Annotated in this window: 68 protein-coding genes and 2 riboswitches (2 of these 70 running past the window's edge); of the genes, 21 read left to right on the top strand and 47 right to left on the bottom strand. The window is 35.5% G+C overall.

Annotated elements, in window-relative coordinates:
- Positions 1-709 carry the 5' portion of a DUF1129 domain-containing protein gene (locus ACQVV1_RS04960; RefSeq protein ID WP_431168670.1) on the bottom strand. It extends 59 nt beyond the left edge of the window, so 709 of the gene's 768 nt are visible here — the first part of the coding sequence; the start codon lies at positions 707-709; its stop codon lies off the left edge, out of view.
- Positions 709-1041 (bottom strand): PadR family transcriptional regulator, encoded by a 333-nt coding sequence (locus ACQVV1_RS04955; protein ID WP_000107977.1) that lies wholly within the window; start codon positions 1039-1041, stop codon positions 709-711. The genes ACQVV1_RS04960 and ACQVV1_RS04955 overlap by 1 nt, the downstream gene beginning before the upstream one ends.
- Before the next feature lie 195 nt (positions 1042-1236).
- Here ACQVV1_RS04955 and ACQVV1_RS04950 point away from each other — a divergent pair, with 195 nt between their 5' ends.
- Positions 1237-2013, top strand: coding sequence for a 3-hydroxybutyrate dehydrogenase (locus ACQVV1_RS04950; RefSeq protein WP_431168669.1), 777 nt, complete (start codon positions 1237-1239; stop codon positions 2011-2013).
- A 29-nt stretch (positions 2014-2042) separates the two neighbouring features.
- Here ACQVV1_RS04950 and ACQVV1_RS04945 read toward each other — a convergent pair whose 3' ends face one another.
- The 4 genes from ACQVV1_RS04945 to ACQVV1_RS04930 form a co-directional block, all read right to left on the bottom strand.
- Complete coding sequence (locus ACQVV1_RS04945) at positions 2043-2204, bottom strand: YvrJ family protein (RefSeq protein ID WP_000393331.1); 162 nt, start codon at positions 2202-2204, stop codon at positions 2043-2045.
- A 74-nt stretch (positions 2205-2278) separates the two neighbouring features.
- Positions 2279-3334, bottom strand: coding sequence for an S-methyl-5-thioribose-1-phosphate isomerase (gene mtnA / locus ACQVV1_RS04940; RefSeq protein ID WP_309259278.1), 1056 nt, complete (start codon positions 3332-3334; stop codon positions 2279-2281).
- Entirely contained in the window at positions 3331-4512 is a 1182-nt protein-coding gene (mtnK, locus tag ACQVV1_RS04935; RefSeq protein ID WP_431168668.1) for an S-methyl-5-thioribose kinase, read from the bottom strand. The genes mtnA and mtnK overlap by 4 nt, the downstream gene beginning before the upstream one ends.
- 91 nt (positions 4513-4603) lie before the next feature.
- Positions 4604-4742, bottom strand: a riboswitch (SAM riboswitch).
- 71 nt (positions 4743-4813) lie between these two features.
- A complete protein-coding gene (locus ACQVV1_RS04930) occupies positions 4814-5677 on the bottom strand; it encodes a carbon-nitrogen family hydrolase (protein ID WP_242252091.1) in 864 nt (287 codons plus the stop codon).
- A 14-nt stretch (positions 5678-5691) separates the two neighbouring features.
- Between ACQVV1_RS04930 and ACQVV1_RS04925 the strand changes: the two genes are divergently transcribed.
- The 6 genes from ACQVV1_RS04925 (at position 5692) to ACQVV1_RS04900 (ending at position 10715) form a co-directional block, all read left to right on the top strand.
- Positions 5692-6870, top strand: a complete 1179-nt coding sequence (locus ACQVV1_RS04925; protein WP_431168667.1) for a pyridoxal phosphate-dependent aminotransferase — start codon at positions 5692-5694, stop codon at positions 6868-6870.
- Between the two features lie 64 nt (positions 6871-6934).
- Positions 6935-7042, top strand: a riboswitch (SAM riboswitch).
- A gap of 64 nt (positions 7043-7106) precedes the next feature.
- Positions 7107-8351: a 2,3-diketo-5-methylthiopentyl-1-phosphate enolase gene (mtnW, locus tag ACQVV1_RS04920; protein ID WP_431168666.1), complete on the top strand. Its 1245-nt coding sequence runs from the start codon at positions 7107-7109 to the stop codon at positions 8349-8351.
- Complete coding sequence (gene mtnX, locus ACQVV1_RS04915) at positions 8348-9007, top strand: 2-hydroxy-3-keto-5-methylthiopentenyl-1-phosphate phosphatase (RefSeq protein WP_063223102.1); 660 nt, start codon at positions 8348-8350, stop codon at positions 9005-9007. Before mtnW ends, mtnX begins: the two co-directional genes overlap by 4 nt.
- On the top strand, positions 9004-9642 hold the full coding sequence (locus ACQVV1_RS04910) for a methylthioribulose 1-phosphate dehydratase (RefSeq protein WP_063223101.1): 639 nt from the start codon (positions 9004-9006) through the stop codon (positions 9640-9642). The genes mtnX and ACQVV1_RS04910 overlap by 4 nt, the downstream gene beginning before the upstream one ends.
- Positions 9620-10132, top strand: coding sequence for a 1,2-dihydroxy-3-keto-5-methylthiopentene dioxygenase (locus tag ACQVV1_RS04905; protein ID WP_242252094.1), 513 nt, complete (start codon positions 9620-9622; stop codon positions 10130-10132). The genes ACQVV1_RS04910 and ACQVV1_RS04905 overlap by 23 nt, the downstream gene beginning before the upstream one ends.
- A 307-nt stretch (positions 10133-10439) precedes the next feature.
- On the top strand, positions 10440-10715 hold the full coding sequence (locus tag ACQVV1_RS04900) for a hypothetical protein (protein WP_063223099.1): 276 nt from the start codon (positions 10440-10442) through the stop codon (positions 10713-10715).
- Between the two features lie 46 nt (positions 10716-10761).
- Here ACQVV1_RS04900 and ACQVV1_RS04895 read toward each other — a convergent pair whose 3' ends face one another.
- The 4 genes from ACQVV1_RS04895 to ACQVV1_RS04880 form a co-directional block, all read right to left on the bottom strand.
- A complete protein-coding gene (locus ACQVV1_RS04895; protein ID WP_242252095.1) occupies positions 10762-11094 on the bottom strand; it encodes a DUF3909 family protein in 333 nt (110 codons plus the stop codon).
- A gap of 1 nt (position 11095) precedes the next feature.
- Entirely contained in the window at positions 11096-11977 is an 882-nt protein-coding gene (locus ACQVV1_RS04890; RefSeq protein ID WP_431168665.1) for an NAD(P)-dependent oxidoreductase, read from the bottom strand.
- Positions 11978-11981: 4 nt separating this feature from the next.
- Complete coding sequence (locus ACQVV1_RS04885) at positions 11982-13118, bottom strand: serine hydrolase domain-containing protein (RefSeq protein ID WP_431168664.1); 1137 nt, start codon at positions 13116-13118, stop codon at positions 11982-11984.
- 90 nt (positions 13119-13208) lie between these two features.
- Positions 13209-14501, bottom strand: coding sequence for a GGDEF domain-containing protein (locus tag ACQVV1_RS04880; protein WP_242252098.1), 1293 nt, complete (start codon positions 14499-14501; stop codon positions 13209-13211).
- A 329-nt stretch (positions 14502-14830) separates the two neighbouring features.
- On the opposite strand from ACQVV1_RS04880, the gene ACQVV1_RS04875 reads away from it, so the two are divergent.
- The 3 genes from ACQVV1_RS04875 (at position 14831) to ACQVV1_RS04865 (ending at position 16467) form a co-directional block, all read left to right on the top strand.
- Positions 14831-15448, top strand: a complete 618-nt coding sequence (locus tag ACQVV1_RS04875; RefSeq protein ID WP_431168663.1) for a nitroreductase family protein — start codon at positions 14831-14833, stop codon at positions 15446-15448.
- 235 nt (positions 15449-15683) lie between these two features.
- Entirely contained in the window at positions 15684-15902 is a 219-nt protein-coding gene (locus tag ACQVV1_RS04870; protein WP_000100487.1) for a hypothetical protein, read from the top strand.
- Between the two features lie 196 nt (positions 15903-16098).
- Positions 16099-16467 carry a DUF3915 family protein gene (locus ACQVV1_RS04865; RefSeq protein ID WP_431168662.1) on the top strand — a complete coding sequence of 123 codons (369 nt, stop codon included), beginning with the start codon at positions 16099-16101 and terminating at the stop codon, positions 16465-16467.
- Between the two features lie 97 nt (positions 16468-16564).
- On the opposite strand, the gene ptsP is transcribed toward ACQVV1_RS04865, so the two are convergent.
- From ptsP to glcT, 4 genes are all read right to left on the bottom strand, one after another.
- Positions 16565-18277: a phosphoenolpyruvate--protein phosphotransferase gene (ptsP, locus tag ACQVV1_RS04860; protein ID WP_242252102.1), complete on the bottom strand. Its 1713-nt coding sequence runs from the start codon at positions 18275-18277 to the stop codon at positions 16565-16567.
- Positions 18277-18540 (bottom strand): phosphocarrier protein HPr, encoded by a 264-nt coding sequence (gene ptsH / locus ACQVV1_RS04855; protein ID WP_000411080.1) that lies wholly within the window; start codon positions 18538-18540, stop codon positions 18277-18279. Before ptsH ends, ptsP begins: the two co-directional genes overlap by 1 nt.
- A 136-nt stretch (positions 18541-18676) precedes the next feature.
- On the bottom strand, positions 18677-20740 hold the full coding sequence (gene ptsG / locus ACQVV1_RS04850) for a PTS glucose transporter subunit IIABC (protein ID WP_242252103.1): 2064 nt from the start codon (positions 20738-20740) through the stop codon (positions 18677-18679).
- A gap of 339 nt (positions 20741-21079) precedes the next feature.
- Entirely contained in the window at positions 21080-21928 is an 849-nt protein-coding gene (gene glcT, locus ACQVV1_RS04845; RefSeq protein ID WP_060632136.1) for a glucose PTS transporter transcription antiterminator GlcT, read from the bottom strand.
- A 165-nt stretch (positions 21929-22093) separates the two neighbouring features.
- Between glcT and ACQVV1_RS04840 the strand changes: the two genes are divergently transcribed.
- Positions 22094-22900 carry an HAD family hydrolase gene (locus ACQVV1_RS04840; protein ID WP_242252104.1) on the top strand — a complete coding sequence of 269 codons (807 nt, stop codon included), beginning with the start codon at positions 22094-22096 and terminating at the stop codon, positions 22898-22900.
- A 70-nt stretch (positions 22901-22970) separates the two neighbouring features.
- Here the strand turns inward: ACQVV1_RS04840 and phnF are convergent, their stop codons facing one another.
- From phnF to ACQVV1_RS04810, 6 genes are all read right to left on the bottom strand, one after another.
- Positions 22971-23702, bottom strand: a complete 732-nt coding sequence (phnF, locus tag ACQVV1_RS04835; RefSeq protein WP_002194085.1) for a phosphonate metabolism transcriptional regulator PhnF — start codon at positions 23700-23702, stop codon at positions 22971-22973.
- A complete protein-coding gene (gene nagB, locus ACQVV1_RS04830; protein ID WP_063223090.1) occupies positions 23632-24420 on the bottom strand; it encodes a glucosamine-6-phosphate deaminase in 789 nt (262 codons plus the stop codon). The genes phnF and nagB overlap by 71 nt, the downstream gene beginning before the upstream one ends.
- 4 nt (positions 24421-24424) lie before the next feature.
- The gene (gene nagA / locus ACQVV1_RS04825) at positions 24425-25567 is read right to left on the bottom strand and encodes an N-acetylglucosamine-6-phosphate deacetylase (RefSeq protein ID WP_242252300.1); all 1143 of its coding nucleotides are present in this window, start codon (positions 25565-25567) and stop codon (positions 24425-24427) included.
- Between the two features lie 208 nt (positions 25568-25775).
- A complete protein-coding gene (locus ACQVV1_RS04820; RefSeq protein WP_242252105.1) occupies positions 25776-26678 on the bottom strand; it encodes a ComEC/Rec2 family competence protein in 903 nt (300 codons plus the stop codon).
- A 78-nt stretch (positions 26679-26756) separates the two neighbouring features.
- Positions 26757-27329, bottom strand: coding sequence for a segregation/condensation protein ScpB (scpB, locus tag ACQVV1_RS04815; protein WP_000376224.1), 573 nt, complete (start codon positions 27327-27329; stop codon positions 26757-26759).
- 158 nt (positions 27330-27487) lie between these two features.
- Positions 27488-28231 (bottom strand): segregation/condensation protein A, encoded by a 744-nt coding sequence (locus ACQVV1_RS04810; RefSeq protein ID WP_060632140.1) that lies wholly within the window; start codon positions 28229-28231, stop codon positions 27488-27490.
- A gap of 169 nt (positions 28232-28400) precedes the next feature.
- On the opposite strand from ACQVV1_RS04810, the gene ACQVV1_RS04805 reads away from it, so the two are divergent.
- Positions 28401-28496, top strand: coding sequence for a YjcZ family sporulation protein (locus ACQVV1_RS04805; RefSeq protein WP_000510194.1), 96 nt, complete (start codon positions 28401-28403; stop codon positions 28494-28496).
- A gap of 97 nt (positions 28497-28593) precedes the next feature.
- A complete protein-coding gene (locus ACQVV1_RS04800; protein WP_242252106.1) occupies positions 28594-29112 on the top strand; it encodes a DUF309 domain-containing protein in 519 nt (172 codons plus the stop codon).
- Positions 29113-29132: 20 nt separating this feature from the next.
- Here the strand turns inward: ACQVV1_RS04800 and ribT are convergent, their stop codons facing one another.
- Complete coding sequence (gene ribT, locus ACQVV1_RS04795) at positions 29133-29501, bottom strand: GNAT family N-acetyltransferase RibT (protein ID WP_060632142.1); 369 nt, start codon at positions 29499-29501, stop codon at positions 29133-29135.
- 470 nt (positions 29502-29971) lie between these two features.
- On the bottom strand, positions 29972-30409 hold the full coding sequence (locus ACQVV1_RS04790; RefSeq protein WP_060632143.1) for a peptidylprolyl isomerase: 438 nt from the start codon (positions 30407-30409) through the stop codon (positions 29972-29974).
- Positions 30410-30596: 187 nt separating this feature from the next.
- Between ACQVV1_RS04790 and ACQVV1_RS04785 the strand changes: the two genes are divergently transcribed.
- Positions 30597-31463 (top strand): DUF1002 domain-containing protein, encoded by an 867-nt coding sequence (locus tag ACQVV1_RS04785; protein ID WP_060632144.1) that lies wholly within the window; start codon positions 30597-30599, stop codon positions 31461-31463.
- A 32-nt stretch (positions 31464-31495) separates the two neighbouring features.
- On the opposite strand, the gene ACQVV1_RS04780 is transcribed toward ACQVV1_RS04785, so the two are convergent.
- The 14 genes from ACQVV1_RS04780 to dacF all read right to left on the bottom strand — a co-directional run bounded on the left by ACQVV1_RS04780 (position 31496) and on the right by dacF (position 42117).
- Positions 31496-32299, bottom strand: a complete 804-nt coding sequence (locus tag ACQVV1_RS04780; RefSeq protein ID WP_242252107.1) for a Cof-type HAD-IIB family hydrolase — start codon at positions 32297-32299, stop codon at positions 31496-31498.
- Between the two features lie 94 nt (positions 32300-32393).
- Complete coding sequence (gene spoVAF / locus ACQVV1_RS04775; RefSeq protein ID WP_063223085.1) at positions 32394-33866, bottom strand: spore germination protein SpoVAF; 1473 nt, start codon at positions 33864-33866, stop codon at positions 32394-32396.
- Positions 33853-34422, bottom strand: coding sequence for a stage V sporulation protein SpoVABEA (gene spoVAEA / locus ACQVV1_RS04770; protein ID WP_063223084.1), 570 nt, complete (start codon positions 34420-34422; stop codon positions 33853-33855). The genes spoVAF and spoVAEA overlap by 14 nt, the downstream gene beginning before the upstream one ends.
- Before the next feature lie 5 nt (positions 34423-34427).
- Positions 34428-34778: a stage V sporulation protein AE gene (gene spoVAE, locus ACQVV1_RS04765; RefSeq protein ID WP_242252109.1), complete on the bottom strand. Its 351-nt coding sequence runs from the start codon at positions 34776-34778 to the stop codon at positions 34428-34430.
- Positions 34779-34781: 3 nt separating this feature from the next.
- The gene (gene spoVAD, locus ACQVV1_RS04760) at positions 34782-35798 is read right to left on the bottom strand and encodes a stage V sporulation protein AD (protein ID WP_063223082.1); all 1017 of its coding nucleotides are present in this window, start codon (positions 35796-35798) and stop codon (positions 34782-34784) included.
- Positions 35799-35811: 13 nt separating this feature from the next.
- Positions 35812-36270 carry a stage V sporulation protein AC gene (gene spoVAC, locus ACQVV1_RS04755; protein ID WP_242252111.1) on the bottom strand — a complete coding sequence of 153 codons (459 nt, stop codon included), beginning with the start codon at positions 36268-36270 and terminating at the stop codon, positions 35812-35814.
- Positions 36271-36284: 14 nt separating this feature from the next.
- Positions 36285-36701 (bottom strand): stage V sporulation protein SpoVAB, encoded by a 417-nt coding sequence (spoVAB, locus tag ACQVV1_RS04750; RefSeq protein ID WP_431168661.1) that lies wholly within the window; start codon positions 36699-36701, stop codon positions 36285-36287.
- Entirely contained in the window at positions 36694-37314 is a 621-nt protein-coding gene (gene spoVAA, locus ACQVV1_RS04745) for a stage V sporulation protein SpoVAA (protein ID WP_063223079.1), read from the bottom strand. Before spoVAA ends, spoVAB begins: the two co-directional genes overlap by 8 nt.
- A gap of 117 nt (positions 37315-37431) precedes the next feature.
- Entirely contained in the window at positions 37432-37530 is a 99-nt protein-coding gene (locus ACQVV1_RS04740; protein WP_000016826.1) for a methionine/alanine import family NSS transporter small subunit, read from the bottom strand.
- Positions 37530-39056: a sodium-dependent transporter gene (locus ACQVV1_RS04735; RefSeq protein WP_431168660.1), complete on the bottom strand. Its 1527-nt coding sequence runs from the start codon at positions 39054-39056 to the stop codon at positions 37530-37532. The genes ACQVV1_RS04740 and ACQVV1_RS04735 overlap by 1 nt, the downstream gene beginning before the upstream one ends.
- Before the next feature lie 137 nt (positions 39057-39193).
- Entirely contained in the window at positions 39194-39952 is a 759-nt protein-coding gene (gene sigF / locus ACQVV1_RS04730; protein ID WP_063223077.1) for an RNA polymerase sporulation sigma factor SigF, read from the bottom strand.
- A 12-nt stretch (positions 39953-39964) separates the two neighbouring features.
- Positions 39965-40405, bottom strand: coding sequence for an anti-sigma F factor (gene spoIIAB, locus ACQVV1_RS04725; protein WP_001243399.1), 441 nt, complete (start codon positions 40403-40405; stop codon positions 39965-39967).
- Positions 40406-40756, bottom strand: coding sequence for an anti-sigma F factor antagonist (gene spoIIAA, locus ACQVV1_RS04720; protein WP_000059133.1), 351 nt, complete (start codon positions 40754-40756; stop codon positions 40406-40408).
- A gap of 170 nt (positions 40757-40926) precedes the next feature.
- Complete coding sequence (gene dacF / locus ACQVV1_RS04715) at positions 40927-42117, bottom strand: serine-type D-Ala-D-Ala carboxypeptidase DacF (RefSeq protein ID WP_242252115.1); 1191 nt, start codon at positions 42115-42117, stop codon at positions 40927-40929.
- 166 nt (positions 42118-42283) lie between these two features.
- Between dacF and ACQVV1_RS04710 the strand changes: the two genes are divergently transcribed.
- Genes ACQVV1_RS04710 through ACQVV1_RS04695 form a run of 4 tightly spaced genes read left to right on the top strand, consistent with a single transcriptional unit; the run spans position 42284 to position 45675 of the window.
- A complete protein-coding gene (locus ACQVV1_RS04710) occupies positions 42284-42703 on the top strand; it encodes a GntR family transcriptional regulator (protein ID WP_000548038.1) in 420 nt (139 codons plus the stop codon).
- Positions 42669-43550 (top strand): ABC transporter ATP-binding protein, encoded by an 882-nt coding sequence (locus ACQVV1_RS04705; protein WP_242252119.1) that lies wholly within the window; start codon positions 42669-42671, stop codon positions 43548-43550. Before ACQVV1_RS04710 ends, ACQVV1_RS04705 begins: the two co-directional genes overlap by 35 nt.
- Positions 43540-44598, top strand: a complete 1059-nt coding sequence (locus ACQVV1_RS04700) for an ABC transporter permease (protein WP_242252120.1) — start codon at positions 43540-43542, stop codon at positions 44596-44598. The genes ACQVV1_RS04705 and ACQVV1_RS04700 overlap by 11 nt, the downstream gene beginning before the upstream one ends.
- 12 nt (positions 44599-44610) lie before the next feature.
- Positions 44611-45675 carry an ABC transporter permease gene (locus ACQVV1_RS04695; RefSeq protein WP_431168659.1) on the top strand — a complete coding sequence of 355 codons (1065 nt, stop codon included), beginning with the start codon at positions 44611-44613 and terminating at the stop codon, positions 45673-45675.
- Positions 45676-45699: 24 nt separating this feature from the next.
- Here the strand turns inward: ACQVV1_RS04695 and ACQVV1_RS04690 are convergent, their stop codons facing one another.
- Positions 45700-46245 carry a hypothetical protein gene (locus ACQVV1_RS04690; protein ID WP_242252124.1) on the bottom strand — a complete coding sequence of 182 codons (546 nt, stop codon included), beginning with the start codon at positions 46243-46245 and terminating at the stop codon, positions 45700-45702.
- 102 nt (positions 46246-46347) lie between these two features.
- Positions 46348-46767 carry a MarR family winged helix-turn-helix transcriptional regulator gene (locus ACQVV1_RS04685; protein ID WP_061679124.1) on the bottom strand — a complete coding sequence of 140 codons (420 nt, stop codon included), beginning with the start codon at positions 46765-46767 and terminating at the stop codon, positions 46348-46350.
- Between the two features lie 159 nt (positions 46768-46926).
- On the opposite strand from ACQVV1_RS04685, the gene ACQVV1_RS04680 reads away from it, so the two are divergent.
- Together ACQVV1_RS04680 and ACQVV1_RS04675 are read left to right on the top strand one after the other, a co-directional pair.
- Complete coding sequence (locus ACQVV1_RS04680) at positions 46927-47598, top strand: SIMPL domain-containing protein (RefSeq protein WP_242252125.1); 672 nt, start codon at positions 46927-46929, stop codon at positions 47596-47598.
- A gap of 134 nt (positions 47599-47732) precedes the next feature.
- On the top strand, positions 47733-49022 hold the full coding sequence (locus ACQVV1_RS04675; RefSeq protein WP_309259288.1) for an NCS2 family permease: 1290 nt from the start codon (positions 47733-47735) through the stop codon (positions 49020-49022).
- A gap of 34 nt (positions 49023-49056) precedes the next feature.
- Here ACQVV1_RS04675 and corA read toward each other — a convergent pair whose 3' ends face one another.
- From corA to spoIIM, 9 genes are all read right to left on the bottom strand, one after another.
- Positions 49057-50019: a magnesium/cobalt transporter CorA gene (gene corA / locus ACQVV1_RS04670; protein ID WP_063223168.1), complete on the bottom strand. Its 963-nt coding sequence runs from the start codon at positions 50017-50019 to the stop codon at positions 49057-49059.
- A 62-nt stretch (positions 50020-50081) separates the two neighbouring features.
- Complete coding sequence (locus tag ACQVV1_RS04665) at positions 50082-51386, bottom strand: pyrimidine-nucleoside phosphorylase (RefSeq protein ID WP_001243077.1); 1305 nt, start codon at positions 51384-51386, stop codon at positions 50082-50084.
- Positions 51387-51393: 7 nt separating this feature from the next.
- Positions 51394-52215, bottom strand: coding sequence for a purine-nucleoside phosphorylase (locus ACQVV1_RS04660; protein WP_001078444.1), 822 nt, complete (start codon positions 52213-52215; stop codon positions 51394-51396).
- A 12-nt stretch (positions 52216-52227) separates the two neighbouring features.
- Positions 52228-53412 (bottom strand): phosphopentomutase, encoded by a 1185-nt coding sequence (gene deoB, locus ACQVV1_RS04655; protein ID WP_063223069.1) that lies wholly within the window; start codon positions 53410-53412, stop codon positions 52228-52230.
- Positions 53413-53812: 400 nt separating this feature from the next.
- Complete coding sequence (locus ACQVV1_RS04650) at positions 53813-54556, bottom strand: FixH family protein (protein WP_431168658.1); 744 nt, start codon at positions 54554-54556, stop codon at positions 53813-53815.
- 143 nt (positions 54557-54699) lie between these two features.
- The gene (xerD, locus tag ACQVV1_RS04645) at positions 54700-55590 is read right to left on the bottom strand and encodes a site-specific tyrosine recombinase XerD (protein ID WP_016135298.1); all 891 of its coding nucleotides are present in this window, start codon (positions 55588-55590) and stop codon (positions 54700-54702) included.
- Between the two features lie 6 nt (positions 55591-55596).
- On the bottom strand, positions 55597-55827 hold the full coding sequence (locus tag ACQVV1_RS04640) for a YqzK family protein (protein ID WP_060632164.1): 231 nt from the start codon (positions 55825-55827) through the stop codon (positions 55597-55599).
- A 103-nt stretch (positions 55828-55930) separates the two neighbouring features.
- A complete protein-coding gene (gene fur / locus ACQVV1_RS04635) occupies positions 55931-56386 on the bottom strand; it encodes a ferric iron uptake transcriptional regulator (RefSeq protein ID WP_000392657.1) in 456 nt (151 codons plus the stop codon).
- Between the two features lie 106 nt (positions 56387-56492).
- Positions 56493-57110: a stage II sporulation protein M gene (gene spoIIM / locus ACQVV1_RS04630; protein WP_431168657.1), complete on the bottom strand. Its 618-nt coding sequence runs from the start codon at positions 57108-57110 to the stop codon at positions 56493-56495.
- Positions 57111-57265: 155 nt separating this feature from the next.
- Between spoIIM and ACQVV1_RS04625 the strand changes: the two genes are divergently transcribed.
- On the top strand, positions 57266-57671 hold the 5' portion of the coding sequence (locus ACQVV1_RS04625) for a GNAT family N-acetyltransferase (protein WP_431168656.1). 146 nt of this gene lie beyond the right edge of the window; 406 of the gene's 552 nt are visible here — the first part of the coding sequence; the start codon lies at positions 57266-57268; the stop codon falls past the right edge of the window.

The raw sequence follows: 57671 nt of genomic DNA, 5'->3' as shown, positions 1-57671 counted from the left end.
ACAAACTTCCGTATAAACATATAATTTGAAATAATATTGGAACGAGGTCTTCTGATGTAAATGTTTTAAACACTAACATAATCGAAAGCGGAATGATTAAATATAAGTTTTTAAACCATCCTTCAAAATACATATTTATCGCCACTGTGATAATAAAAATCCCACCAGCTAATATATAACTTTGCATTTCGGTGAATGTAAACATTTTGGTAGGATATATTACATCTAATATCGTAACAACTCCTATTAAAAACATTGGCGCAATCATGACTAAAAACCACATAGAAAACCATGTTTTTGTAAAGCTTGTTACGAAGGTCATTTTACGAAGTAGAAAATTAGGCCCCATTACAGCTACGATCAATGTAAAGCTATAGCCAATGCACTGAATAAGTGAAATCTGTAGAATTCCGTTATTCACTATTAAGATAGAAGCAATAATCCAAAAAGATACGATATTCATTACTGTAAAACCAATTTGCTTCCACGTTTCCTGTCTATCTTTTTCCATCACTTTTACAAGTTCATTTGCATATTCTTTCGGTGAGCTTCCGAAAATATCTTCTACTCTTTTCCCATCACTTTCACCTTCTATTAAATGAAGTTCTGCGTCTTCGGTAAAGCTCTCAATGTCGCTTTCTTTCACACCCTTTGCGGTCAAAAATAATCTCATATCTAATAAAAACTTCCGTGCTTCATTTGATAACATTATTTTCTTCTCCCCTTCCCTTCAAGTAGACGTTCCACACTACTTTGCATCGCTTCCCAGCGATCCATAAATTCATCAAGTGCTTCCTCACCTTTTTCTGTTAATGTATAATATTTTCGCTTTGGGCCAGATGGAGATTCCTTCATTACACTTGTTATTAATCCTTCCTTTTGCATCCGTATTAATAACGGATAAATACTTCCTTCACTTGCCATGGTAAAGCCATACTTCGCTAGCTTTTCACTCATTTCATAACCGTATATTTCACCTTCAGAAATAATAGCAAGTAAACATCCTTCTAAAATCCCTTTCAGCATTTGACTTGTCGACATAATTCAAATCCTCCCACTATCTTGTTTTACAAGATAGATAAGCGTAAGTATCTTGCTTTACAAAATAGTATAGCAGAGACTATTTTGCAAAACAAGATAGCTAACAATATTTTTCCAAATGTTTGCAGGAATTTTATTATACCCTCTCTAAATAGAGCAATATGAAAACTTTATTATGAAGGGATGTTTTTCATCATGGTTACAAATCAAGTTATTTTTTTAACAGGCGCTGCAAGTGGTATTGGTTATGAAATGGGAAACGCTTTTGCAAAAGAAGGTGCAAAAGTTGTTATTACCGATCGTCTTGAAGAACGTGCAAAAGAAGCTGCTGAACAATTACAAAAAGAAGGCTATCAAGCTATCGGTTTAAAATGTGATGTTACATCTGAAGAAGAAGTTACAGCTGCCATTTCTCAAACAGTTACTCATTTTGGTTCATTACATATATTAATTAATAACGCAGGAATGCAACACGTTTCACCGATTGAAGATTTTCCAACTGAAAAGTTCGAACTACTTATTAAAATTATGCAAATCGCTCCTTTTATCGCAATTAAGCATGTCTTCCCAATCATGAAAAAACAAAAGTATGGCCGAATTATTAATGTCGCTTCCATTAATGGCCTCGTTGGATTTGCAGGAAAATCCGCCTACAATAGTGCCAAACATGGCGTAATTGGATTAACAAAAGTTGCTGCTTTAGAAGGCGCTACGCATGGTATTACTGTAAATGCCCTTTGTCCTGGTTATGTCGATACCCCTCTCGTCCGTAACCAACTACAAGACTTAGCCACGACTCGAAATGTACCACTTGAAAATGTTTTAGAAGAAGTCATTTATCCACTTGTGCCACAAAAACGCTTATTACAAGTACAAGAAATTGCTGATTATGCGATGTTTTTAGCGAGTGAAAAAGCGAAAGGTATAACCGGGCAAGCCGTTGTTATCGATGGTGGTTATACTGCTCAATAAAAATAAAGTTTGCTCACGAAGAGCAAACTTTATTTTTTATCCCGTGGATCGTCATACTGTAGTAATTGCCGCGGCAACTTTTCTATTGCAACAATTACCCCATCTAATTTACTTTCAATCCGATGGAGTAAATATAATGTTACAACAATTGGAAACCCTACATTACCTATCATCTTAATCCACTCTTCCATCTTTTTCGCCTCCTTTCATTATATAAATAAGAGAAACGAACACATTTAGGCATAAAAAAACAAGCTATTATGTATTAGCTTGTTTTTTCAAACAATGATGCAATTTCTTGCTTATAATTTCCACGTATAATACCTTTCTCAGTAACGATACCTGTAATTAATTCATTCGGTGTTACGTCAAATGCAGGATTATAAACATCAGTTCCAATTGGTGCCACTTGTTTGCCAAAAATTTTCGTAACTTCTGTCTCGTCTCTTTCTTCAATAACAATTTCAGATCCTGTTTGTTTCGTAATATCAAATGTAGATAACGGAGCTGCAACGTAAAATGGGATATCAAAATACTTTGCTAATATAGCTAAATTCATTGTTCCGATTTTATTTGCTGTATCTCCATTTGCAACAATTCGGTCCGCACCCACAATAATCGCATTTATTTCTTTCATTTGAATAGCATGAGCTGCCGTATTATCTGTAATAAGTGTTACATCAATATCTGCCTGTTTTAATTCCCAAGTTGTTAAACGTCCGCCTTGTAAAACTGGTCTTGTTTCACACGCATACGCATGTAAACGTATACCTTTTTCTTTCCCAATATAAAACGGTGCTAATGCAGTACCATATTTAGCAGTTGCGATACTGCCAGCGTTACAAATTGTTAAAATGTTATCACCGTCTTTAAAACATGTTAAGGCATGTTCTCCAATACTCCGGCATACCGCTTCATCTTCTTGCTGAATGAGAAGCGCTTCTTCTTCTAATATTTTTTGTGCTTCTTTTATTGTAGTAATGTCTCGAATAGATTCTCTCATACGATCAATTGCCCAAAATAAATTGACTGCTGTCGGGCGTGACGTTCCTAAATAATTACAATCTCTATTAAACTTCTTTTGAAATTCTTCAATATGTAAAGTAGTATATTTTTTTGATGCAAGCGCCAAGCCAAATGCAGCTACAATTCCAATTGCAGGTGCTCCTCGTACTTCTAGCATGACAATGCTTTTCCATACCTCTTCAATCGTCGTTAATGTTTTATATTCTGTGCTATGCGGCAACTTTGTTTGATTTAATACTGCAATAGCATCCCCTTTCCAACTGACAGACCTCGGAATAGTAACAATTGTACTCATGCTTTTATCCCTCCAGAAACCGTCTGTTGAAATAGTGTTCGGAACAGTTGAATATCAGCACTCTTAGATTCATACTTTATTAGTTCTTTACCTAAGGATAGCGCTTGTTTCTTAGCTTGAATTCTCGCTTCTTTATTTGCTATTTCATCTAAATCTGCTACATGAGCTAAGCCAATTGTTCTACGAATTATTTCACATCCCGCAAATCCGACAGCATCCGTAAAAATATTTTGCAAAATAATTGGTAGCCATTGCTTTTCTTTCGTATATACCTCTACACCTTCTCCAATCCATAACCTCGTAAAAGTTTCTACAAAATAACTCCACGTCTTCTCTATATGGAAAAATAGTACCCTTCTCTGTTCTTCTTCTCTAGATAAAGCATTCAATAATAGATTTGCAATAAATTGACCGATGTCAAACCCAAATGGACCGTACGTTGCAAATTCTGGATCAATTACTTTCGTTTCAGAAGGTGATGAAAAAATACTTCCAGTATGTAAATCTCCATGAATGAGTGCCTCTTTTCTCGTTAAAAATTTATATTTATACTGAGCCACTTTTAGTTTGATCGTTTTATCACTCCATAGTTCATCTACAGCTAGCTGCAAATCTGGCTCATAATCATTTGTATCATAATGGCCAAACGGATCTGTAAACACTAAATCTTCTGTAATTTTGCAAAGGTCTGAGTTTACAAATGTACCTTCTAGTACCCTTTTCTCTTCTGACTCTAACCCGAAATCTGAAGTATAAAATAAAACATGCGCTAGAAAACGACCGATATGTTGGGATAAAAGTGGATACTCTTCTCCATCTATTAATCCTTTTCTTGTAATTGTTAGTCTTGATAAGTCTTCTATTACTGTTACTGCTAACTCTTCATCATGACTGTGCACTACTGGAACATAATCCGGTACATACTTCGCAAAAATTTGTAATGCCTTGCTTTCAATCGTCGCTCTTTTTATAGATAACGGCCAGCTCTCACCAACTACTTTTGCATATGGCAGTGCCTGTTTTATTATAATAGACTTCTCTCCATCATCTAATTTGAACACGTAATTTAAATTTCCATCTCCAATTTCATGACAAACAACATTTGCTTTCTTTTCAAAATAACCGTGTTCTTTCGCATATTGTATAGCTGTTGTTTCAGTTAATGAATAATATCCCATCGTCTTCTCCCCCTTTTTTAAATTCAGAGGTTTTTCTGACGTAGAAAAACCTCTTTCCACTAAGAAAGAGGTTTGAAGTTTATCTTCTCCCCTCTTATCTGCCAGAAAGTTTTACTTTCTGCTGGAATTAGCACCGTGCCTTTTGGCGTAAACGCCCCATTTCACAATGGTATTACGGTCGGTTGCTGGGCTTCATCGGGCCAAATCCCTCCACCTGCTCTTGATAAGAGTTGTATAATTTTTTGAATTTTTAACTTTATGTTGAAGACTATACCAAGAATAAAAATCACTTGTCAACATTTTATTTGTATAATTCTGGACGACGATCTGCAAAAACTGGAATTCCTTTGCGTACTTCTTTAATTTTCTCGAATGTAAGTTCTCCAAATAAAATTGATTCTTCTTCATTCGCTTCTACAACAACTTCGCCCCAAGGATCGACAATTAAAGAATGACCAGCAAACTCATTATTCGGATCTTTTCCTGCCCTATTACATGCAACAACATAACACTGATTTTCAACTGCTCTTGCTTGCAATAACAAACGCCAATGTGCTAAACGAACTAATGGCCATTCTGCTACAACAAATAAAACTTTTGCACCTTTAGCAGTATGAACGCGCATCCACTCTGGAAAACGAATGTCATAACAAATTGTGCCGGCACACTCTACATCATCTAACTTAAATTCACCTGTACTATTTCCAGCGATTAAATATTTATGTTCATCCATAAGCTGAAATAAATGTACTTTACTATATTCATTGACTAGTTCTCCTTTATTAGTTACAACATACATTGTATTTGTAACACCTTGTTCTGTTTGCTTTGCTATAGAACCACCAACAATATGTACACCATATTGTTTCGACCATTCTATCAACTTTTCTTTCGTTTCCAATCCATCCCTATCTGCAATTTCAGAAAGTCTCATTAAATCATAACCTGTTGTCCATAGTTCTGGTAAGACGATAACATCTGGTCTTTCCTTCATTGCTTCGCTTATTTTATTTTTAGCATTCTCAATATTTTTTTCTACATCTCCAAAGACAATATCCATTTGAATACATGCGACTTTCATTTTTTCAGCCCCATTCTCATTTTTTTCTTTACAAAATACTGGAAAGATTATATCATTTGTCACTAGAATTGTAACAACTTTCAAAAGAGGTGGAAAGTATGAAATTATTTCAACCTTCTGAGATAGTAACATCATTGCCAACACAATTTTTTGCTTCACTTGTTGCAAAAGTTAATAAAGTCGTTGCAGCTGGTCACGATGTTATTAATCTAGGTCAAGGTAATCCAGATCAACCAACGCCGCAGCATATCGTAAAAGCTTTACAAGATGCTGCAGAAAAGACCATTCATCATAAATATCCGCCATTTCGCGGACATGAAAGTTTAAAAGAAGCCGTGGCAACATTCTATCAACGTGAATATGATGTAGTAGTAAATCCAAAAACTGAAGTTGCTATTTTGTTTGGTGGAAAGGCTGGATTAGTAGAATTACCAGTTTGTTTTACAAACCCTGGTGATTCTATTCTCGTTCCCGATCCAGGCTATCCAGATTATTTATCAGGAGTTGCTTTAGCAAAAGCACAATTTAAAACAATGCCGCTTATTGCAGAAAATAATTTTTTACCAGATTATACGAAAATTGATGACTCTATTGCCGAGCGTGCAAAATTAATGTTTTTAAACTATCCAAATAATCCTACAGGTGCTACTGCATCAAAAGATTTTTTTGATGAAACTATTCATTTTGCTAATAAACACAATATATTAGTTGTTCATGATTTTGCTTACGGTGCTATTGGGTTCGATGGTCAAAAGCCTGTTAGTTTCTTACAAGCAGACGGTGCTAAAGATACAGGAATCGAAATTTACACATTATCGAAAACTTTCAATATGGCTGGCTGGCGCATCGCTTTTGCTGTAGGGAATGAAAGTGTGATCGAAACAATTAACTTATTACAAGATCATATGTATGTTAGTATTTTTGGTGCAGTTCAAGATGCTGCCCGCGAAGCACTATTAAGTTCACAGTCTTGCGTAATAGACCTTGTAAATAGTTATGAATCTCGAAGAAACGCTCTTATTTCAGCTTGTCACTCAATTGGTTGGAATGTAAACATTCCAACAGGATCATTCTTTGCATGGCTTCCTGTACCAAAAGGTTATACATCTGAGCAATTTTCTGATATTTTACTAGACAAAGCACACGTTGCGGTTGCTCCTGGTGTTGGATTTGGTGAACATGGCGAAGGGTACGTCCGTGTTGGTCTCTTGCATACAGAAGATAGATTACGAGAAGCCATTAATCGAATTGATAAATTAAATTTTTTCAAAAAATAATTGACAACGCGAATAATATCTGACAAAATTCAGTTATCTTAAAAATTTAAACATTTCTAAATACTTCTTATCAAGAGCAGGTGGAGGGACGAGCCCGACGAAACCCGGCAACCGATCTACATAATTGTAGACACGGTGCTAATTCTCGCAGCATTACGCTGACAGATAAGGAGCTGGTTGTAAAAAAACCTCTCCTTAGCTGAGAGGTTTTTTTATTTAACTAGGAGGTTTTAACAATGAGCGGAATAATAGCGACGTATTTAATCCATGATGATTCACATAACTTAGAAAAAAAGGCCGAGCAAATTGCACTCGGATTAACAATTGGCTCTTGGACCCATTTACCAAATTTATTACAAGAACAATTAAAACAGCATAAAGGCAATGTCATTCATGTTGAGGAATTAGCTGAACAAGAACATACCAATTCGTATTTACGAAAAAAAGTAAAACGCGGGATTATTAAAATCGAATATCCGTTATTAAACTTCAGTCCAGATTTACCAGCGATTTTAACGACTACCTTTGGAAAGCTATCACTTGATGGCGAAGTAAAATTAATTGATTTAACTTTTTCAGATGAGTTAAAAGAGCATTTTCCTGGTCCAAAATTCGGGATAGATGGTATTCGAAACCTTTTACAAGTACATGAGCGTCCCCTTTTAATGAGTATTTTTAAAGGAATGATTGGACGAAATATTGGGTATTTAAAAACGCAATTACGCGATCAAGCAATTGGTGGTGTAGATATAGTAAAAGATGATGAAATATTATTTGAAAATGCATTAACACCTCTTACGAAACGCATTGTATCGGGAAAAGAAGTTTTACAATCCGTATATGAAACATACGGACATAAAACGTTATATGCCGTAAATTTAACAGGACGAACTTTTGATTTAAAAGAAAATGCGAAACGTGCAGTGCAAGCTGGAGCTGATATTCTATTATTTAACGTATTTGCTTACGGACTAGATGTACTACAATCACTTGCAGAAGATGATGAAATCCCAGTTCCTATTATGGCACATCCTGCTGTAAGTGGTGCTTATTCAGCATCCAAGTTATATGGAGTTTCATCTCCATTATTACTCGGAAAGCTACTACGTTATGCTGGGGCTGACTTTTCATTATTCCCATCTCCATACGGAAGTGTTGCGCTAGAAAAAGAGGAGGCTCTTGCTATCTCAAAATATTTAACTAAAGACGATGCATTTTTCAAGAAGAGCTTTTCTGTTCCGTCTGCTGGTATTCATCCTGGTTTCGTTCCCTTTATTCTACGAGATTTCGGTAAAGATGTTGTTATTAATGCTGGTGGCGGAATACACGGACATCCAAATGGGGCGCAAGGCGGCGGTAAAGCTTTCCGTGCTGCAATTGATGCTACTTTGCAAAATAAACCACTCCATGAAGTAGATGACATAAACTTGCATAGTGCACTACAAATATGGGGAAATCCCTCTCATGAGGTGAAATTATGAGTATTCAAGTATTTTGTGATTTTGATGGCACGATTACAAATAATGATAACATTATGTCCATTATGGAAAAATTCGCACCACCAGAAGCCGAAGAAGTAAAGAATAGAATTTTATCACAAGAGCTATCTATTCAAGAAGGTGTTTCTCAATTATTTCAATTAATACCTACTAATCTGCACGATGAGATTATTCAATTTTTAATAGAGACTGCTGAAATTCGTAATGGTTTTCATGAATTTATACAATTTGTAAATGAAAATGACATTTCTTTTTACGTTATATCAGGTGGAATGGATTTCTTCGTCTATCCACTCTTACAAGGACTCATTCCTAAAGAGCAAATTTACTGTAATGAAACTGACTTTTCAAGTGAATACATTACCGTTAAATGGCCTCATCCTTGTGATCATCATTGTCAAAATCATTGCGGATTATGCAAATCATCTTTAATCCGTAAATTAAGTGATACGAATGACTTCCATATTGTGATTGGAGATTCAATTACTGATTTACAAGCTGCAAAACAAGCAGATAAAGTATTTGCCCGTGACTTCCTTATTACAAAATGTGAAGAGAATCATATTGCTTATACACCTTTTGAAACATTTCATGATGTTCAATTTGCATTAAAACATTTGTTGGAGGTGAAATTATGAAACAACTGTTTCGTCAATGGTTTGACTTAAGCGAGATAAAAAAAGAATTAACAACACGAAATTGGTTTCCAGCAACGAGTGGTAATATTTCTATAAAGGTTAGTCATGAGCCACTTACTTTTCTTATTACAGCAAGTGGTAAAGATAAAACAAAAACGACTCCAGATGATTTTCTCCTAGTAGATCATCTAGGGGTTCCCGTATTAGAGACTGAATTACGCCCTTCAGCAGAAACAATCTTGCATACGCATATTTATAACAATACGAATGCTGGATGCGTACTTCATGTTCATACAACTGATAATAATGTCATCACAAACTTATATAGTGATACCGTCACCCTTCAAAATCAAGAAATTATTAAAGCTCTCGATATTTGGGAAGAAGGTGCAACAATCCACATTCCTATTATTGAAAACCATGCCCACATCCCAACGCTTGGAGAAACCTTCCGAAAGCATATACAAGGAGATTCGGGAGCAGTATTAATCCGTAACCATGGTATTACCGTATGGGGCCGAGATAGCTTTGATGCAAAGAAAAGATTAGAGGCTTATGAGTTTTTATTCCAATTTCATATAAAACTATTATCAATTCAAGGAGGCGTTTCTAATGGCGCAAATTCGTATTCATGAAGTAAATACTCGCATTGAAAATGAAGTGGAAGTATCTAAATTTTTACAAGAGGAAGGTGTTTTATATGAGAAATGGAATATTTCTAAACTTCCTCCTCATTTAAATGAAAATTATTCGTTAACAGATGAAAACAAAGCTGAAATATTAGCTGTGTTTTCAAAAGAAATCGCTGATGTTTCAGCACGTCGAGGTTATAAAGCACATGATGTAATTTCACTTTCAAATAGCACACCTAACCTTGACGAATTATTAATTAATTTTCAAAAAGAACACCATCATACTGATGATGAAGTTCGCTTTATTGTTAGCGGGCATGGCATCTTTGCTATTGAAGGCAAAGATGGGAAATTCTTTGACGTTGAACTTGAGCCAGGTGATCTCATATCTGTTCCTGAAAATGCAAGACATTATTTCACCTTGCAAGATGATCGTCAAGTTGTAGCTATTCGTATTTTTGTTACAGCTGAAGGCTGGGTTCCAATCTATTAAGGTAGTTAGTTGAATAAAAGGACTTGGATCCCCTTTTCCAACCTTTTATTCACTCTACATATATACATCCTCCTATGGAACAGGCTTATTTCAAAAAATGAAATAAGCCTGATTTTTTATTTTCTCAAACGTATGAGTCCTTCTGTTCAAAAACAATCTTCTCCTTCTATTTTTTAAGGGTATTTCTTAACACTTTTTGAACATTTATTGAACTTTTTTTGAATTTTTTCTGAAAATTCTGTTTTGTATATGATATACTACAAATAACTAAGAAGGAAAAGAATATCGCAAACAGAGGGGGATAATCATGAGTTTACTTATCGCACTTATACTAGGGGTTACGTGTGGAGCACTTCCTGTTATTCTAGGAGCTATTATGGAAGAGTTAGAAGTTGGTGTTTTAGGTTTTGTCGCATCTTGTGTAAGCGCTTTACTTTTTGGTTTGTTCGGCGCTATTCCTGTTTCAATTCTGTCTGCATTTTATATAATACGCCATGCTCGTGCAAAACAATTTGGTCCTAATCACATCGCGCAAGTTATTCCATTCCCAATTGAACGATGCCGCCGTGCTTCTAGCTTATAATTATAAAATTAAATATAAATAAATAAAAGTCCTCAAATGAGGACTTTTATTTATTTTCTTCTAGAAATTGAAACAATTCTTGTAAATGTAGGACATCTTCACTATAGCTAACAGATACGTGGCATATACCATCAATCTCTGCTTGCATATAAAGATCAACTCCATCTTGATCATATTTCAATGCCAAATAAAACTCCATTTCTTCTAGCATCTTTTTTGAAGTTCGAATAACGTAATGCCCTTTCTCATCTCTTCCATATTCGAATTTCGGTTCAAAATCATATTTTTGTTTAAAAGCTTCTTTTTGTTTTTCATTAATTTGTACACAAGTTGCTCGTTGTACAGCATCAATCATCTCATCAAATTTTTGAAGATCCATCTCACTTACCCCCTATGTATTTTTTGTATAACACTTGTGTTCCGCTATCCTCTTCCCCGTCTTTCATTAACTCTTCATACAATTCCTTCGCCAAACTTAAACCCGGTACTGGTAATTTTAATTTTTCAGCCTCATCTAAAGCAATCTTCATATCTTTCATAAAATGCTTTACATAAAATCCTGGTTCAAAATCTCCCTTTAACATTCGAGGAGCTAAATTACTCAATGACCAACTACCCGCTGCCCCAGTAGAAATACTCTCTAATACTTTATCTGGATCTAATCCAGCTTTTTTCGCATAAGCAACAGCTTCACATACCCCAATCATATTAGAAGCAATCGCAATTTGATTGCACATTTTTGTATGTTGTCCACTTCCAGCTGGTCCTTGCAACTGAATATTTGTTCCTAGTTTTTCAAATAACGGTAAACATTTTTCATATATTTCTTTCGCGCCACCGACCATAATTGCGAGTCTTGCTTCTTTCGCACCGACGTCTCCTCCAGATACAGGCGCATCTAACGTATATACATTCTTTCTTTTACCAGCTTCATTAATACGCTTTGCCAATGTTGGTGTAGATGTCGTGAAATCAATTGCGATTGTTCCTTCATTTGCATTCTCCAAAACCCCATCTATCCCAAAATACACTTCTTCTACATCATGTGGATATCCAACCATAGTCATTACAACATCAACTTGCTCTACTAACTCTTTCGGTGTATCACACCAATTTGCACCATCTTGCACTAAAGAGTCTGTCTTCGCTTTCGTTCTATTATATACATATACTTTATGACCATCTTGCATTAAATGATGAACCATACTTTTTCCCATTACTCCAATACCGATGAAACCTATTGATAAATTTTTATTTTCCATTTTCTCATCCCCTTTGTTCTAATAAATCACTTACCATCTTTCGGAACTCTTTATTAAAATCATCATCCATACTATTTTTCACATTTGAAAATAAAATAACAAAAGTCCCTTTTTCTTTATTAAAATTATTGAAAGTGTTCCAACCAGATAGTACACCATGATTATGAAAATAATCCGGATATATGTAAAAACTAAATGCATATTTCCGTTCTGTTGAAGGTGAAAACATCACTTGTATACTTTGTTCAGAAAGAAGTTTCCCATTTATAATCGCTTCGTCTAACTTCTTCATATCGCCAACTGTTGTATACATCTCACCGCATCCATATAACCAATCCATTAACAATTTTTTTGCAGGTTCAAGTACATTCTCTTTCTTTACATATCCTTTAGTAAAATGCTGATCTTCCTGAGCCATATTTCCCATACCGGATTCATGCATTTCTGCTTTAGTAAATATATTTTCTTTTATGTAATCTCCTAAAGGTTTTTTTGATATGCTTTCTATAATGTAGGCAAGCACCATATAATTATAATCTGTATATTTCCAACCTGTGCCTGGTGGAAATTCTAATTTTTGGCTTCCAATCCAATTTACTAAGTTTATACGAGAAGCGGCATTCACTTTCCCTTTTCCGCTTTCTGGTAAACCTGATGTGTGTGTTAACAAATGATATAAAGTAATATTTTTATCTACTGGAAAAGAGGGAATATATTTATTTACATTATCTTGAATATTTAGCTTCCCTTGTTCCTGTAGCTGCAAAATAGATGTGGCCACAACTGTTTTCGTAATAGAACCGACACGATATTTCGTTTGAGGTGTATTCTCTATCTTATTTTGAACATCAGCATACCCATATCCTTTATTCAATATAACATGCTCTTTATCTGTTACTAAAACTGTTCCATTAAATTGCTTTCCTATTAAATATTGATCTAACTTTTGAGATATACTAGCATAATCAATTTGCTGTTCTTCTTTTTCTTCTATATTCTCTTGTACTTCTGATTCAATAGTAGGATTCACCTTAGTGGTTAATACAGTGCTTTCCTTTATATTGGGGTTATAGAGAAAATAGTATACTCCACCACAAACTACAACTGACAGCGAAGCCATCTTCATTATTTTTTTTATCATGTTGTTCCTCCATAATTCCTTCGTTCAAAATCCCCCCTACATTCTATTATCGAACAATAAAAAAAAATCGCAACAATTTGTTGCGAAAAATCACTTTTTTTCTTTTCTATATATACACACTTGATTTTTTCCATTTTTTTTCGCTTCATATAATGCAATATCCGCTCGTTGCATTAATTCTTCTCTTGTAATTCCTTGTTCATATAATGCAACTCCAAAACTCGCTGTTAATTTTGAAATTCCTGAGAATTGCTTTGTTTCAATGAAAAATCGTAATGATTCCGCAACCTGAAATGCTTCTTTTTCTACTGTATTAGTTACTAAAATAATAAATTCTTCTCCTCCCCACCTTGCAAACACATGTTGCTGCTCCACTTTAGATTTCATAAGCTCTGCAAGCTGAATTAATGCTAAGTCACCAAAATCATGGCCATACGTGTCATTTACTGTTTTAAAATTATCTATATCAAATAAAATAAGTGCTATGTTTTCATTATTACGCATCGCATTATCCCATTCTGCCTCTAGTATTTGTTGGAATTTCAAACGATTATAAATCTCTGTTAACGAATCTATCATAGCAAGCCTTTCTTGTTCTTGATAGATTTCATCTAATTCTGTAATCTCTGTACACTTCACAATAAATCTTGATAAATCTTCTGGCAATGGTGTCGCACGCAATAAAAAAGTTGACACTTCCCCTTCATAATTGGTCATCTTAATTCTTCTATCATATGATAATGTATCATCTAACCATGTTATATCATGAGTTGTTGAATAGTATCCATTTTCTCTAATGAAATGTTCAGCAAATACTAAATGTTGCTCACGATAGGCAAACAAATTTTCATATCCAAAAAACTCTAAAAAATTTGTATTACAATCAACAATCTCATCATCTTCTACTATAAATAATAGATCATTTTGAAAATCAAACATCGTTTGAAGTAGTTCTTGTTGCAAACTTACTTGCCGTACTAAAGAAAGCTGATACAAACTCTTATTCACTTCCTCTAACACCATTTGTGGAGTCACAGGGGCTATTACAATATTACGTATTCCTAACGTCAGCACTTCTGCAAACTCGCTTGTTATATGTTGATCCCAAATGACAATAAATGTACCCTGTGGATTATACATATTCTTTATATATTTTATTTGAGAAAAATCTGTTACATACATAATTACAATATGTGGTTTAGTCCTCTGAAACAATAATTCTCCTTCTTCGAAACTATTTGCTATAAACATACATTTTGGATGGATATTTTCTATCGTTTGTTGATGTGTGCATCCATTTTCTATATAAAGGACATTTAACTGAAGATCTTGTAATACATTTTGGAAAACCGTATTCTCTAATAAAAAATGTAGTATGTTCATCACTAGTCTTCACTCACTTCATATATCTTGTTCTACTGAATTCCTCACAAACATTTTAAAAGATTGTTCTCTAAAAACTCTAATCAGTGAGGAATTCATATTAACAAGCTAATTGAGAATGTTCTCTTCGTTTTTTCACTCTATAAATTCCTTTTTTAGTGTATGATTATAAGAATTGTATCGTTTGTATGAATGCCCTAGCTTCCCCTTTAAAACTTGACAATTAAAATAAATATATTATATTCTTAAATTCGACAACTTACAAAATGTAAGTAGAATATATTACATGTATTTTTTCATAATTTGATTTGTAATTTGGAGGATATATAATGACAAACGACAACTTTTTTAATGTTCTATACGAACGCACATCTACACGTGCATTCAACCCAGAAAAAGAAATTTCATCTACAGAGTTACACGAGATTCTAAAGGGCGCTGCTCAAGCACCTTCTGCTTGGAACTTACAGCACTGGAAATTCCTCGTATTCCAAGGTGAAGATGTACAGAAACGATTGCATCCAATTGCTTATAACCAGCAACAAATCCTTGATGCTTCAGCTGTAGTCGCTATTTTAGGTGATTTAGAAGCTTATAAAAACGTTGAACCAGTTTATGCTCCAATTGTAGAACAAGGATTTATGAAAGACGAAGCAAAAGAGCGCTTAGCTAAAAATATTGAGTCTGCATATGCTCGTGAACAATTCCCAAGAGATGCAGCCTTTTCAAATGCATCTTTAGCAGCAATGCAACTTATGCTTACGGCTAAAGCAACTGGCTGGGATACTTGTGCTATTGGTGGTTTCAACCCACAAGCACTTACAGAAGAATTCAATGTTTCATCTCGTTACGTACCAATTATGCTTATTACAATTGGTGAATCAACTTTAAAAGGTCATCCTGCACCTCGAATGAGCGTAGAGCAAGTAAGTGAATGGGCAAAATAATAAAAAACGAAGGTAATTTCATTACCTTCGTTTTTTTATGTTCTGTCACACATCCGTAATATTACAATGTATTATTCGACATCTACATATAAAAAAATAGTAAATTTCATGCTATTCCCATACAAATAAATGGCGTTTTGTGTCGAATTTTGTTAAAGCAACGAAATATAACCGTGTATTTTTGTTACAATTGTGATACAATGATAACAAATAGATAACAAGAGAGGGATTTTCATTGAGTTCATACGGAAGCTTTATCGCACTTTTATGTTACATAGTAACTGTACTGCTTCTATATTTTATTGGCGATGCTGCAAACATTTCAGTTTTACAATTTCCAAAAGAAGAAGCGTTCCAATTAGAATCAGAAAAACATACTGCAAGATCCATTGTACCACTACTCCTAGCTCTTCCTGTATATATCATCGTTTTATATAAAAGCAAAAAAGTGTAAAGGCTCCCTATTTCATTCATTTCGGTGGTCTTTACATTTTTTTGTGATATCTATCCTATTTTAAACATCATCCCGTAATAAACACCCAGCTAGTCTTTTAAAATGAGAAAATCCCCTAGAAAAAATTCCACTCTCTGTCCAGTCACTCATTACCGAACTTACATAGATTATAAGTGTGAAGGGGGTGATGAGGATTATGTTTGGATCATTTGGATGCTGTGATAACTTTAGAGACTGTCATCATCATGAAAGAGAGTGCAGACATCATGAGAAAGAGAAAGAGAAAGAAGTAGTTAGACCACAACAACCAGCTGTATGTAACGTACTTGCTAGCATTTCAGTTGGAACAGAGCTTTCTCTTTTAAGCATTAAAGGTATCGGATCTTTCAACAATGTAATTTTTGAAGGTTTCGCTAACGGTGTTGCTCTTTTCTCTGCTTTAGCTCGTAATAATAATGACAAAGATAATAAAGACGACGACAAAGATGATAAGAACCGTCAACGTAATACTTTTAATGGTATTTTACGTGTATGCCCAACTGATATCGTTGCTATCGCTATCTAATTCTGTTCCTTATCCTCTATAGTAAGAAAATAAGATTTACTTTTCTCATAGAAAAAACCTGAGACCGATTTCAAATCGACTCAGGTTTTTTTATTGATTATATGCTTTTAACTAGTTCAACAACTTCTTCAGCAGTTGACATCATTAATGCTTTTTCTGCTAATGTTTCCATTTCTGCTTTTGACAACTTGCTTAGTTGTGTTCTTGCAGGAAGAATAGATGTTGCACTCATACTGAACTCATCTAAACCTAATCCTAATAATAATGGGATAGCAAGTGAATCTCCCGCCATCTCACCACACATACCAGCCCATTTGCCTTCTTTATGAGCAGCATCGATAACCATTTTTACAAGACGTAAAATAGATGGGTTATACGGTTGGTATAAGTATGATACTTGTTCGTTCATACGGTCTGCAGCCATTGTGTATTGAATTAAGTCATTCGTTCCGATAGAGAAGAAATCAACTTCTTTCGCAAATTGATCTGCTAATACTGCTGAAGCTGGGATTTCAACCATCATACCAACTTCAATAGAATCAGAAACAGTTGTACCCGCTTCTACAAGTTTCGCTTTCTCTTCTAATAAGATCGCTTTCGCTTGACGGAACTCATCAAGAGTTGCAATCATTGGGAACATAATTTTTAAGTTACCGTATACGCTAGCACGAAGTAATGCACGAAGTTGTGTACGGAACACATCTTGCTCATCAAGACATAAGCGAATTGCACGGTATCCTAAGAATGGGTTCATTTCTTTTGGTAAATGTAAGTATGGAAGCTCTTTATCTCCACCGATGTCAAGTGTACGAACAACAACAGGTTGACCTTCTTTTACACCTTCAAGAACTGCTTTATACGCTTCGAACTGCTCTTCTTCTGTTGGAAGATTGTCACGGCCCATGTATAAGAATTCTGTACGGTATAAACCAACGCCTTCTCCGCCATTATCGATAATACCTTGTACATCATTTGGTGTTCCGATATTTGCAACAAGCTCAACGTGATGTCCGTCACTTGTTACAGTAGCTTGGTCTTTTAATTTTGCCCATTCAGTTTTTTGCTCTTCAAATTTCGCTTTCTTTTCTTCAAACGAGCGAAGAGTTTCTTCTGATGGATTTACAATTACTTCTCCATCTAAACCGTCGATGATTACGATATCGCCGTTTTGGATTTTCTCCATAACAACTTTCGTACCAACAACAGCTGGAATCTCCATAGAACGAGCCATAATTGCAGAGTGAGATGTACGTCCACCGATATCAGTAGTGAAACCTTTTGCATACTTACGGTTTAACTGAGCTGTATCAGATGGTGTTAAATCTTCAGCAATGATGATTACTTCTTCAGAAATTGTACCAGGATTTGAGAAGTTAATGCCTAGTAAATGTGCAAGAACACGCTTTGTTACGTCACGAATGTCCGCAGCACGTTCTTTCATATATTCGTTATCCATGTTTTCAAACATAGAAATAAACATTGATGCAACTTCATCCATTGCAAATTCAGCATTTACTTTTTCGCCATTTACTTTATCTTTTACTGGGTTTACTAATTCTGGATCATTTAACACTAATAAATGTGCTTCAAAGATCGCAGCTTTATCAGCACCTAGCTCAGCAAAAGCGTGATCCTTAATAGCTTCTAATTCAGTTTTTGCTTTCTCAAGCGCAGCTTCTAAGCGTGCAATTTCTGCAGCTTCGTTTGTAATTGATTTCTTTTCAATGTTAAATTCAGGATTTTCAAGTCTGAAAGCCTTTGCAATAGCAATCCCACTTGATGCAGCGATCCCTTGAATGTTAAGAGTCATTATTCTCCTAATCCTTCGTTTTTCATAGTTTCTTCGATAGCTGCTAGTGCTTGAGCTGCATCATCACCATTTGCAGTGATTTTAATTTCTGCGTTTTGTTGAATGCCTAAAGACATAACGCCCATGATTGATTTTAAGTTAACGTTTTTTCCGTTATACTCTAAGTTAATGTCAGAACCAAATTTGCTTGCAGTGTTTACAAGTAGAGTTGCTGGACGAGCATGAATTCCTGAGTCGCTAGTTACTTTAAAGATTTTTTCCATGATAATTTATCTCCTTTAAATTACAGTATTTTTTTAGTTGTATAGACGTGAGTACTACATCATCTATTGTATATAATAGGCGATGTTCGGTCAACCACATCGCCTATTATAATTATAAACATTTTGCGTCAAATTCCTACTGAATGTCAATAATTGCGTTTTCGCCCTTCTTAACATTTCCATCTTTTTTCAATTCGACTTGTTGCCCTTGTTGTAAATTTGTAAAGACAATTGGTGTAATGATAGATGGTGCATTTTCTTTTACAAATGCAAGATCTACTTTTAATAATGGTTGTCCTTGTTTCACTTTGTCGCCTTGTGCTACAAGTGCTTCAAAACCTTCACCATTTAATTTTACAGTATCAATACCAAAGTGGATTAAAATTTCTTTTCCGCCTTCAGATTGAATACCAATCGCATGCTTTGTAGGGAATACGTTGACGATTTCACCATTAACTGGAGAAACTACTGTTCCTTCTGTTGGCTCGATTGCAAATCCGTCTCCCATCATTTTTCCTGAGAATACTTGATCAGGTACTTCTGTAATCGATAAGATTTTCCCTTCAATTGGTGAAACGATTGTTTCGTTTGCATCAACTTGCTGAGGAGCTTCTTCTACTTTTACAGGCTCTTCTTTTTCAACATGAGGTGTACGACCTGACATAATATCATGAATTTGTGATTTTAATGTGTCAGATTTCGGTCCAAAAATAGCTTGAATGTTATTCCCAACTTCAAGTACACCAGCTGCTCCAAGCTCTTTTAAGCGATCTTTGTTTACATTCTTTTGTTCGTTAACTTGAACACGTAAACGAGTAATACAAGCGTCTAAAGAAGCAATGTTTTCTTTACCACCAAGTGCTACTAATACTTCACGAGGAAGTTCACCAGCTTCTGCTTTACCTGCACCGTCATTAGCATTTGCTACTTCACGACCAGGTGTTTTTAAATTCCATTTACGGATTGCAAAGCGGAATCCGAAGTAGTAAATAACTGCTAGCACAAGACCAACAATAATTACCCACCACCATGCTGTACGGCCTGGTAGTACACCGAATAACATAAAGTCAATTAAACCACCAGAGAATGTCATACCAATTTTAACACCTAAAATTTGCATTGTCATAAATGATAGACCAGCGAATACGGCGTGAATTCCGAATAGTACTGGTGCTACGAATAAGAATGAAAATTCAAGTGGCTCTGTAATACCTGTTAAGAAAGATGTTAATGCAGCAGAACCTAAAATACCAGCTGCTAATTTTTTATTTTCTGGACGTGCTTCATGGTACATTGCTAAAGCTGCTGCTGGAAGACCGAACATCATAAACGGATACTTACCAGTTGTAAATGTACCTGCTGTTAATTCTACACCGTCTTTTAACTGTGCCATAAAGATTTTTTGGTCACCACGGATTAATTCACCAGCTGCATTTGTATACTGACCAAATTCGAACCAGAATGGTGAATAGAAAATGTGATGTAATCCAAATGGAATTAATGAACGTTCAATTAAACCGAATATGAATGCTGCTAATGTTCTATTCGCATCAATCATTTGATGTGAGAACGTATTTAAGCCACCTTGAATGTATGGCCAAACGAAGCACATGATAATACCTACTACTAAAGAGAATGTTGCAGTTGCGATCGGTACGAAACGCTTACCTGCGAAGAAACCTAAGTATGATGGTAATTCAATGTTGAAGTATTTATTATAGCAATATGCCGCTACTATACCGACGATAATACCACCAAACACTCCAGTTTGTAGTGTTGGAATTCCTAATACATTTGCATATGCTGGATCTGTAAATCCAATTTTCACTGGATCTGCTCCAGAACTTGTTACTTTCACTAGCTTATCTACTTCTAAGAACACACTCATCGTTTTGTTCATAATTAAGTAACCGACGAATGCTGCTAAACCAGCTACTCCATCTCCACCAGCTAAACCAATTGCTACCCCAACTGCGAATAATAATGCAAGGTTAGCGAAAATAATATCACCAGATTGTTCCATAATTTTTGCTACCATTACGAACCAATCTGCTTTTAATGCAGGAATAACATTTGTTAACTGTGGATTTTGAAATGCATTACCAAATCCAAGTAAAATACCTGCTGCCGGTAAAATCGCAACTGGAAGCATTAACGCTTTTCCGACTTTTTGAAGAACACCAAAGATCTTCTTAAACATGGAAACCCTTCCTCTCTTATCTATATTGATACCTTCCGACAAACGCCAAAAAGACATGAGGAAAAAAAGATAGAACGATAGCTATACAAAGGGTAGTATATCCCTTTCTCTAGCTTACATTCCTTACTTTTCTCCACTCATGCCTGATCGAATCAGTAACACGTGTCAAAAATAGGTTTACGTATAAGTTCACTATAATTAAGGCAAACGTTTTCGTTATTTACCTTAATGTGTTTGTCGAAATTTGTATAACTTTGCAATAGTTATTATACATAACTATTGTAAGCGATTCAATGATTTTTTTTAACGTTTTCATTTTAGACAAAAATATATGTCTTTTTACACATGCTCTGCTTTCACTAAGCGCTGCAGGTGCATCGTTAAATATATGCTCTCTGCTTCATAAACAGGAAGTTGTAATTCTTTTTGCATGACCTTAACTAGCTTCCAAGCTAAATTATAGCAGACAGGGTATTCCGCCTTTAATAACTCAGCAAAACTTTGCGATTCCTCTACTTTCTCCCCTTTTTTCACCCGTTCAATAGCATATTGCAAATGACGGATAAGGCGTAAATAGTGGATACTTTCTTGGTCTAATGTAATTTGTAAGTTTGTCTCAATTAAAGATACAAGCTGTGCAATGAGACGGGAGTTTTGATTAACTGAAGATAGATCTGAATTTGTAAGCGAACTGTAAATATGGAGTGCAATAAAACCAACTTCTCCCTCTGGCAATGTAATTTGCAAACGAGAATTTAAAAGATCTACGACACCTTCAGCAATTTCATATTCTTCTGGATAGAGCATTTTCGTTTCAACTAAAAAAGGATTATCAATTGTAAGTCCTTGTTTTAATCGCTTAATTGCAAAAGAAATATGATCTGTTAAAGCGATATGAATATGTTCATTCAATGGTGATTTTGCTTTTTCTTGAATATAGAACATAATATCATTCATTAATTCAATTAATTTTTCGCTCACATGCGGCACTAACAGTTTGTATTGTTCACGATCACGTTCATTTTTTAAAACAAACATTTTTTCAATTTGTTCTTGCTCCAATACATCTTTCGCTTTCTTTCCAAATCCAATCCCTTTACCAATCACTACTACTTCCTCGTGTTCAGGATGGCTAGCAATGATGACATTATTATTTAAAACTTTTTTAATTTCTAGATAATTACTCATATAACACCACCCTCGTACTTAAATAGCCTGCTTTTATGTTACAGAACATTCTTATTTGTCGTCAATGTAAAACATCTACCATTTCATAAAAATTCATTTTTTAGACATGTTTATATATGATGCGTATAATGTAAGGGCAACTGTACATAGAAAGGAGATAACAATATGATTAAAATGTTTGTAAGTGATATCGATGGTACAATGATGCAACACGGAGGTCTCATTGATGAGCAGGATGTTGCGGCACTGCGCAGTCTTGCTGAGCAAAATGTTATTCTTTGTTTCGCCTCTGGACGACTTGATAATGAAATCGCAGACTTAATGAAAGCTGTAAATACAAATTTCCATCGTATTAGTGTTAATGGCGTTTTCGTATATACAGATGAAAATAAGCAACTCTTATCTGCAACTTTTGATTCCAGCATTCTTCCTGAATTGTTAGATATGACGAATGAAGAGCCTTATTTTCGTTATGTAAGTGATGAACATAATTACTATATTGAAGAAAAAACACCTTTTATTCACGAACTGGAACAACAAGTAACAATGACTTCTGTTGAAGAACCAAATTTATTACAGAAAATAGATGATACAATTTTTCCAAATAAAATCTCTGTCGGTGGAACAAAGGAGAGCTTACAACTCCTTCAGAAAAAAATTGATGAAAAGTTCCACGGAAAAGTTAGTACTTTCATTTCAGCAGAACAATGTTTAGATGTAATGCCACCGAATATTAGTAAAGGTTCTGCTATTTCTGTTTTATTAAAAGAGTTTCAAATACAACCAGAGGAAATTGCTTGCATAGGGGATTCTTATAATGATATTCCAATGTTTTCTTTAACTCCTCACAGTTTTGCTATGTCGCAAGCAGATGACGCAGTAAAAGAACACGCTCATTATGTAGTAAATACGGTTAAAGATGCTGTTAACCACGTAATTGCTCATAATAAAAATACGACTCACTCCTTTTAAGGATGAGTCGTATTTTTTCTTTACATGTTAAACAATTTGACATTTACTGTACTTCACAAGCTGAAATATATTATTTGTTACGTGCGATGTTTGTAATAAACTTATAACGATCCCCGCGATAAATACATTTCACATACTCTAACGGTACTTCACCTTCTGAATATGACCATTGACGCATTACAAGCACTGGCGCCTTTTTAGGAATATGCAGATGTTCAGCTTCATTATCCGTTGCAATTGAAGCTTCAATTGATTGAGTAGCGCTAACAAGTTTAAAGCCCAGTTTTTTCTCTAAATGTTCATATAAAGATTGTTGCAATATTTCTTCGTTAATATCTTTTACAAGAGCTGGCGACAAATATGTCGTCTCAAAAGCAATCGGTTCATCATCAGCTAAGCGAATACGCCTCACTTCATAAACCGACTCTCCCTCCTGTATTCTCAACCGGTCTGCTATTTTCGCAGTAGCTGGAACTAGGCGGAAACTAAGTAATTGACTACTTGGGTTCATCCCACGAGAAATCATATCTTCTGTGAATCCCGTCATTCCTTGCAATTTTTGTTCCACTTTCGGAAGTTGGACAAACGTACCGATTCCACGCTTTCGATATAAATAACCTTGTTCCACTAAATTATTAATCGCCTGTCTGATTGTCATACGACTCACTTCGAACTTATCGCAAAGTTCATTCTCAGATGGGATTTTATCTCCCGGCTTCCATTCGCCGTCCTCAATTAGCTGTTTCACCCACTCTTGAATCTGATAATAGATCGGAAATGGTGAATACTTGTCGATGTTCATCAGCAATCGCCTCACTGCATAAAGATAGAGCTTCTTGATCAGCAATTACGGTTACATTCGGATGACGTTGTAAAACTGTAGCAGGACACGCTTCACTATACTCACCTTGCAATAATTCTTTAAGAGCTTCTGCCTTTTTAGAACCCATAGCAACAAGTAGAACTTGTTTCGCTTTCATAATGCTTCCAATTCCCATTGTAATCGCATGAGTTGGCACATCTTCTTCTTTTTCGAAGAAGCGAAGGTTTGCTTGGCGTGTAGATTCTGTTAATTCAACAATGTTTGTTGGAGAATTAAACGGTGTTCCTGGCTCGTTAAATCCGATGTGACCGTTTTCACCGATTCCAAGAATCTGTAGGTCAACTGGGTTAGCAGCTAGAATGCCCTCGTAACGTTTGCACTCTTCCTCTAAATCACTTGCCATCCCGTTTGGTACATAAGTTTGTTTAAATGGAAGATGATCAAACAACTGTTCTTGCATGAAATAATGATAGCTGTTTTTATCTTCATGTGGTAAATTTACGTACTCATCTAAGTTTACAGTGGTTACACGGCTTGTATCAAGTTTATTTTTTCGCATTTCTGCATAAATACCTAATGGAGAGCTTCCTGTAGCCATTCCTAACACTGGATTTTCTTTTGTTTTTACAACTTCTTCAATTAATTTATAACCTGCTTCTGCTAGTTCTTCTGGAGTTTTTACAACAAGAATATTCATTTAATTACTTCCCTTCCTTCATATGAATTCCTAAACGAACCGTATCATATACATGTAAATCTTCATTCATCACAACAAAGTCTGCATCTTTTCCTACCGCTAATGCACCTTTATTATTTAATCCAAACTCTTCTGCTTGGTTCACTGATGTCATTAATACTGCATCTTCGATTGAACAACCTGTAAATTCAATTATATTTCGGAAAGCTTGATCCATTTTTAGAATACTACCAGCTAATGTTCCATCTTCTAATCGAGCACTACCATCTTTTACATGTACTGGCTGTCCGCCAAGCTCATATAATCCATCTTCAAGACCTTTTGCACGCATTGCGTCAGTAATAACACTTACTTTTTTCGGTCCTTTTAATTTATATGCTAATTTCACCATATCGGGGTGAATGTGAATACCATCTGTAATTACTTCAACCATTACATCTGGATTTAATAACACATGACCCACAACTCCTGGTTCACGGTGATGTAATCCACGCATTTGATTGTATAAATGCGTTGCATGTGTAATGTTTCTATTTTTTAGTTGCGCATCAATTGCATCTGTATGTCCCATTGTGCCAACAACACCAGTTTCAGCAAGATACTGCTCAAACTCTAACGCACCTTCTTCTTCAGGTGCATATGTTACTAATTTAATTAAATTTCCGCTTGCTTCCTGCCATTGTTTAAATTGTTCAATATTCGCAGGAACAATATGTTCAAGTGGTTGTGCACCTGCACGTTTTTTTGAAACATACGGTCCTTCTAAGTGAATGTATTCGAAATGTGCTCCTTTTTCTTTCGCTTCCTTCGCGGCATGTAGTGCTGCTTCGATTGCTTCTGGAGCTTGTGTCATTGTTGTTGGGAAGTAAGTTGTAACTCCTTCTTTTAACATTTCTTTACCTAGAGTTACTAACCCATCGCTATTTGCATCCATCGCATCAATATCGTATCCACCATGAATATGAACATCAATCATACCTGGAATCACAATTTTTCCTGCCGCATCTAAAACCGCTTCATTTTCTTGTGATACATATTGAGCCATCAAACCAATTTCTTTAATTGTTTCTGCGTAACGAATAAATCCGTTTTCCACTACTTCTTGACCTGTATAAATTTTGGCATTGATGACAACTTGCGTTTTCATTTTCATCGATCCTTTCCCATGAAATACCTACTTGTTATTATTACCTTATTCGCCTAATTCCATCTTAATATATGCACGAGTAGTTGTCTATACATTCTAATGAAATTTCCTCTTTGTTTAACAAAAAGGAAGCTTAGTACGTCTCTCGCAATTATAATATATGTTATTCATTTTTTCCAAAAAGGAACAATACCATCTATCGTATGAATCACTTCAGTAATGGCATTAATCCGCTAAATTCTATTGTAATATGTTCGCCATCTGTTTCCATTTCTACTGTACGTCTATTTGTTCCATACATCATTATACCATGTCGTTTTAATCGTCTCACTACACTTTGATGCGGATGTCCATACGGATTTCTGCTCCCATATGAAAGAATCGCGAACTGTGGTTCTACCTTCTTTATAAACCTTTCACTTGTTGAAGTATATGAGCCATGATGTCCCACCTTTAACACATCTGCATGTACATCAAATTGCTTTAATATTTCATTTTCCGTCCGCACATCAGCATCACCCATTAGTAAAAAATCTGCCTTACCATACCGAATCTTTAATACAATTGAAGATTCATTATTTTCATCTTTGGACTTCCCGTTGTTTAATACTTGTATGGAAACATGCGGATCTAGCGGTATGTGTTGGCCCTCTTTTACTGAAATGAAAGGGATTCCCCTTTTCTTTATATTAGTTCGATACGTATGATAAGTAAGAGAACTATATGTTTTTCCACTATCTAATATAAGTGATACCGGCATTTGCTCTACAATCGGAATGAGCCCTCCAATGTGATCCATATCAGGATGAGTACTGACGATAGCATCTAAATGATTAATTCCTTTTTCAATTAGTTTTTGGATGATAACCTCACCAGCTTCATAAGGTCCTCCATCAATTAACATCGTTTGTCCATTTGGCAATGTAATAAGTGTTGCATCACCTTGTCCAACTTTTAAGAAACTCACTTTCATTTTACCAAAATGTTGCCGCTGCATATGTAAAGGAGACGCGGTATGAATAGACATCATATACCTTTTGGCCGATGCACTATTTAAAGAAAAGCATAACAAAACAGAAATTAATAATAAAATACTTCGCATACTTCTCATAACTCGTCTCCTTTTTTCAATTAGTATGGCACGGTATATAATTGATATACAAAAAAAGCTTAGCAAAATGCTAAGCTTTTATTTCGATATCTCTTGTAAAGAACCGAAGAATAAATCCGCTTCATTCATTTGTTCGTTCTCTTCAGAAAGCGGAGGTAAATCATCTAATGTTTTCAATCCAAACGTGTCCAAAAATTCTTTCGTCGTTCCATATAAAATAGGACGCCCTGGCCCTTCTGCTCTTCCCATTTCTTTTATAAGTAAGTGTGAAACTAACGTTTGTAACGCTTTATCGGTTTTTACTCCTCTAATCTCTTCCATTTCAGTTCTCGTGATTGGTTGACGATATGCAACAATCGCTAACGTTTCTAGAGCGGCCTGAGAGAGTGAAGCAGCTGTTGGGATATCTATTAGTTTTTGATAGTACGACGCATGTTCTTTCTTTGTAGCAAAACGATATACTTTTGCATACTGTACAATTTGCAAACCGCGGTGTGCACCTTCACATTCTTTTTGCATTTCTTCTAAAATATCGATTACTTCATTTCCTTCAATTTCAAGGACTTTCGCTATTTGTTCTGGGTAAATCCCTTCATCACCAGAAACAAATAAAAGCCCTTCAATGATTGATTTCTGTTCTGTTCTATCCATTTTACGAGCTCCTTCCTCCTATTTTCTCCATAAAAATACACATCAAAAAACCGAATCACAATTAATGCGTTCGGTTCAATATTTTTTCTCTTGTTCCAAACGATACATTCAAACCTAGCATGAGGTATAATATTTCTATCTCATTTTCCATACTAAATCTATGCAGATTTAGTAGAGCTTGATACGAAAATTTCATCAAAATTATGTTCTTGTTCGATTATGATTTGTTGATTTTTCATAAGCTCAAGTACCGCTAAGAATGTTACAACCATTATTTCTCGTTCATCATCAACAAACAAATCATAAAAACTTTGACGACCACCTTGTATTTCTAACTGCTTTAAAATATCAGTCATGCGCTGTTCAATCGGTATTTCTTGACGAGTAATACGTGTTGTTACAGGTGTCTTTGCTTTTTTACGGCGCATTAATTTTTGAAATGCCGCTAGCATATCATATAACGTAACATCAAGAGGCAAGCTTGTCTCCTCTTCTTGTTGCAATGATGTAAAATCAATTGGCGGACGTGTATATAGCTGTGCTCTTTCTTGTTCTCTTTCTTTTAGCTCAGTAGCAACTTGCTTATATTTCTTATATTCAATTAACCTCTCCATCAATTCTTGACGAGGATCATCTATAAAGTCATCACCGTTATCAAGTACATCTTCCTCATGTTTAGGCAACAACATTTTACTTTTAATTTGTAATAACGTTGCAGCCATTACTAAATACTCACTTGCAACATCTAATTGTAGTTCTTTCATCGTATGAACATAAGATAAATATTGCTCTGTAATTTCCGCTACAGGAATATTATATATGTCAATTTCATAACGATGTATTAAATGTAACAATAAATCTAAAGGCCCTTCAAAAGCCTCTACTTTAAAATTATACTGCACAAAGCATCCCACCACATTTTTTCTATAACAACATAAGTATAGAGCATACTCATGTTCTATCCAACCTTTTTAAGAAATTTAATTAAAAATAGACCGATGCCTATGCCATCATGCCCACCACTTCATATGATAACAGTGTAGTAAGAACAATGTAGGAGGTCAAAAAACTATGGGTCACGTTGATTGCGGTTTTAGCGGTGGGTTCGCATTACTTGTTGTATTGTTTATTTTACTAATTATTGTAGGAGCAGCTTGCTTCTGCTAATATGAACAATAACGGCTAGGGAAAATTCCCTAGCCGTTTATTGTTCATATTTCTATGATACACTTGTATTTATAACCGTTAAACAGGGGTGAAGAAAATGTATCCTACCGAATACATACAATTTTTAATTCATTTTCATGGAGATTATGATTATTTTGAATGTCACGAAATACTGGAAGAATATTGGAAAACAAAACCGAGAGGAAATCGTGATAATTATTTAGTCGGTCTTATTCAAATTGCAGTTTCTTTATACCATCAAAGACGCTTTAACTGGAATGGCGCAGAGAAGATGATGAAAAGCGCCATAACGATTTTAGAAAAAAACAGTGCACCTTTACTACGTTTAGGAATAAATCAGACACAGCTTCTATTCTTACTCGAGGATAGATTGCAATCTATACAGAAAGAAGAAGATTTTACACCGTTATTTTTACCATTATCAGATACAGCATTAGAAAATTACTGCATAGAATTATGCCAGAAACAAAACCTCCCTTGGAAAGACGTAAATGCTACTTCTAATGAATATATAATACATAAACACACATTACGTGATCGAACAGAAGTCATCGCTGAACGAAACGAACAATTACAAAAAAGAAAGCAGAGATAATAAACTACTTATCTCTGCTTTCACGAATGTATATTTTGTTCAAGCCCTTTACACTTTTTGCAAAAACTTGCTGTTTGCTCATTTCCGCAAATTGTAAACTCAAGAAATTTACTCTTTAACTCTTGAACCATCTTCGTCCCGATACCCATATGACGGTGAGACGGGTTCACACTCAAATGCTGAATTTCCAAAACTTGATTCTCTTTTTTTACAATCCCCATTATCCCAACAAAATCTTCATTTTGTTTCCACAAATACAATTGCCAATCATCTTTTGCTTCATACTCTTTCATAGTCAATTGTAATGTTTTCACATCTTTTTCAGTTGGCATAAACGAAAGAAGCCCCATTGCAATCTTTTCATAACTTTTTTTAAAACGAATTAACATAACCCTTATCCCTTCTTACAAAAGTTACAAACTATTAATCCCCTCAACCACTCTTTTCATATCACATTCATTTTACAATATTTTCAACAGAGTGAGAAGGGCTTAAAACAACTTGATAATCATACAAAGCGAAAAGAAGAAAGTCAAATATATGTTTCAGTACTATTTTTTCTAAGTAGATAAAAGAAGAAATGCTGTTATATGAAAGTTAAAAGAAACATCCACTGCTCATTATCACTTCAATATTCATCACCTTAGAGCAAATGAATTCTAGCAAAATTAATTTAATAAAAAATATTTATTGAAACACGTAACCTAATATATTCTATGTAATTTGTTAAAATTTTGTTCTCATAAGCGACATATTTTCATCATAATTACAATACTACTTGTATCATGTACTGTAAACGGAATACCCATTCCTATTAAAAAAACAAAAAAGAGAGCAATAGCTCTCTTTTCTCATTAACTTATTCTTCCCAAACTTTAACTTCTTTCATTACATCACCTTGACGCATGTTTAATACTGTTTCAATACCGCTTGTTGCTTTACCGAATACAGTATGCACACCATCTAAATGTGGCTGTGGCTCATGAACGATAAAGAATTGGCTACCGCCTGTGTTACGGCCAGCATGAGCCATAGAAAGTGATCCTACAAGGTGTCTATGAGGATTTCCATCAGTTTCACATGCGATAGAGTAACCTGGGCCACCTGCACCTGTTCCTGTTGGGTCTCCACCTTGGCTTACGAAGCCAGGAATAACACGGTGGAATGACACACCATCATAAAATCCTTGCTCTGCTAATTTTTTAAAGTTTTCTACTGTTTTCGGTGCTTCTTCTGGGAAAAATTCCAAGTCGATTTTTTCACCATTTTCCATTAATATGTATCCTAAAGTTTTCATACGTATATGTCTCCTTTCAACTATCTCAGCACTATATTACCACATTCATGACTAGAAACAAAAAGAATCCGACAATCTACATACTTCTTTTTTGAAATGTGGAAAAAGCTAGGTGACAAATAAAAAAAATATACTATAATAACTGTGTTGCCCGAAAATTTTAGAAAGAGAAAGGGAGCGATTTTTCGTGAAAACGAAATTACTAGCTCTGCTATTAGCTGTAACGGTATTTATGATGCCAACAGCTTCGTTTGCAGACATCATCGAGGGAGAATCAATTGTTACACTAGGAGAGAACTTATCCGAACAGCAAAAGCAAGATCTGTTAAAAGAAATGAAAGCACCGAAAGATGCTACGATCATTACTGTATCTAATGCGGAAGAACATAAATTTCTAGAAGGCATTGTTCCAAAAGCACAAATTGGCACGAGAGCAATTTCCTCTTCTATGATTACATACACAAAACCAGGATCTGGTCTTATTGTACGTTCAAAAAACATTAATTCGATAACAGATGCAATGTACACAAACGCACTTATTACAGCGGGTGTGAAAGATGCGGAGATTCAAATCACCGCACCATTTAAAGTTTCAGGAACTGCTGCTTTAACAGGTTTAATGAAGGCCTATGAAACAACATCGAACAAAGCAATTCCTGAAGAAGTAAAAAAAGTAGCTAATGAAGAAATGGTGCAAACAGCCCAGCTCGGCGATAAAATTGGTGAAGAAAAAGCAGTTCAACTTGTTGCAAAAATTAAAGAAGAGATTGCAAAAGAGCAGCCGCAAACGACTGAAGATTTACGTTCATTAATTAAAAAAATTGCTGATCAACTTGGTATTACATTAACGGATGAACAGTTAGATAACTTAGTAGCGTTATTTGATAAGATGAAAAATCTTAATATCGATTGGAATCAAGTTGGCAGTCAGTTAAATAAAGCAAAAGAACACGTTTCTGCCTTTTTAGGATCTGAAGAAGGGCAAAGTTTCCTAGATAAAGTAAAAGATTTCTTCTCAAGTATCATTGATTTTGTTAAATCGTTATTCAAGTAAAAAAGAAGCTCGTCACTGACGAGCTTCTTTTTTTATACAAGTAACGGCAATTTCATAATAGCTTCTTCTACCGACCGAACAACATGATTCGCCTTTACCTTCACATATGGATGAGCATGATGAAGAGTAAATGAATGCGGGGTTACTTCAAACATAGAAATATCATTGAAAGAATCTCCAATACATGCGACTTCATTTGCTTCAATTTGCAAATGTTCCATTAGTCGCCTTAAAGCACTCCCTTTACTTACTCCCCTTGGCATAATGTCAACATAGCGTTTACCAGACATAAAAACTTCTGCTTCGCTCTGAAATGTATCTCGTAACTCTTGATCTAACGCTACAATCGTCTCTTCTTCTCCAAAAACAAACAATTTCGCAGGATGTACAGTCTTACCAAATTCCTCTTCTAATGCTTCTATCTCAGCAATATGTACGCCCATATACGTTTCAAAAGTATGATGATGTTCATTCTTTCTTTTTGTATACCGTTGCTCATTTGCACAAACAATATCTGCTAGTCCCTTTTTATGGATATATCGATATATTTCCTGGGCAATCCCATCTTCAAAGCTTGATTCATGAAATATTTTTCCATCCGGCAGTAACATCGTCGCTCCATTTAAACTAGTTGTGTAATACGGGAATGCAAACCTATTTACGACTTCATCAATTCGATGAGTAAAGCGGCCAGAGGCAAAACAAATCTTTGTCCCTTTTTCAGCTAACCAACAAAGTGCACGTTCATCTTCTTTTTGCATATGATTCACATCGTAAACGAGCGTGTCATCTAAATCACTTACAAATAATTTAATCATGTCCTCTTCCCCTTCCATACACAATATCTACTCTAAGTGTACACAAAAAATGTTTGATTTTTGTTAAAAAACAATAAATTTTCGATAAAAAAATAAGCAGGATTAATCCTGCTTATTTTTGCCTTCTTACATTTTGAGGTCTTACAATACTTGGGCGCACTTTTAAACTAGACATCGTTGGACGGAGTAGAATTTTTGTTAATGCCCCCCAATCAAATGGTAAAAACGGCCATAAATACGGTGTTTGCAGACTTTTTATAGACGTTAAAAATAAAATCAATATCGTCATTCCGACTACGAATCCCATTTCATGAAATATACCTGTCAAAATAATGACGAATAGCTTTCCGACTTTATTCCCAAGCCCTAGTTCATAACTCGGTGTTGCATATGCTCCAATCATAGAAACTGCTACGTATAAAATTACTTCTGGTACAAACAAACCTACATCAATTGCAATTTGACCAATTAATATGGCAGAAATTAATCCTGCTGCAGATGATAATGATGTCGGTGTATGAATGGCCGCCATCCTTAAAAATTCAAGTCCAATTTCAGCCATCAAAATTTGTAATAAAATTGGTAAGTGCGTCATCTTGTTTGGTCCAATGAAAGCAAGACTTTCTGGTAAAAGAGTTGGATCAAATACAAAAACTAACCAAAATGGTAATAAGAACAGCGAAAATATAACACCTAAAAAACGTACCCAACGTAAAAATGTACCTACAGCTGGATTTTGTCTAAACTCTTCTGCATGCTGTAAATGATGAAAATATGTTGTTGGAGTAATCATAGCACTCGGTGATGTATCAACAAGTACTAGCACGTGTCCTTCTAGTAGATGATTTGCCGCTACATCTGGTCTTTCTGTGTATCGAATAAGCGGGAAGGGATTATAGCCTTGTTTAACTACAAATTCCTCTATCGTTTTATCCGCCATCGTAATCCCGTCTACTTCAATGTTATTTAATTCTTGTTTTATAATCTTAACTAAATCCGGATTTGCAACATCTTGTACATATGTAATACAAATATCCGTTTGTGATCGATCTCCTACTCGAATCATTTCATTTCGAAGACGTGGGTCACGTATCCTTCTACGAATTAATGCTGTATTTACAACGATATTTTCAACAAATCCATCCCTTGCACCACGTACTACCTTTTCTGTATCTGGTTCTGTTGGTGTTCGTCCTGGATAGCTACGAACATCTATCGCAAAAGCTTCCGTTTCTCCTTCCACAAATATAATAATGAGTCCTGATAATACTTGAAGCATTACCTCATCCATCGTTTTCACTTTACTTACTTGTTGATGAATTAAACGATTCTCTAAAAGCTTCACTGTATCTTCTTCTACATCTCTTATTTCATTAGTATCCACCGCTTCTTCTAAAATAGGGATAATATAATTTGTATCACAAAGTCCGTTTACAAATAACACACCAATTTCTTTATTTAAAATTTGAAATTTACGAATGCCAACATCGTATGTAATACCCAGTCCAGCTGTTTGCTTTAAGTAATTTTCATTATCACTTATGAAAGATGAAATAGGGATTTCTACCTTTTTAGGCTTCGTCATAAAAACCACTCCTTTCCAAAATTAATTGAATCGCTTTTCTAGTAATAGGTGACCCTCTCTCCCATTCATCATTTCCACACATCTTACCAATGTCACCGACACCAACAATGACAGGAACATTCAAGTCATCCAAACAATAAATTGTATCTCCACTAATTCTGCCAACTTCACCATCTGGAAGTCCAAATTTGTCAACGCCGTATTCAGTTAAATTCCCATTTCGATCTACACTTACATCTACACGTGCCCATTCCCAATGATGTGTATTAGACGCTACTGCCAAAATCCCCAGTACATCAATTTGTTTATGCGTGGCTACATATTTTAAAGCTTTTTCACCAGATCCTTCTCCAATAAATCCGCTGTCATCAAACATGACAAATACAGGGTCATATGGCGTTTGCATAATAAGCTCAACAACTTTCTTCCCTGTCAATTTGGTTGGATTACTTTGTGATGCTGAAATACACCTTCCCCCAAATTCCTTCGTTAAAAGCTCAATTGTTCGCTTTGCATATTCATCTCCATCTGTGACCAAAACAACCCTTCGTCTCATTTGATTTATCCTTTCGGTTTACATATAAGTGCTACAAAAAATGAAAATAATATCGCTGCAGAAATGCCTGCAGACGTTAAATTAAACATACCCATACCAATCCCTATATATCCGTGTTTTTCTGCCGCATGCATTGCCCCATGTAATAGTGAATGTCCAAAACTTGTAATAGGAACTGTCGCACCAGCACCAGCAAACTTTATAAGATTATCGTACAGCCCGAATCCATCTAAAACTGCTCCTACGACTACAAAGGTAGCCATTAAATGAGCTGGTGTTAACTTTGCGAAATCTAACAATACTTGTCCAATTACACAAATAGCGCCTCCTACAAGAAATGCATATATAAAATCCACAATTCACTCTCCCTTCACTCTCTCAAATACGACACCATGTGCAATTGTTGGAATTGTTTCTTTCTGTTGCATCATCATCGGGCTTAATAACGCACCAGTAGCAACGACAAAAATCCGTTGTAAATTCCCTTTTTGCATCTCACTTAATAAATGACCATATGTGACAACAGCTGAACAAGCACAGCCACTACCACCTGCAAATACTTCTTCTTGACCGGAATCATATATCATTAATCCGCAATCATTATATATATGCCCAATATCATAACCTTCTTCCAGTAAAAGCTGTTTCGCAATTGGTGTCCCAACAGCTGATAAATCACCGGTAACAATCAAATCATAATCAGCTGCACTTCTCTTCAAATCTTCAAAATGTTGTTGAATTGTATGAGCAGCAGCCGGCGCCATCGCCGATCCCATATCTAAAGGATTCGCAATTCCTAAGTCTTGCACTTTTCCAATCGTAGCTGCCGTAATTTTAATGGCACTTTTTTCCTTACTAATTAATATAGATCCTGCACCTGTAACAGTGGAATTTGCGGTTCCCGGTTTTTGTCCCCCATACTCTGTTGGATAACGAAACTGTCTTTCAGCCGTTGCATTATGACTACTTACTGTCGCTAAGACACGATTTGCAAATCCACCATCTATAAAGGCTGATCCAACCGCTAAAGTCTCCATCGAAGTCGCACAAGCACTAAACATCCCTAAAAAAGGAATCCCCCACTTACGCGCAACGTAATTTGCTGTCACTGTTTGATTTAATAAATCGCCCGCTAAAAAGAAATCAATTTGTGATGTTTCTACATTTCCTTTTTGTACAACTTGTTGAATAGAATCTGACATTAATCTTCGTTCAGCAAGTTCCCAGTTTTCCTCTCCGCAATGTAAATCATCATATGAAATATCAAAATCCTTTCCAAGAGGTCCTTCAGCTTCTTTTGGACCAACGGCAGTACCGGTTGCATTCACATAAATATCATTTTGAAATACCCACGTTTGTTTTCCTGTCAACCTCATACTAGCCCCTCCTTTAGGACATCAAAATTTGAAATGTATATCTTATTAATCCAATAATGTATGCACCAACGACCCCAAAAACGATAACACTTCCCGCAAGCTTAAACATATTTGTAGCAACCCCAAGCACAATTCCTTCACTCTTATGTTCTAGCGCAGCGCTCGCCATAGAATTCGCAAATCCTGTAACAGGTACGGCTGATCCTGCTCCAGCAAATTGACCGATTTTATCATATACACCACAACCCGTTAAAATCGCTGATAATAATACAAGAGTTGCAACTGTCGGATTTCCTGCCTCTTGTTCACTGAAATGAAAATAATGTATATAAAATTTCATCAATACTTCTCCGACAGTACAAATGAATCCGCCTACAAGAAATGCCTTAACACAATTTATGAAATAGTTTGGTTTTGGATGGTACTCCTTCACTTTATTTATGTAATCATCCTTTAGTTTTCGCCCTGTCATTTATATATTGCCTCCTACTTTACGAAATAAATCCAGTGAAACAACGAGCCTATTACTTTTCCAAGTACAAGAGCAACGAGTAAAACAACGATTTTCCCTTCTACCCCTACTCGTTTCGCTAAAATAGGTAAAACATTTAACACTTCTGTTAATGCAGCCGCAAGCATTCCAATGAATGTGCCACAAAATATGCCTAATATAACAAGCCAATATTGCGATGTTTGAAATGTAACATTTTTCAAGCTACACCAAGCCCCTGTTAACGTACCTGCAATAACCGCCCACTCAAAATATTGAATATGCTTTCTACTTCTCGTTAATTGAGCTAAGCGGGGGATTATTCCAAGTACAGCTAAAAATGCGACATATCCGCTACCTACTGCAATTCCTCCCGCTAAACCAATTAAAATAACAAGCCCAGACTCAATCATCGGTAAGTTGTTTCATATTATCCTTGTTTTCATGGACAATTACATATTGATCCAGTGACTGCTGATATTGGAACATCTCAACTTCTAACGGGCTCGGCTCTTCATTAATTCGCTTTTGAAATACATGATTAAAAAATAAGACCATACCTAATCCAAGACCTAATGAATAAGGAATTTGAAATAGAAGTGGTTGCGCCTTAAATTCTCCCGTAATCATGTAATATAACCGCTGATGTACTTGTTGCATACTTACATCTTCATGGAAATAAATGATCGCAAGGGCTGCTCCAATGAAAAGTAACAACCATACAAGTCCGAAGAAAATCGGATGTACTTTCTTTTTTTCATATATAATTTCAACAAGAGTTTGTCCAGAACCGAGTAAATTAATTTGTATATGGGCCGCTTTTTGTTGAATAATCTCAATAATTTTCATAACATCAATTACAACATGCGTTTTATCATGCGCTGTTATTTTGTAAACTACCTCATCCTGTAACGACTGAACTACCAGAGCATCTCCAGCAAGTTGAGCAACATCACCCAGCTTTACTTCATACGTAGGAGAAACTTTTAATCGATTACGCATTTTGATATAAATTGTTTGTTCCAATTTTCATTCACCTCTTCACTCTTCCTCGTAGTTGTAGTATGGTTATTGAATTTTTTTCTAATACAATTTTTTCATAAAAAAACATCTGTACCATTTCGGTACAGATGTTTTTTTAGTTTATGCCTTTTTCTTAAATAAATTTGCAATACTTAATGCGAGTCCTCCCCAAATGACTACTATACCAATCACCATCATCATAATTGCTGATCCACTCATTATGAAACACCTCGATCTTTCCATTCTTTTTCAAGCTTAGCAGAATCTGAATGTATTTGTGCATTCCATTTCTTTAGACTAATGATTAGTGCAACGATAAGGAACGCTGCTGCAATTGACCAACCATATGTTACGACAAACTCCGTTGGATAGTCTCCGTAGTTCTTTTTAATATTTTGGATTGTGCCATCAATTAACATGTACCCTAACATAAGCGGGGTAATAACGAGTAAACTCACTCTCCAAAACGTCCCTAACTTTATATCAGATACGAAGTTTGCGTGGTTTTGATAAACTGGTAAACGGCGTAGAATGAGCCCTATCGTAACTACTTCCACTAATGCAATTGTGATTAATCCAAAGTTATTAGCGAAGTAATCAACAACATCTAGGAACATAAGCCCGCCACGTGTTGCAAAAACAAGAGAAACTAGTACGAGAAGCGTCCCCATAATTCCGATTGTTTCTTGGCGGCTTAGGCTGAACTTTTCAGATACGGCAGCAAAACATACTTCTGCAAGTGAAATAAGTGATGTAATTCCCGCTACTGTTAACGATAAGAAGAATAATACGCCAAATAATGGTGACATCGGTAATTCATTAATAATTTGCGGGAATACTACGAACGCAAGTCCTACACCAGCACTCGCTACTTTATCAACCGGTACTCCCATATTATTTGCCATAAATCCAAGAGCTGCAAAAACCCCAATCCCTGCTAATAATTCAAATCCTGAGTTTGCAAATCCTGTAATAAAAGCATTATTTGTTGTATCTGAGTTTTTTGGTAAATAACTAGAATACGTAATCATAATTCCAAATGCTAAAGATAAGCTAAAGAAAATTTGGCCATAAGCTGCAAGCCATACTTTCCCATCAAAAATACGACTCCAATCTGGTTTGAAGAATGCATCTAACCCTTGCATCGCACCTTCCATCGTCACTGCACGAACTACGATAATAAGGAACATAACAACTAGTAAAGGAATGAAAATGCGGTTAACGACTTCGATTCCTTTTTTAACTCCTTTGAATGCAACACCAAGCACAATAATCCAAACAAGAGCTAACGGGATTAATACTTCTGGTACAAGCCCTCCAAATTGTCCTGGCTTATCTGCAACCTGTAAATATTCTTTAAATAAAAATGATTCCGTGTCTTTCCCCCATGCACCAGTAATTGCAAAATATGTATAGGAAATAGACCAAGCAATAATTACTGCATAATATGTTGAAACGATAAACGTTACACACATTTGCCACCATCCAATAAATTCAGCACGCGGATGAATACGGAAAAATGTAAGTGGTGCTGAACCGCGATGGCGATGCCCAAGAGCAAATTCAAACGCCAATAATGAAATACCTGTCGTTAATAATGCGAATAAGTACGGTAAAAAGAATGCGCCTCCTCCATTTTCATACGCTGTATAAGGAAAACGCCATATGTTTCCTAATCCAACGGCAGAGCCGACCGCTGCGAAAATAAATCCTGCCCTCGTTCCCCATTGTTGCCTCGTTTCCATATTCCCTTCCCCCTTTGTGACAAGTTCATACTTGGATTATATTTTAAATTTACTAAATTATCAATAAATTCTGTTAATTATTAAGAAAGTTTACAATCCCCTCCTATTAAATTCATAAAAAAAGATCGAATAGATAGCTATTCATCTATTCGATCTTTCATCTGTTTTAATATTTTCTTTTCAAGTCTTGAAACTTGTACTTGCGAAATGCCTATTCGTTCCGCTACTTCTGATTGCGTTTGATCTTTATAGTAGCGTAAATACACAATTAAACGTTCTCGGTCATCTAATTCTCTAATTGCTTCTTTTAAAGCAATTTTATCAAACCATTTTGTTTCTGATTGATCTGCAATTTGATCTAAAATAGTGATTGGATCTCCATCGTTTTCATACACCGTTTCATGTATGGACGAAGGGGCACGACTCGCTTCTTGCGCCAGAACCACTTCCTCTGGCGTTAGTTCCAACGCTTCGGCTACTTCATTAATCGTTGGAGCCCTTCCAAATTCTTTCGAAAGCTCGTCTCTCATCTTTCGAATTTTGTTTCCTGTTTCTTTTAAAGACCTACTTACTTTCACTGATCCATCATCACGTAAAAATCGCTGTATTTCGCCAATAATCATTGGAACTGCATATGTTGAAAATTTCACGTCGAAAGATAAATCAAATTTATCTACCGATTTTAAGAGCCCAATACATCCAATTTGAAATAAATCGTCTGGTTCGTATCCGCGATTAAGAAAACGCTGCACAACCGACCATACGAGACGCATATTACTTTGAACGATTGTATCTCTTGCTTGTTGATCTCCATCTTGACTTTTTTGAATTAACGCTTTTAGCTCGTGGTCCTTTAACTGAGGTTTCTTCTTCTCATTTTTGACCTCTATGTCCATAGGCTATTCTCCTTAATTGCATAGAGCGTTACTATTTGATAAGTATTTTGTCAAATGGATTGTTGTCCCGAAAGATTCGTTTGAAATAACTTCTACTTCATCCATAAAATTTTCCATGATAGTAAATCCCATTCCGGAACGCTCTAATTCAGGTTTAGTTGTAAAAAGGGGTTGTCTCGCTTCATCTAAATCAAAGATGCCAATCCCTTCATCTCGAATCGTGAGTTTCACCATTGCTTCTTCCAAAATTACAGAAATATAAACAACACCTTCTGCATTTCCTTCGTACCCATGAATAATTGCATTCGTAACTGCTTCTGACACAACTGTTTTAATCTCCGTAAGTTCTTCCATCGTTGGGTCAAGTTGCGCAATGAAAGCAGCTACTGTAACGCGAGCAAACGATTCATTTTGACTTAATGCTGAAAATTGAAGGTTCATTTCATTTCTCATTTATGCCACCCCCAACGTCGCGAGCGCATGCGCTTCACTTTCTTCTAAGCGAACGATTTTAAATAAGCCCGACATTTCAAATAAACGTTTAACAGGCGGTGAAATTGCACAAACAACCATTTCTCCACCTAATCCCTTTACATGCTTATATCGGCCTAATATAACACCTAAACCAGAACTATCCATAAACGATAAGTTCTCTAGGCTCAAAACAATATGATGAACACCATGTGTTTCAATCATATCTGTTACTTTCGTTCGCAACTCTTCAGCAGTATGATGATCTAATTCACCCGCTAGTCTCACACATAAGACGTCACGTTTTACTTCTAATTGCATGGAAAGACTCACACGATTTCCTCCTTATGCTCAAACTTTACTCATTTACATACATAAAGATTTTCGTGATACAACATTAGAATCCTTCCTACCGACAAAAGAAGAACTATTTCGTCATAAAGTGAAACCATTCAGCAATTATTTACTTACATACGAATAGAAAAGCGGCAAAATGTTTGCCGCTATTTTGATGTTGAAAACATCCCAAAACTTCTTTTAAATAACTCCCACCAGCTCGCTGCTGCAACATCTTCTTTTGCTACAATTGTTTGTTTTAATAAAACATCTTTATCTTTTTTAATAACAAGTGTACCAAGTGCGTCACCTTTTTTAATCGGCGCTTTCACTTTCTTTTCAGCAATTACTTCTTGCTTTACTTTGTCCATACTTTCGCCCTTCTTCATAAGAAGAGACACATTGTCTGACGCAATTAAATCTACTTTTTCTTTTTTCCCTTTTCCTACTTGGACAGTCTTAATTTTTTCGCCTCGTGTATACAATTTCTTTGTCATATATTGACCAAATGCGTAGTCAAGAAGCTTTGTTACTTGATTGTTCCGTTCTTTCGATGTAGGTGCCCCCATAACAACTGAAATAACGCGCATCCCATTCTTTTCAGCCGATGCTGTTAAACAATATTTTGCTTCTGTCGTAAAGCCCGTTTTCACACCATCTACTCCAGGATAAAAACGCACTAACTTATTCGTATTAACGAGCCAAAACTTCTTATCCGTATCTTCACGTAAATAGTCTTCGTATTTACCTGTGTATTTGCGAATAAGTGGGTACTTCATCAATTCTTTCGCCATGATAGCCATATCATTTGCTGTGGAATAATGGTCTTTAGCCGGAAGACCTGTCGGATTTTGAAAATGAGTGTTTTTCAATCCTAAATCTTTTGCTTTTTTGTTCATCATATTTACAAAACCTTCTTCTGAACCAGCGATATGCTCCGCTACTGCAACAGATGCATCATTCCCTGATGCAATGGCAATACCCTTTAGCATTTCATTTACAGTCATCTCTTCTCCAGGCTCTAAAAAGATTTGTGATCCACCCATTGAAGCTGCATGTTCACTCGCTCTAACTTTATCGGTCAGTTTTAGTTTTCCTTTTTCAACTTGTTCCATAATTAATAGCATTGTCATAATCTTCGTCATACTAGCAGGTGGTAACTTCTCATTTGGATTTTTATCAAACAAAACTTTACCTGTATCTTGTTCAATTACAATTGCTGATGATGCTTGTTCTGCTAACTTAGGCGTTGTTTCTTCTGTTTTCTCCTGCTTCGTCTTCTCAGATTGTGCAAAACTAACTGAAGTACCAGAAAGCAATAACATGAAACAAACAAGTATTCCAAAAACTCGCTTCATGACTAACCCTCCATTCTATATCAGACCTATTTTTTCCAATTTATTATTTTTTAATACCATATTTTTCTAATATTTTCGGTTGACAAATATATTCATCGCCTATATTGTATTAAGTGTATTACATGAAGTAGTACACCTAATACATGCTAGAAAGGAGACATTGCTCTTGCATATTCAACTTGATCCAAGAAGCAACACTCCGATATGGGAACAAATTGTTCAGAATATAAAAGAACTCGTATTAAAAAACATGTTAGCTCCAAGTGACAAGCTTCCTTCTGTACGCGAACTCGCTTCTTTACTCGTTATCAATCCAAATACAGTGAGTAAAGCGTATCAAGAGTTAGAGCGACAAGGGATTATTGAAACATTACGAGGAAAAGGAACATTTGTATCCCAATCGATTACCCCAACATTAGACGAAAGGAAAATCGCTATGGTTGAAAAGCAATTTCATCAATTACTATTAGAAGCCTCTTATCTTGGTGTTACGAAAGATAAAATTCATGATTGGATAGATTCATACTATAAAGAGATTGGAGGAAATGCAGATGTTGAAAGTAACAAACTTGAAGAAAACGATTGATAATCAAACGATTTTAGATGATGTTTCTTTCACATTACAAAGAGGAAGTATCATCGGATTACTTGGAAGAAACGGCGCAGGGAAAACAACTTTATTACGTACGATGGTCGGCATTTTAGACCCTGATGTAGGAACTGTTACATATGAGGATACCGACATTCATAAGAATCCTGGCACAAAACAAAAAATCGTATATGTCCCGGATTCTACTAACATACTGAACGGATATACAGTAAAAGAAATTGTAAAGTTTTATAAAGCTGTTTACACCGCATTTGATGAAGCCTATTTCTACGAACTGTTAGAACGTTTTAACTTACCAAACAAACGAATTCGTAGTTATTCAAAAGGAATGCAAGCACTACTTGCGATTATTTTAGCTGTTTCTACAAAAGCAGAATATATCATTTTAGATGAACCGACAAACGGACTTGATCCTATCGTGAAAAGACAGATTTTACAGTTTCTCGTTGGAGAAGTTGCAGAAAAAGAGATTACGATTTTCATCTCAACTCACCATTTAGATGAAGTAGAACAAATTGCAGATACAATCATTATATTAAAAGGTCATACTATATCTTCTATTACATCACTAGACGATGCAAAATCACGATTTGCAAAAATACAAGTAGCTTACGAACGTTCATTACCTCAAAAACTAGAAAACTTAAGCAATATTAAAATATTAAACCAAACAGGAAAAGTATATACAATCTTAATCGAGGGAAATGTAGCTACAACACTAGAGAAGTTTTATAAAGAGCAACCTATACTCATTGAAGAATTAACAATGTCACTTGAGGATGTCTTCGTTACGACACTGGAGGAGGATGGGTATGTTTCATAAGGCGTTGTGGATGTGGAATTGGAAACGCGGGAAATATGCTGTGTTACTATTCTTCTTTAGTTCGCTTTACTTGTTATCTTTTGGCTACTATAAAGCAGCCGAGCTACAACTTTCTAATTATTATAGATTGCAAGAAAAGGGAACGTTCTATTACTATTATGAATTTTGGTCAAAGACAGGTAATAGTGTTTGGCTAACTTTTCTTATTATTTGCTTAGCTTGTCTATTTATAGGATGGGAGCGTAATAAACAGTCTAATACCCTAATGGCAATGCCATTTACAAGAAAAGATATTTTCTTTTCTAAATGGGCTTTTGGTTCATTCTGGATTATAGGGTCTCTCCTTGTAAACTGGATCCTTATGTACGTTATTTATAGAACAACCATTCATTTTGAGTATCAATCATTTAGTCCGTTTCATCGATACTTTCTTTATGCAATTGTTTCTTATGTTGCAGTATATACGGCTGCATTATGCATCGGTACGTTTACTGGAAGCATCGTTTCACAAGTCGTTTTTTGTATTCCGTGGCTACTAATGGGGCTTACATTCATGTCATTAGCTTACACCCTTACAATACAACATTTAGATGCTATAGCTCCTAAAAATAATAACTTATATCAACAACTTTATGAAATCAATCAAAAAACAAATATAGCTGCACCAATATATCGGTTTTCTATCACTTACGACTATGATTCAACATCACGAAAGAAAGAAAAAGATCCAACCACTTTAAGAGATCCAGCATCTTATCAATATTATTCGGCTAAGTCGATGTTAGTCCCTATTTTTTATACAATAGTTAACCTATTACTCGGCGCATATTTATATTCACGATCACCAAATGAAAACAGTCAAAAGATATTTATTTTCCAAAAGCATTTAAAAATATGGATATGGGGGACAAGCATTTACTTTGCACTATTAGGTGGCTATAAAATGAATCAATTTAATTTCTTACCTAGCTACTATATCAGTTTTTTTATAGCTGGAATCATTACTTATGTTATATTATCACGACTAACAAATTATAAAGTTTTTTAAAGGAGGAATCCTATGTTTCAAAAAGCATTATGGCTAAGAACGTATCAACAAAGTAAATATGTTGTATGGCTATTGTGGCTCAGCAGTTTCTATACTTTATCATATATGTACTATATGGCTTCTATTGAACAACAACAATATTTAAAGATGAACAAAGCGTGGAACTATATATATCATTACCACTTTAATTTAACACTTTTAGAACCTGTCATGTTGTTAGGTAGTATACTTATCGTTCTAGCCTGTACTTTAATTGGATGGGAAAGGCAAAATAACTCTAGCGACTTGTTATGGTCTATGCCCTTTAAACGTTCGCACCTTTATATAACAAAGTGGTTGTTTGGAATCTGTAATATCGCCGCTGTTGTCGTTTTAAACTGGGGACTATTTGCTATTATGAAAAAGTTGACTTTTCATAATAAATATCAAATCTTTTCCCCATTCCATACGTACTTTCTATATATGTTAATTGTACTAATTGCTATTTATACACTTGCATTATGTATAGGAACACTTGCTGGAAATATCGTATCCCAGGGAATTATCACTGCTATCATAATCGTTTTTCCATTCTTACTTCCATCTCTTATCGTAGGGGTGATTAGTGTTCATTCAAACGCGGATGGGGAAAAGATTTATACTAAAATAAACAATATGACGGAAAAGATACGTGTTTCTAGCCCAGCAGAAGGATTTAATATTGTATTTGATTACAATCCACAAAATGCTTACACCGATCCTAAAGGTGTTCGTCATGATGAACCAAATTTTTCATACATTCCTTCAGCCAAAACATTGATTGGACCTATTGCCCATATTATTATTTTATTACCACTCGGTATATATTTATATGCCCGTTCAGTCAATGAGCGAAATGGTAACTTCATATTATACCCGAGACTACAAAAAGCAGTTATCCTATGTGCTATTTTAACTATTGGAATCGTTGGAGGTTTAACATTAAGTAGTACTCATTCATTGGCTAGTTTCTACATCGGATTTTTAGTAACTAGTTTCATTACGTATTTCTTCCTACCTAAAATATTAAAATGGAAAGTCTCTTGGAATTTCAAATAAAATAACCTCCTCTTATTGAGGAGGTTATTTCACATTCTCTCTTCTTTTCCCATAGTCTTTTTCTTGCTTCGTTCCAAACCCGTCACCATTTGCCACAATTTGATCTGTTGGAGCAACTATACTTTCAGCAATTCTCCATTCTCCCCCTTGTTGAATAAATACTTGCATAAAATAATTCATACCATTTAACTGATATGGATTTTCTTTTTTCACTTCATAGCGAGCTGCAACATAATACACCTGTACATTTTCAGCCTCAAACTTAGAAATATATTGTGATAATCTCGGGATGTACTGCGATGCTTTCTGAAGTGGAAGTTGTTTTACTTTTACAAGAGAAGACTTTTTTACATTACTGATCGTATCTTCATGCCGAATGTTATCGCTATGATGAAATAAAATTGTATTCTGCATAGAGCGAATCCATAGTTTTGAATATAAAACAGGTTGCTTATTTGAAATATGTTGTAATTCTTTTTGAACGACTTGAAGAGGCGTTGCAGCATCCGCGAATTGATGAAAGCAGAAAAAACTTCCAATCATAATGAAAAGCGTACAAATACGTTTCATAATTTTTCACTCCGATTCTTTTTAATTAAAGTATTGGAGTTTCAAAATGTTTTTATTCAAAAGAAAAAGGATAGGAAAGCTTCCGCTCCCTATCCTCATTTATTATAATACGCGACCAAATAACTCTAACACCATTTCTATTTCTTGGTCGCTCCAACCTTTAAATCTATCTTTATAATATTCTTTACGCACAGCTTCAAGTTTTTCAGTTACTTCTCTTCCGTGTTCTGTAATTTCTAAGTACACGATACGACGGTCTGAATTTGAACGCTTTCTTTCTACAAACCCTTTTCGTACGAGACGATCAGTAACAGCTGTAATATGACTGGAGGTTACGTTTACTTCACTCGCAATTTGCGAAGCCATCTGTGGACTGTTTAAAAATAACGCGCGTAATACAGAAAATTCATTGTATGGCATATGTTCTGCAAAACGTGTATTAATATCATTTTGTAATAAACGTATCATCTTTCGAAATGATCCGGATAATTCTAAAATCAGTGTTTCTCTTTTTTCGTTCACTAGCCTCGTCCCTTTTTTATCATATTTACACATATTATAATCTATAAATACCCTTGTTGTATATGCTTTCTTTCTTTAACATTACCATTTATGTAACTTTTTCATACAAATTTCTTTTTTGTTCACACATATATATATAAATAAGGATGGTGATGGAACATGCAAGGTGGAATGAACCCTTATTTACACAACGTACGTACAGCTAATACTGGTAAAGAAGCTACCATTACGGTGCAAGGTGAAGGTGTTGTAAAGGCAAAACCAAATGTTGTTATATTAACAATCGGTATTCGTACAGATCATAAAAATGTGAAACAGGCACAAGAAGAAAATGCAGTGCAATCAAAACAATTACTAGATGCACTGAAACACTTAGGGATTGCCGACAAAAATATAGAAACCATTTCGTATACGATTACGCCCCAATACGAATATATAAACGATAAAGCATTACTACAAGGATATCGTGTGGAACATTTGTATGAAATTACCGTTTTAAATGTCCAAAAAGCAGGGGAAGTATATGATATAGCCGTTTCAAATGGGGCAAACTTAGCAAAAGGATTACGGTTTCGAATATCTCATCCAAATAAATATTATGAGCAAGCTCTCATTCAAGCTCTGCAACAAGCGGTAGAAAAAGCTCGTGCTATTGCGAGTACATACAATTTAAATATTAATCCTGTTCCACTCTCATTCGTTGAAGAATCTGCCCAATTGCCACGGGAAGTGACGTCCTATGCTACTTTACATGCACAGGCAGCCCCGCCCATTCAATCGGGAGAACTAGAGATTATTTCCACAATACGAGCGATTTTTACGTATTTATAAATAATTTCATTTATAAGTAAACGTTATCATTTTCCTTGTTGTAAAAACATGATGTTCTGATATAATAAAGGACGGTGAGCTCTTACAAAAGAGATATCACGGGTGGGAGAGGGATATGAAAAAGAAGGTTTAACATGAAAGGAATACTTGAAAGTACATTTAAATTAGGTTTACACGAAACATCACCAAAACAAGAAGTTTTAGCTGGAGTTACGTCATTTTTCACAATCGTATATATTATGATTGTAAATGCATCAATTTTATCAGATGCTGGCATTCCTCTTGAAGCTGGAATTTTAGCAACTGTTTTCAGTTCATTTGTCGGATGTCTGCTCATGGCATTTTGGGCAAATGCACCTGCTATTCTTGTCCCTGGTATGGGTGTAAATGCATTCTTCACGTACACTGCTGTGCATACGCTCGGATTAGCTTGGCAAGAAGCATTAGCAGCTGTCTTCATCTCTGGTATTATTTTTGCAATTGCTGCGTTTACACCAATCGCTCGCGTGCTCTCAGTATCAATTCCAAAGTCATTAAAGGAAGCTATTACTGTCGGCATCGGATTATTTTTAGCATTTATCGGATTGCAAAAAGGTGGTTTAGTCGTTTCGAATCCAAATACGGCTGTTGCAATGGGTAAATTAAGTAACCCTGTCGTTCTTGCGACCGTGCTTACTCTTATCGTTGCACTTGTACTATTTATTCGTAACGTACGTGGAAACTTTTTATGGACGATTGCAATAGGAACTGGTATCTCATGGCTATTTGGTCTTGTTGATACAAGTCAAATCGGAAATAGTTCATTCTCATTCGCTAATTACGGCGATGTATTTGGAGCTATGTCATTTGGCAAACTTTCTTCCTTACCGTTTTGGATTGCAACATTCTCCTTAAGCATGGTGCTTATTTTTGAGAACATGGGACTTCTGCACGGTTTATTAGAAGATGACCGTAAATTCCCGCGTGCTTACCAAGCCAATGCAATTTCAGCAATGACATGTGGTCTATTTGGCACAAGCCCTACCGTATCGACAGTAGAGAGTGCCGCAGGTATTACTGCAGGCGGAAAGACAGGTCTGACGTCTATCGTTACAGGGTTGTTATTCTTTGCATCACTGTTTGCACTTCCGTTTGTCAAACTAATTCCTGATAGTGCCATTGCACCAATCTTAATTATTATTGGCGGCCTGATGATTACAAGCATTCAACAAATTCCTCTGAACGATTTTTCAGAAGGATTTCCAGCGTTCTTAATTATCGTCATGATCCCGCTCACATATAGTATCGCTGATGGCATTGCGTTCGGATTTATTGCTTATCCTATCTTAAAAGTTGCTCTTGGAAAGCGTAAAGAAGTCGCACCGTCTATGTATATCATTACATGCTTATTCTTAGCCATGTTCGTATTACATGCTATTGGTTAAGTAAAAACACCGAGGAATTTTCCTCGGTGTTTTTTTACTTAAACCAACCTTTTTTATAAAACCAAGCCATCATTCCCCCGCCAATTAACGCCATGATAAGTAAACAAATAAAATAACTATATTGTCCACCAAGCTCTGGCATATGCGTAAAGTTCATTCCATATACTCCGGCAATAAATGTTAACGGCATGAAAATAGTCGAGAATACAGTTAATGTTTTCATAATGTTATTCATATGATGTGAGTTTAATGAAAAATAACTATCTCGAATATCTGCCGTTAACTCTCGGCTTGCCTCAATCATTTCTGTCAGTTTAAGCAAATGATCATGTATATCTTTAAAGTAAATTTCATGATCACTTATACCGTAAAAACGAGTCGAATTTAAAATACGATACAATAAATCACGCATCGGAATGATTGTACGCCTTAGCTTTGATAAATCTGCACGTATATCAAATACCTCTTCTAGTACACTTCCTGCTGTCTCACCCGTTAAATTATCATCAATTGCATTTAAATGATCCTCAATGTAATATACAGGCGCAAAATAGTCATCTACAATCTGGTCGATAATTGTATGGGCTACGTGTAAAGGACTATTTTTAATACGCTTCTTTTCTCCAAGTGTTTTCCATACTCTTTCGATTGCATTGTTATGAGAAAAGTGGAAAGACACAATATAACGATCACTTATAAATAAATCGATTTCGTGCGGTTCTAGTCCATCTTCCCCAAATGCATGAAGAACTAAAAAGTTATATCCATCATAAAAATCAACTTTTGGTCTCTGTACATATTCTATACAGTCTTCAATTGCAAGGGGATGGAACTTAAAATGATCTTGTAAAATGTATATATACTCTTCTTTCGTTGGCTTATATAAATCTAGCCAATACCATACAATATGGTCTTTCGTTGTTTCTTCTAGCGAAACATCATATAATACTTCATCTGTTTTTGTTATTGCACAAATTCTAATCATAATTTCACCCATTATTATTATAAACAAAAAATAGCAAAAAAAGCCAAGGAGAAATACTCCCTGGCCCTTCTTTATTATTCAGTAACGATGCCGTGCACTAATGTTGGTGCATCTACATGCTCGTTAGCAATCTTCATGTTCTCATAAATTTTTGCTTTTACATCTTCCACATTTTCACGGTTTGCGTAAATTGTAACAAGGGATTCACCTTTTTTCACGCTGTCCCCTACTTTTTTACGAAGCATTAAACCGACTGCTAAATCAATTTCAGATTCCTTTGTCGCACGTCCTGCTCCTAAAAGCATTGCTGCTGTTCCGATTTCATCTGCAACGATTTCTGATACATAACCGTCTTCCTTCGCTTCCACTTCAATTTTAAATTGTGCTTGTGGTAATTTAGAAGGATCATCAACAACAGATGCATCGCCGCCTTGCGCTGATAGGAACGTTTTAAATGATTCTAGCGCTTTACCGTTGTTCATTACTTCAATTAATTTCTCACGTGCATCTTCTAAAGATGAAGCTTGTCCAGCAAGATATACCATTTGACTTCCAAGTGTTAAACATAACTCTTCTAAATCTTTCGGTCCTTTACCTTGTAATGTATCAATTGCTTCTTGTACTTCAAGTGCATTACCAATAGCTTCACCAAGTGGTTGACTCATATCAGAAATAACAGCCATCGTATTACGGCCAACGTTATTACCAATGCGCACCATTGCTTCTGCTAAACGTTTTGCATCTTCATCTGTTTTCATAAATGCACCTGCTCCAGTTTTTACATCAAGAACAATTGCATCTGCACCAGCAGCAATTTTTTTACTCATAATCGAGCTTGCAATAAGCGGAATCGAGTTTACTGTTGCCGTTACATCACGAAGTGCATATAACTTTTTATCCGCAGGTGTTAAGTTTCCACTCTGACCAATAACTGCAATTTTGTTTTCATTTACAAGACGCATGAATTCATCATTTTCGATTTCAACATGGAATCCTGGAACTGCTTCTAATTTATCAATTGTACCACCAGTATGTCCTAGACCACGTCCAGACATTTTTGCAACCGGTACACCTAAAGCGGCTACTAATGGACCTAATACAAGTGTTGTTGTATCACCAACACCACCTGTTGAGTGCTTATCTACTTTTACCCCTTCAATAGCCGATAAGTCGATTGTATCACCGCTATTTACCATTGCCATCGTTAAATCAGCACGTTCTTGATCGTTCATATCTTGGAAGAAAATTGCCATTGCAAGTGAACTTACTTGATAATCAGGAATATCACCATTCGTATATCCTTCAACAATAAAGTTAATTTCTTCTGTCGTTAATGCATGTCCGTCACGTTTTTTTGCAATTAGGTCCACCATTCTCATTATGAGTTCACCCCTTCATTTGTTTTACGATTGCTTTTACTAATGCTAAGAAGTTAGCTTTAACACGTTCTGTCGTTTCGATTACTTCATCGTGATGAAGTGGCTGATCTAAAATACCAGCTGCCATATTTGAAATACAAGAAATACCAAGTACTTTCATACCAGCATGACGCGCTACAATTACTTCAGGTACTGTTGACATACCAACTGCATCTCCGCCAAGTGTACGAAGCATACGAATTTCTGCAGGTGTTTCATATACAGGACCTGTCATTCCAACGTATACACCTTCTTGTACTTTAATATTTAAGTCTGCTGCAACTTGTTTCGCCATTTCGCGAAGTTCTGTCGTATATGATGTAGACATATCAGGGAAACGTACACCCATTTCAGAATCATTTGGTCCGATTAATGGGTTTGTACCCATGAAGTTAATGTGGTCTGAAATTAACATAAGATCGCCTGGTTCGAATGATGTATTTACACCACCAGCTGCATTTGTTACAACAACTGTTTCTACACCTAGTTCTTTCATAACACGAACTGGGAATGTTACTTTTTGCATATCGTATCCTTCATAGAAGTGGAAACGTCCTTGCATTGCTACTACTGTTACACCTTGAAGTGTACCGAATACTAGTTGACCTGCATGACCTTCTACAGTTGAAACTGGGAATTCAGGGATTTCACTATAAGGTACTGTTACTGCGTTCTCGATTTCATCTGCTAATACACCTAGTCCAGATCCAAGGATTAGTCCTACTTGTGGTGTCTCTTGAAATTTCTCTTTTAAGTATGAAGCTGATTTTGTAATAAGTTCACGATTCATTTGTTTATCCCCCTATTTCTTTAGCTCGTTTAAGAAGCTTGTTCCGTATTCTGGCATTTTCACACCGAAGTTTTCTGCTACAGTTGCACCAATATCAGCAAATGTTTGACGAAGTGGTAACTCTTGTCCGCCTTCTTTCATACTTGGGCTATATGCTAATAAAGGTACATATTCACGTGTATGGTCAGTACCAGGATGAACTGGATCATTACCGTGGTCTGCTGTAATTAATAATAAATCATCTTCTTTTAGTTTTTCGAATACTTCTGGAAGACGCGCATCATAGTCTTGCAGAGCTTCTCCGTATCCTTGTGGATCACGACGGTGACCGAATAATGCATCAAAGTCAACTAAGTTTAAGAAGCTAAGACCTGTAAAGTCCATATTTAATGTATCTACAAGTTTATCCATTCCATCCATGTTAGACTTCGTACGAAGCGATTCAGTTACCCCTTCACCATCATAGATGTCAGAGATTTTACCGATAGCGATAACATCATAGTCACTATCTTTTAATTCATTCATTACCGTACGGCCGAATGGTTTTAATGCATAGTCATGACGGTTTGGTGTACGTGTAAAGCTTCCAGGCTTACCAACGAATGGACGAGCAATAACACGACCTACCATATACTTCTCATCTAACGTTAATTCACGTGCAATTTTACAAATTTTATATAATTCATCAAGCGGCACTACTTCTTCATGTGCTGCGATTTGTAATACGCTATCAGCAGAAGTGTAAACGATTAAAGAACCTGTTTCCATTTGTTCTTGACCAAGTTCATCAAGAATCTCAGTTCCAGAAGCTGGTTTATTACCGATGATTTTACGGCCTGTTTTTTCTTCTAATTCATCAAGTAATTCTTTCGGAAATCCTTCAGGGAACACTTGGAATGGTGTATCAATGTAAAGACCCATGATTTCCCAGTGTCCTGTCATTGTATCTTTACCAGTAGATTTCTCTTGCATTTTTGTATAATATCCAAGTGGTTTTTCTACTTTAGAGATGCCTTTCATTTCACGAATGTTACCAAGGCCTAATTTCACCATGTTAGGCATTTGTAATCCATTCATATGTTCAGCAATGTGACCAATTGTATCAGATCCTAAATCACCAAATTGTTCAGCATCTGGTGCTTCACCGATTCCAACAGAGTCCATTACGACTAGGAATATACGTTTATATTTATTCATAACTGCGACCTCCTATAAGTTCAGTTCTACTTCTTGTAGTATGTTCAAAACGCTATAAAGTGAAACTGTTCTCCATAAGAATTATCTTTCGTTCTCATTATCAAACAGTACTTCTTTAAATCATTCTCTAACCTATTTCGTTTACCTTGAAACGACGCAAAAACATTTCTAGTTTTTTCTAAGTCAGATGTCAGACATCTGATACTGATATCATAACATGTTTACGCTTTCTTTTTAATACATTTTCGTAGAATTTCTCATTTTCTTCACACTTCTATTGTAATCCATTATGCACAGAAGTGCTAATTATTTTATGATTTATTTCTTCATATAAAATGAAATTTTAATTAACCCGCAAATAACGGGACAAAAATAAAAAGCAGCTCTAAAGAGCTGCTTTTTATTTTACTTCTACTGTTTCTTCTTTATGTTCATGCAGTTCACCTTTTCTAACATGAACTTTCACTTTGTAAGAACCGTTTTCTTTGAAAGTATGTTTCGTTTCATACTCTCCTTTATTTCCTTCTTTCGCTGGAATAAATCCGTGTTTTTCAACACCATCTTTCCAAATCTCAAGTTGTACTTCAGCACCAGTTAACGCTTCTTCTTTTTGTTTTAAATGAACTTTCATTGTTGATTCAGCATTTGCTTTTATGTCACCAGCCATAAGGTGGATCATTGTATCGCTTTTATGATCGCCATGTCCTGCACCGTGATCATTATTTTCTTTTTTCGCATCTTCTACTTTCGCATTTCCTACAGCCACTTTTACTTCTGGCATAACATGCATTTCACGCGCATTTGTGTGAGCGATAATATGGTATACTCCATCCGTCTCGAACGTTTTCTCTACAGCATAAACACCTTTTCCTTTATGCTTACCATCTAACATCTCGTGCTTTTCGTCGCCAGCTTTCCAAATTTCAAACTTTACATCATCAGCATCTGTTACTTTTTCTTTTCCTTGTGTAACAAGTGCTTGTACTTCTGTTTTTTCACGAGGTTTAATTTCTTTCGGATTTGTTTGAACTGCTACTTTTACAGCTTCCAGTTTCTGTTCTTTTTTCGGTTCTTCTTTGTTTGTATTACAGCCAGCCAATGCTAGCATCGCGATAAATAAAGTCATAATAAGTTTTTTCATCATCATTTCCTCCTTCATACCTTATTTAGTATAGAGGAAATACATTGTAATATTCCAGTCTTCTGCTGAAAACAATGTACGAAATATTTGTGAAGTTTCTGTGAAGTACTATAGCCTTTTGAATCTATGAAAAAAGAGCATAGTAACTATGCTCTCGGATGAAACTGTTTATATACATCTTTTAATCTAGCTTTTGAAACATGCGTATAAATTTGTGTCGTTGAAATATCTGCATGTCCAAGCATTTCTTGCACAGCACGCAAGTCTGCTCCATTTTCTAATAAGTGCGTAGCAAAAGAATGGCGCAATGTATGAGGTGTAAGTTCTTTTTCAATATTTGCTTCTTTCGCCAATCGTTTTAAAATTTTCCAAAATCCTTGTCTTGATAATCGATTCCCATGATGGTTTAAAAAGAGTGCATCTACTACTTTTTTACCCATCAATTCTCTTCTTCCCTTTTCAATGTACTTTTGAATCGCTTCCGTCGCTAAACTTCCTAGTGGAATAATTCTTTCTTTATTCCCTTTCCCTATGCAACGAACAAATCCCATCGTCAAATGTACATCTTCTAAATTTAAGGCAATTAATTCCGAAACACGAAGTCCTGTTGCATACAGTAACTCTAGCATCGCTTTATCACGAACCCCAAAAGCACTCGTCATTTTTGGTGTCTGAAGTAACGCCTCTACTTCATCGACTGATAATACTTTCGGTAATTTCCGTTCTCCTTGCGGCGTTTCAATATGTACGGATGGATCGTGCTCTACCGCTCGTTCACGAAGTAGAAATTGATGGAACGAACGAATCGATGCAATATGACGTGCTAATGTTTTTGAAGATTTTCCGTTTTCTTTTAAGTGCTGCAGAAAATTAACAATGTGCAAGCGTGTCACTTCATGAAAGCTTTTCGCTTGTTCTACGTTTTGCAAGTACTTTACATAACTTTTTAAATCACGTTCATAAGATACTACTGTATTTTTCGCTAACCCTTTTTCGACAACCATATAATGAATAAAATCTTTTAATTGATCTTCCAATCTACACTACTCCCCATTTTCATAGAAAAACATCATTCTATTTACGAAAGCATCCTTTGCCGGCTCTTCATTCCCTGATACTTTTTCTACAGTCTCTTCTTTTGGCTTTTCATAACGATGATAGCTTTCATATTCTTCATTTATCCATAGTATAGCGAAATAAAACAAAATCGTACAACTTGTAAATAATAAAAATACTTTTACCCCATCAAAAGTTAATTTTAAAGCTCGGCGCATTGTAAATTCCTCCAAAATATAAGTTATTACAACATATGCCAAGCTTTCACCAATTTATACCTTATTCAAATAAAAAACCTCTTCCTAGTTAAATAGGAAAAGGTTATTTTTCATCCGTTTCATTTTCTTGACAATTTTTACAAATCCCATGGAATGTTAAACGATGATCCTTCACCTTAAAGCTCCAGTCACGTTCTACTTTCCTTTCCACTTCACCAAGTAAATCTTCTTGTATTTCTTGTACAGCACCACATTGTGTACAAATCAAATGATGGTGGAAACGCTGCGCACCTTCTTGGCGTAAGTCATAGCGTGAAACACCGTCTCCGAAGTTAATCTTATCGACAACTTTTAACTCAGATAATAGTTCTAAAGTTCGATAGACGGTTGCTAATCCGATCTCTGGCGACTTTTCTTTTACAAGGAGGTAAACATCTTCTGCGCTTAAATGATCTTCTTCATTTTCTAGCAGCACACGAACTGTTGCTTCACGTTGCGGTGTTAATTTGTAGCTCGCTGCATGTAATTGCTTCTTAATTCGTTCAATTCTTTCTTCCATTCGGTACTACTCCCTCCTCGCCACTCTTACACCATTATATCAGAAGAAGGGCTTCTGTCAAAAGAAAAACAATAAAAACAAATTGATAATTATTCTCAAAAAGTATTTATTGTTTATTAATAGCCTCAACGACTTCTTTCATTAAAACTGGCGATGCATAAGCTTCTACACTAGAAGCAAGAGCTAACACTGCTCCAATTATAAGAAAGAAGCATGTATAACGAATTAATAATGGTAATAGCGGCTCGGTTATTTTCCTGATAAATTGATGCCTAATCATGCGTAAGGAAAAGCTTGCAGCAATTGTTGTCATAACGAGAAATACTGGAATAATAATGAGGTTTTGTGGCAATACAGAAACGAATGCTAATAATAATCCATTCCATCCATGCTGACTTACTAAAAAACCTACTGTAAATCCGACAACTACTCCTTTTACAAATAATAAAACAAAAATAAGTGGCAATCCAATAATTGAAATTCCCAAAATCCAAATAAATCCAATGTATTTTAATTGCGAAAAGTAACTTTCTCGAAACATTTCGCTTGCAATAGCAAATTCTCCTTTAGAAACTTGTCCAAAAAAACGTTGTAAATAAAATGATAAATCTTGTTTTTGATTTAATTGTAAACTATTTACAAGAATGGCCCCAAATATTACTCCCATCAATAATAAAACAGCGTTAAATATATATAATGAAGAGTTTTCCTGTATGTGAGACATTACACGGTCTTGCCAAGTTTTTCGCCACATTTTTCTTCCCTCCGTTCACACTCTTACTAAAAATGTATGAAAGAAAGAAAAAAGTATGACGAATTAACATTGAAATTCCGCTCTACTTTGCTAAACTAAAAAGTAGAGAATAGGAGGGATTTCTCTTGAAACCATTATTATTAGATTTTCCAACATTATTTCAAACTGAACGCTTACAAGTTCGTAAGCCATTTCCAGGTGATGGTGCAGAAGTATACGAAGCAATCCAAGCTTCTCTAGAAGACTTAGTACCGTGGATGCCAATTAAAGCTGAAACAGAAGAAAGTGCTGAAGAAATCGTTCGTAACGCTCACGGACAGTTTTTACTTCGTGAAACACTTGATTTTCACTTATACGATAAAGTATCAGGTACATTCATCGGAGCTATAACGCTCAAGCCTGAAAACTGGGATATTCCAAAGTTTTCACTTCACTTCTGGCTGCATAGTGCTTATACAAAACAAGGCTATATGACTGAAGCAATTAAAGGTGCCATTCAATTTGCCTTTGATAAGCTAGGTGCTAGAAGAA

It is taken from the genome of Bacillus basilensis (genome assembly GCF_050630465.1).
Classification (GTDB): domain Bacteria; phylum Bacillota; class Bacilli; order Bacillales; family Bacillaceae_G; genus Bacillus_A; species Bacillus_A basilensis.
The sequence above is the reverse complement of the archived record's forward strand: the minus strand, read 5'-3'. Positions and strand labels throughout refer to the sequence as shown.

Bases quoted from the DNA above. Each gene is read 5' to 3' on its own strand.
- spoVAF (WP_063223085.1), bottom strand. From the start codon at position 33,866: ATGACGAAGCCTAAAAAGGTAGAAATCCCTATTTCATCTTTCATAAGT.
- ACQVV1_RS04690 (WP_242252124.1), bottom strand. From the start codon at position 46,245: ATGAAACGTATTTGTACGCTTTTCATTATGATTGGAAGTTTTTTCTGC.
- mtnA (WP_309259278.1), bottom strand. From the start codon at position 3,334: ATGAGTACAATTGTTACTATTCCGAGGTCTGTCAGTTGGAAAGGGGAT.
- ribT (WP_060632142.1), bottom strand. From the start codon at position 29,501: ATGTTAATTCGTTTTAAAAAAAGTTATGAAAAGATTGCAATGGGGCTT.
- ACQVV1_RS04895 (WP_242252095.1), bottom strand. From the start codon at position 11,094: ATGGATCTTCAAAAATTTGATGAGATGATTGATGCTGTACAACGAGCA.
- ACQVV1_RS04790 (WP_060632143.1), bottom strand. From the start codon at position 30,409: ATGAAAACTTTAGGATACATATTAATGGAAAATGGTGAAAAAATCGAC.
- nagB (WP_063223090.1), bottom strand. From the start codon at position 24,420: ATGAATATTCTTGTTGTAAAAACTCCAGAAGAACTAGCAGAAGCAGGT.
- spoIIAB (WP_001243399.1), bottom strand. From the start codon at position 40,405: ATGAGAAATGAAATGAACCTTCAATTTTCAGCATTAAGTCAAAATGAA.
- deoB (WP_063223069.1), bottom strand. From the start codon at position 53,412: ATGAATAAATATAAACGTATATTCCTAGTCGTAATGGACTCTGTTGGA.
- ptsP (WP_242252102.1), bottom strand. From the start codon at position 18,277: ATGACTCTTAACATTCAAGGGATCGCTGCATCAAGTGGGATTGCTATT.
- ACQVV1_RS04640 (WP_060632164.1), bottom strand. From the start codon at position 55,827: ATGCGCCGAGCTTTAAAATTAACTTTTGATGGGGTAAAAGTATTTTTA.
- ACQVV1_RS04890 (WP_431168665.1), bottom strand. From the start codon at position 11,977: ATGGAAAATAAAAATTTATCAATAGGTTTCATCGGTATTGGAGTAATG.
- phnF (WP_002194085.1), bottom strand. From the start codon at position 23,702: ATGAACATCGACAAGTATTCACCATTTCCGATCTATTATCAGATTCAA.
- ACQVV1_RS04885 (WP_431168664.1), bottom strand. From the start codon at position 13,118: ATGATAAAAAAAATAATGAAGATGGCTTCGCTGTCAGTTGTAGTTTGT.
- ACQVV1_RS04905 (WP_242252094.1), top strand. From the start codon at position 9,620: ATGGCGCAAATTCGTATTCATGAAGTAAATACTCGCATTGAAAATGAA.
- nagA (WP_242252300.1), bottom strand. From the start codon at position 25,567: ATGAAAACGCAAGTTGTCATCAATGCCAAAATTTATACAGGTCAAGAA.
- ACQVV1_RS04660 (WP_001078444.1), bottom strand. From the start codon at position 52,215: ATGAATCGTGAACTTATTACAAAATCAGCTTCATACTTAAAAGAGAAA.
- ACQVV1_RS04945 (WP_000393331.1), bottom strand. From the start codon at position 2,204: ATGGAAGAGTGGATTAAGATGATAGGTAATGTAGGGTTTCCAATTGTT.
- ACQVV1_RS04665 (WP_001243077.1), bottom strand. From the start codon at position 51,386: ATGAGAATGGTGGACCTAATTGCAAAAAAACGTGACGGACATGCATTA.
- sigF (WP_063223077.1), bottom strand. From the start codon at position 39,952: ATGGACATAGAGGTCAAAAATGAGAAGAAGAAACCTCAGTTAAAGGAC.
- spoVAD (WP_063223082.1), bottom strand. From the start codon at position 35,798: ATGAGGTTGACAGGAAAACAAACGTGGGTATTTCAAAATGATATTTAT.
- corA (WP_063223168.1), bottom strand. From the start codon at position 50,019: ATGGGTGAAATTATGATTAGAATTTGTGCAATAACAAAAACAGATGAA.
- glcT (WP_060632136.1), bottom strand. From the start codon at position 21,928: ATGAGTAATTATCTAGAAATTAAAAAAGTTTTAAATAATAATGTCATC.
- spoVAEA (WP_063223084.1), bottom strand. From the start codon at position 34,422: ATGAGACGAAGGGTTGTTTTGGTCACAGATGGAGATGAATATGCAAAG.
- ACQVV1_RS04880 (WP_242252098.1), bottom strand. From the start codon at position 14,501: ATGAACATACTACATTTTTTATTAGAGAATACGGTTTTCCAAAATGTA.
- spoVAB (WP_431168661.1), bottom strand. From the start codon at position 36,701: ATGATTGAGTCTGGGCTTGTTATTTTAATTGGTTTAGCGGGAGGAATT.
- ACQVV1_RS04675 (WP_309259288.1), top strand. From the start codon at position 47,733: ATGAAAGGAATACTTGAAAGTACATTTAAATTAGGTTTACACGAAACA.
- ACQVV1_RS04740 (WP_000016826.1), bottom strand. From the start codon at position 37,530: ATGAGTGGATCAGCAATTATGATGATGGTGATTGGTATAGTAGTCATT.
- ACQVV1_RS04650 (WP_431168658.1), bottom strand. From the start codon at position 54,556: ATGATGAAAAAACTTATTATGACTTTATTTATCGCGATGCTAGCATTG.
- ACQVV1_RS04700 (WP_242252120.1), top strand. From the start codon at position 43,540: ATGTTTCATAAGGCGTTGTGGATGTGGAATTGGAAACGCGGGAAATAT.
- ACQVV1_RS04840 (WP_242252104.1), top strand. From the start codon at position 22,094: ATGATTAAAATGTTTGTAAGTGATATCGATGGTACAATGATGCAACAC.
- ACQVV1_RS04680 (WP_242252125.1), top strand. From the start codon at position 46,927: ATGCAAGGTGGAATGAACCCTTATTTACACAACGTACGTACAGCTAAT.
- spoVAC (WP_242252111.1), bottom strand. From the start codon at position 36,270: ATGACAGGGCGAAAACTAAAGGATGATTACATAAATAAAGTGAAGGAG.
- ptsH (WP_000411080.1), bottom strand. From the start codon at position 18,540: ATGGAAAAAATCTTTAAAGTAACTAGCGACTCAGGAATTCATGCTCGT.
- mtnX (WP_063223102.1), top strand. From the start codon at position 8,348: ATGAGTATTCAAGTATTTTGTGATTTTGATGGCACGATTACAAATAAT.
- scpB (WP_000376224.1), bottom strand. From the start codon at position 27,329: ATGGATAGAACAGAACAGAAATCAATCATTGAAGGGCTTTTATTTGTT.
- mtnW (WP_431168666.1), top strand. From the start codon at position 7,107: ATGAGCGGAATAATAGCGACGTATTTAATCCATGATGATTCACATAAC.
- ACQVV1_RS04900 (WP_063223099.1), top strand. From the start codon at position 10,440: ATGAGTTTACTTATCGCACTTATACTAGGGGTTACGTGTGGAGCACTT.
- ptsG (WP_242252103.1), bottom strand. From the start codon at position 20,740: ATGTTTAAGAAGATCTTTGGTGTTCTTCAAAAAGTCGGAAAAGCGTTA.
- ACQVV1_RS04705 (WP_242252119.1), top strand. From the start codon at position 42,669: ATGTTGAAAGTAACAAACTTGAAGAAAACGATTGATAATCAAACGATT.
- ACQVV1_RS04875 (WP_431168663.1), top strand. From the start codon at position 14,831: ATGACAAACGACAACTTTTTTAATGTTCTATACGAACGCACATCTACA.
- ACQVV1_RS04780 (WP_242252107.1), bottom strand. From the start codon at position 32,299: ATGGAAGGGGAAGAGGACATGATTAAATTATTTGTAAGTGATTTAGAT.
- ACQVV1_RS04955 (WP_000107977.1), bottom strand. From the start codon at position 1,041: ATGTCGACAAGTCAAATGCTGAAAGGGATTTTAGAAGGATGTTTACTT.
- ACQVV1_RS04865 (WP_431168662.1), top strand. From the start codon at position 16,099: ATGTTTGGATCATTTGGATGCTGTGATAACTTTAGAGACTGTCATCAT.
- mtnK (WP_431168668.1), bottom strand. From the start codon at position 4,512: ATGGGATATTATTCATTAACTGAAACAACAGCTATACAATATGCGAAA.
- ACQVV1_RS04695 (WP_431168659.1), top strand. From the start codon at position 44,611: ATGTTTCAAAAAGCATTATGGCTAAGAACGTATCAACAAAGTAAATAT.
- ACQVV1_RS04910 (WP_063223101.1), top strand. From the start codon at position 9,004: ATGAAACAACTGTTTCGTCAATGGTTTGACTTAAGCGAGATAAAAAAA.
- ACQVV1_RS04820 (WP_242252105.1), bottom strand. From the start codon at position 26,678: ATGAGAAGTATGCGAAGTATTTTATTATTAATTTCTGTTTTGTTATGC.
- dacF (WP_242252115.1), bottom strand. From the start codon at position 42,117: ATGAAGCGAGTTTTTGGAATACTTGTTTGTTTCATGTTATTGCTTTCT.
- ACQVV1_RS04800 (WP_242252106.1), top strand. From the start codon at position 28,594: ATGTATCCTACCGAATACATACAATTTTTAATTCATTTTCATGGAGAT.
- ACQVV1_RS04925 (WP_431168667.1), top strand. From the start codon at position 5,692: ATGAAATTATTTCAACCTTCTGAGATAGTAACATCATTGCCAACACAA.
- fur (WP_000392657.1), bottom strand. From the start codon at position 56,386: ATGGAAGAAAGAATTGAACGAATTAAGAAGCAATTACATGCAGCGAGC.
- ACQVV1_RS04805 (WP_000510194.1), top strand. From the start codon at position 28,401: ATGGGTCACGTTGATTGCGGTTTTAGCGGTGGGTTCGCATTACTTGTT.
- ACQVV1_RS04735 (WP_431168660.1), bottom strand. From the start codon at position 39,056: ATGGAAACGAGGCAACAATGGGGAACGAGGGCAGGATTTATTTTCGCA.
- spoIIM (WP_431168657.1), bottom strand. From the start codon at position 57,110: ATGTCTCACATACAGGAAAACTCTTCATTATATATATTTAACGCTGTT.
- ACQVV1_RS04950 (WP_431168669.1), top strand. From the start codon at position 1,237: ATGGTTACAAATCAAGTTATTTTTTTAACAGGCGCTGCAAGTGGTATT.